The following is a 41,101-nucleotide window of genomic DNA, read 5'->3' on the forward strand; positions in this document are numbered from 1 at the left end:
TGATGGTAAAATGGCTGCTAATACTACAATCGGCAAATACAAAATAGGTAAAGACGGAGCTTGGATTAAGTAATCTGTCTTGAAGAAGAGGCAATTCCTTGAGGAATTGCCTCTTTTTATTTTTTCCGATTTTTACTATGTTTTGTTTGTTTTCGATTTCTGTTTAATGGACAAACTTACTACGAAGGAGGATTTTTTTATGCTTTTTCTTACCTTGATAGTATGTTTTTTTGTGTCAATTCTTATTACACCACTCATAAAAAAATTAGCCTTCCTTATTGGAGCAACCGATAGGCCAAACCAGCGTAAGGTCCATCAATCGATTATGCCAAGACTAGGAGGCTTAGCGATATTTATCAGCTTTATGGTAGGAATGATCTTCTTAAGGCCTGGAAACCCATACTCGCTCGCGATTCTTATCGGCTGTTTGATTATCATCATTACCGGACTTTGTGATGATTTGTTTGAACTGCCCGCAAAATATAAACTAATTGGCCAGCTAGCAGCAGCCTGTACCGTTGTTTTCTTCGGAAACCTGCAAGTTGTCTTTATTAATTTGCCATTTGGTGGTCAGCTGCAATTTGGGTTTTTAAGTATTCCAATTACGATCCTTTGGATTGTTGGAATCACCAATGCGATTAATCTCATTGACGGATTGGATGGACTAGCTGCTGGGGTGTCGTCAATCGCGCTAATAACGATTTCAGGGATGGCAATCATTCAGGGGAATTTATATGTTGTTGCGGTTGGGTTAATTGTACTGGCAAGCACACTTGGGTTTATATTTTACAATTTCCATCCGGCCAGTATTTTTATGGGAGATACCGGGGCATTGTTTTTAGGATTTATCATCTCTGTTTTGTCCCTTCTTGGTTTTAAAAACGTCACCTTTATTTCTTTTGTAATTCCCGTAATCATTCTCGGGGTGCCGATTTCGGATACATTTTTCGCAATCCTTAGGCGTATTATTAACAAAAAGCCTTTGTCCGCACCTGATAAATCTCATTTGCATCATTGTATGCTGCGCATGGGCTATTCACACCGTCAGACTGTTTTGCTTATTTATGCAATGGCAGCGTTTTTTGGACTGGTTGCTGTCATTTATTCACAAGCCAGAATTGGCGGGGCCCTTTTTTTAATCGCTGTCGTAATTCTTCTTATTGAAATCATTGCCGAAAAAATCGGCCTTATGGGACGAGAGTACCGTCCATTACTTAATATCGTCCAGACGTTAAAAACAACCACTGCAAAAGACCGTTCATGACAAAAGGGACTCATACTTTGAGCCCCTTTAAATTTTCCCAATTGTATTCTATCTCAAGACCTAATATAATCTTCCTCAAGATATACTGTTTCGCCTTTTTCGATGGTGCACTGGCCGTTGGTGAGTTCGACCATCCATTCGACAAAAGTATCGACGCTTCCTACCTCGACAAACGTATCTATGATGACGTTATCTAGGTAGTGAATTTCTTTCATTTTATATTCCGACGCCCTAAGTTCTTTCTCTAACTTTCCGAGCCAGGTGTAATCAATTTTTACATGGATGATTTGGGAAAGTTTTCTTTCAACAATTCCGACGTCATCAAGACCCTCGGACGTTGCTTTGCCATAAGCGCGAATGAGACCGCCTGCACCTAATTTAATCCCGCCAAAATAGCGGGTAACAACGACGGCGGTGTCTTTTAGCTTTCTCTTTTTCAAAACTTCAAGGATCGGGACGCCTGCAGTTCCGCTTGGTTCCCCGTCATCATTGGCTTTTTGAATCTGATCCTGCTCGCCAATCAGATAGGCAGAACAATTGTGGGTGGCGCCCCAATGCTTTTTCTTGATGATTTGAATAAATTCCTGGGCATCCTGTTCCGTTTCGACTCTTTTTATATGAGCAATAAACCGGGATTTTTGGATTACAATTTCGTGTTCACCTGTTTCTTTTACTGTAAAATAAGTTGCGAGCATGTTAAACTCCTTTCTTTTTTAAAAAAATATAAAATATGGTTGTAATATACCTTTAATATGATAGTAAAATTCGAATGATATAATAATCATAGTTCAGTGAGGTTGAAATGGGTTATAGGAAAAAAGTAGTAGAATAATATTATCATTATACTACTAATTACTGAACTTTGAGGGTTAAGTCTTTAGATAGTGCCTTCAAAATGCAAAACGCTCCATATATAAGTAAAATATGTTAGAAGGCCTAAAGGGAAAAATATGAAATCCCTGGAGGAATGAAAATGAAAATCAAACAGATTAATATGAAGTCCATTGATGAAATCCGCGAAGAAATGATTGAGACAGTAACCTGCAGTAAGGGTGACATCTTTCGCATTAGTGAAAAATGCCGTCAAGATTACGACAACATGACAACGGAATTAGACAATATCAAACAAATGATGGTCAAGCTTAATGATGAAGGAGATCAGCTTGAAAATCAAGTGCACCACGCGAGGGTCATGCTGTCAGAAGTGAGTATGAATATCAAAAAGTATTCAGAGGAAGAGGTCCGTGATGCATATGAAAAAGCGCATCAGTTACAAATGGATCTTTCTATAAATTGGCAGTACAAAAAGCAGCTTTTGGATAAACGCGATGACCTTGAACGCCGGCTATTTGGATTAGTTGATACAATTGATCGAGCAGACCAGCTCATTTCACAAATTTCTGTCGTCATGAACTATTTGCAGAGTGATTTAAAACAAGTCGGCGAGGTAGCCAAAGCGAAGCAGGATTTTGGACTAAAAATTATTGAGGCACAGGAGGAAGAGCGGAAGCGGCTGTCTCGAGAGATTCACGATGGACCGGCGCAAATGCTCGCCAACGTTATCGTTCGTTCCGATTTAATTGAACGCGTCTATCGTGATAGGGGTGTTGAAGAGGCATTTTTGGAAATTGACAGTTTCAAAAAAATGGTCCGTTCAGCCTTATATGAGGTCCGGCGAATTATTTACGACTTACGCCCTATGGCTTTAGATGATTTAGGTCTCGTGCCTACCCTCAGAAAATATCTGCGTACTATCGAAGAATATCATAACCACTCGAAAATTGGTTTTGAGAATATTGGCCTAGAACGCCGGCTTCCGACTAAGTATGAAGTCGCATTGTTCCGCATGATTCAAGAATCAGTGCAAAATGCACTTAAGCATGCGAATGCCTGTGAAATTAAAGTAAGACTGGAAATAACCAATTCGTCAATTAGCGTTTTTATCAAAGACAATGGTGTAGGTTTCGATATTAACCATAAGAAGCCAGAGTCTTTTGGAATGATTGGGATGAGAGAGCGGGTCGACCTGCTCGATGGAGAAATTACATTTGATTCAAAAATTGGCAAGGGAACAGAAGTATTAATTCATGTTCCATTAATCAACTAAATGAGGGGGCGTAGCAAATGACTACTAAAATTGTCATTATTGACGATCACCAACTATTCAGAGAAGGCGTTAAAAGAATACTAGAATTTGAAAAATCGTTTCAAGTCGTGGCAGAAGGCGACGACGGAAGTGAAGCGTTAAACCTTGTACAAGAATATCGTCCAGATGTCGTCATCATGGATATTAATATGCCAGAAAAGAATGGTGTCGAAGCCACACGTGAATTAGTCGAGAAATATCCTGAAACAAAGGTAATCATTTTATCGATTCACGATGATGAAAATTATGTGACCCACGCGCTGCAAACGGGTGCCTGCGGCTACCTGTTAAAAGAAATGGATGCAGATGCATTAATAGAAGCAGTACGTGTCGTGGCTGATGGTGGCTCTTACTTGCATCCAAAGGTCACTCACAACTTAGTCAACGAATACCGTAAGCTCGCTTCCGGTGTGGTCCGTGCAGGTTCCTACGTGCAGACGATCGAAATTCGCCGTCCATTGCACTTGTTAACTCGCCGTGAATGTGAAGTGCTGCAGATGCTTGCAGATGGAAAAAGCAACCGTGGTATTGGTGAAGCTTTATTTATCAGTGAAAAAACGGTCAAAAACCATGTATCCAACATTTTGCAAAAAATGAACGTCAATGACCGTACACAAGCTGTTGTCGTTGCGATCAAAAATGGCTGGGTGGAAGTACGTTAATAGTTTTGCCAAGAGCATGCTCTGAATGAGCATGCTCTTTTTTGTGGTGCATTATTTAGGATTTTCATATAAAATAGTCATACTGTATTTTAAGACAAGGATGGTAGACATATATGAAAACGGCAGTTGTCACGGATAGCACCGCGTACATAACCAAGGAATTGCGAGAAAAATTTAATATACATATGATCCCGTTAAATGTCATTTTCGAGAATGAGGTTTATCAGGAGGAAATCGATATCAAGTGGAGCCAGTTCTACGAGGAGGTTCGGGTCAAAGCGCTGCCTACGACTTCCCAGCCGCCGATCGGCCAATTCGTGGAATTGTTTGAGCGGCTAGCTTCTGAAGGTTACGACGCTGTTATCAGTATTCATTTGTCCAGTGGAATCAGCGGCACGTATCAAGGGGCGGTTAGCGCAGGTACGATGGTTGAGGGAATCAAGGTGTATCCATTTGATTCGGAAATCAGTTGTATGGTTCAGGGGTTTTATGCCTTGGAAGCGGCTGAGATGGCTTCTTCAGGAGCGGATGTCGAGGTGATAATGGCTCGGCTTTCAGAGTTGAAGAAGACGGCACGTGCTTATTTTATGGTCGATGATCTGGCACATTTACAGCGAGGCGGCCGCCTGTCAAGCGCCCAAGCCTTCATTGGCAGCTTATTGCAGGTGAAACCACTGCTGCATTTTGTGGACAAGCTTATTGCTCCGTTTGAAAAAATACGCACCCGCCGGAAAGCAATGAAGCGGATCGCCGATTTGCTTGGAGAGGATGCCTTGAGCGGCGGCGATTGGCAGGCTGTCATCATTCACGCCAATCGCGAGCAGGAAGCAGCGGAATGGCGTCAAGAGCTGGCTAGTCTGTACCCCAACGTAGAATTCTCTGTTAGCTACTTCGGCGCCGTCATCGGCACCCACCTCGGTGAAGGCGCCATGGGCTTGGGCTGGATGAAAAAACTTTAAAATACATGCCATTCCGGTCTTTAGGCCGGAATGGTTTTTATTTTGGGGTGTTGGCGAAATAAAGGAAAAGTGCGCGAAATAAATGGTAAATCGGCGAAAAAACTTGTAAGGCCGCGAAATAAAATCAAAAACACGCGAAAATACAGTCCAAGTCGGCGAAAACCCTCCGGATGAGAGCAAGCATCCTAAAAATAAGAAGAACCTAGACTAGAATAGTTTAAAAAAAGGTATTTTTAAAAGTGGTTTAGAGGAGCGCGCGAAAAAAATGGAAAAGTGCGCGAAATAAAATGTTCAATCTGCGAAAAAAACTTGTAAGGCCGCGAAATAAAATCAAAAACACGCGAAAATACAGTCCAAGTCGGCGAAAACCCTCCGGATGAGAGCAAGCATCATAAAAATAAGTAGAACCTAGACTGGAACAGTTTTAAAAAATGCATTTTTAAAAGTGGTTTAGAGGGGCGCGCGAAAAAAATGGAAGAGTGCACGAAATTAAAGGAGCAATCGGCGAAAAAAACTGGTAAGACCGCGAAATAAACTCAAAAATCAGCGAAATAAACTTATTTTGTCGCGAAATTATTTTCAATAGACAAAAGAGTTACCAATAACTTCATCTTTAGTCACAAAATTGTCGAAAATATCCTGTTCTTTCGACATTAATAGGCAGGATACAACGAAGTTTACCTAGAATCCCTCTGAAAGGGAAAAGGAGTGAATATAAATTGATTATGAATGACTTGACTGTCCCATTAAGACTCATATTAACAGCAGTATTGAAAAGAAGACTCAGAATTGGCCATATAAAACATTCGGAAATTGAAAAAGACCTTGCCAAAAGATGGGCGGGGTACTGGGGTGAAATTGCATTAGCCCATTATATGAAAGAACTTCCTCAAGAAAAATACTACATTTTCCACGATCTTCAATTACAACACAATGGTGTTCACTTTCAAATCGATACACTTTTAATATCACAAAATTACATTCTCATCATTGAAGCAAAAAATATTAATGGCACCCTGCTGTTTGATAATGTATTCAAACAGTTAATACGTATTAATGATGATGGAACGGAGGAATCCTTCGAAGATCCGCGGGTCCAATGTCAAAGGCTCCAATACCTCCTAGGGGGCTGGCTTGTCAAAAATGGCTTAAATCTTCTGCCAATGGATTATCTCATATTCTTTAAGAGTGTGAAAACAATATTAAAAGTTAACCCTGGTGATAAAGTTGATTTTAGTAAAATATGCAAAGGGAGAGACATTTTTAATAAAATAGAGAGTCTGGAAACCAAGTATCATCAAGTAAGAGTTGATAATGAGACCATTACTAGACTAGTGGAATTACTTTTAAGACAACATAGCCCTAAACAAATAAACATTTTAGAAGAGTACAACATTTCAAAGGAAGACATTCGAAGCGGAGTACATTGTCCTAATTGCTTCTATATACCGATGATTTACAAGAAGGGAAAATGGTTTTGTCCAACCTGTTATATCTCCTCAAAAGATGCTCTCATCGAAGGGCTAAACGACTATTTTTACTTAATCCAACCCTTCATATCAAGCTCAGAATTTCGAAGTTTTTTCCATATTCCCACCAAAGATATTGCTCAAAAAAAACTTATTAATTTGCACCTGCCATCCACAGGCACAACCAAAAATCGAAAATACCACTTCACCCCAAAGGAGATTCCCTATGCGCTTTATCTTAAAAAACGAGCAGTTAACCCCAATCAAATTTCCACATGAAAAATCATTTAGAATTTCCCAAGTCCCACTTATCCCAAGCCCACAGCTAAATCCAAACTTTCCTTACAACAAAGACCTGCAGCAGCTTCTTACCGGCAAACAGATCCTTCTTGACGATATCCCATTTCCCCTCAATGAAATTCACACTCATTACGAAAATGGATATGTTACTTACCGACCTGGTATCCAATACAATGGTAAAAAGCCGAGCTGTACAAGATGTGGAAACAATGACCCACAGTGGTTTTCAACCTACCCATGCAAAAGGTGCGGCGAAACATGCCTCTATTGCCGGCAATGCATTATGATGGGGCGGATAAGCGAATGCACGCCGCTGCTTGGCTGGAATGTCCCTGTGCCTGACACCCCACTCCCGCCCAAAATTATGGCTTGGGAGGGGAAACTTTCAGAGGGACAACAATCCGCATCCAACCATGTGGTCAACGCAATCAAACAAAATAAAGAACACCTAATTTGGGCTGTTTGCGGAGCTGGAAAAACAGAAGTACTGTTCGCGGGAATCGAAGCCGCCTTAGCTGCCCAAAAAAGAATCTGCATCGCCACACCCAGAACAGACGTCGTTCTCGAACTTACACCCCGATTGAAGGCCGCCTTTCCTAAAATAAAAATCGCATCCTTATACGGCGGCAGCGAAGACCGACATTTATTCGCTCCGCTCACGATTGCAACCACCCACCAGCTGCTCCGTTTTTACCATGCCTTTGATGCAATCATTTTAGATGAAGTCGATGCCTTTCCCTACACGGTCGAGGAATCACTCCAACATGCAGCCATTCAAGCGCGGAAGCCAAACTCGGCCATGATCTATCTAACCGCCACACCCAATCAAAAATGGCAAAGAGAATGCCGGACTGGAAAAAGAGCCTTTACCACGATACCTGCCCGCTTTCACCGCCACCCACTCCCAGTCCCCGAATTCATTTGGTGTGGGAACTGGCAAAAGCAGCTTCAAAAAAACAAACTACCGCAGAATGTCCTCCGCTGGATAAAAGACAGAACCGAATTAAACAAACAAGCACTACTCTTTTTTCCTCATATCCCGTTAATGGAAAAAGCTCTTCCCATCATACGTAGACTTGCCCCGAATACTGTGTCCGTCCATGCAGAGGACCCTAATAGGAAGGAAAAAGTACAAAAAATGCGCGCAAAGGAAATTCCGTTACTCCTCACAACGACCATTTTGGAAAGAGGAGTAACCTTTCCCAATATTGACGTGGCAATCGTCGGGGCTGAAGATGAAATTTTTACAGAAAGTGCCTTAGTTCAAATTGCCGGAAGAGCAGGGAGGAGTAAGGATTACCCGGATGGAGTAGTGACCTTCTTTCATTACGGAAAAACGGAAGAAATGTTAAAAGCAAAAAAACAAATTGTCGGGATGAATCGTGATGGCGTAAAAAGGGGATTAATTGATTAGTTAAAAAGGGATGAGAAGAATGAATTTATTCCTGCAAGACCGCTGTTTAATATGCCACGAGCCAATCAGCCCCAACGTTAGCTGGAGGGCGATGGTTTCGATCGAAAAAGAGCAGCCGATTTGCTCCACATGTGAATACAAGCTAGAAAAAATAGAAGGAGAAACATGCCAAATTTGTTGCCGTCCCTTTATTCTCTTAGACGATAAATTTCGTCATGGGGATCTATGCCATGATTGTAAGCGATGGGAGGAAGACTCGGAATGGCAGGGTTTTCTTGATAAGAACATCTCTCTATTTCTCTATAATGACTTTTTAAAAGAAGTGCTTGCGAAATTTAAATTTCGTGGAGATTATGCCTTGGTAAAAGTATTCGCAGAAATTCTGAAAGATAAGTTGACAAAAATGGAAGCGGACCTGTTTGTTCCGGTTCCATTAAGTGGTGAGCGCCTATATGAGCGAGGGTTTAATCAATCGGAAGCACTCCTGGCCGAGTCAGGCTTTGCCCCATCAGAAATCATTTCCCGCATCCATTCCGAGAAACAATCGAAAAAATCACGCTCTGAGAGAATCCATCTACCCCAAGTTTTTAAGATATGCGATGACTTAAATTTAAAAGACAAAAACATTGTAATTATCGATGATATCTATACAACAGGCTCAACCATAAGGCATGCCGCAAAACTTTTAAAAAGCGCAGGGGCTGCTACCATTCAATCAATAACGATAGCCAGATAGGTTCTTGACACCTTAAAGTAACACTCAAAAGCATATTAGTGGCAAATTGTCCCAATTAATATTAAGATTTAGATGAATAACTATTCATTTTAGTAAATGTTTCCTATTAATGTCAAAGGCAGTGCCAAACATTGTCACTATTTACCCATTGTTTTTGTCAATAATTCGACAAAATTTTTGTTCTGATTTAGCAGGATTATCATAGGGTAGAATAGAAATGTTATTACATAGCCTTAACTAAAGGAGGAGTCCACATGAAATATAACGTTCGTGGCGAAAACATTGAGGTTACTCCAGCAATTAGAGAGTATGTAGAAAAGAAAATTTCAAAATTGGAGCGCTATTTTACGGAAGCACCCGACGCAAAAGTAAATGTGAATCTTAGATTCAATCAGGATAAAACTTCTAAAGTAGAGGTAACCATCCCGCTGCCGCATTTAGTTTTACGTGCTGAAGAAACAAATGTTGATATGTACGCTGGAATTGATTTAATTTCAGATAAGCTTGAGCGTCAAATCCGTAAGCACAAAACAAAAGTAAATCGTAAATTCCGTGAAAAAGGTGATTTTCCTATTACCTTTGCAACTTCAGAAAATACCGAAGTACATGATTTAGATGAGGAAGATTTAGAGTTAGTGCGTACAAAGCGCTTCGACCTTAAACCAATGGATAGCGAAGAAGCAATCCTGCAAATGAACATGCTAGGTCACAGCTTTTACGTTTTCACTAACTCAGATACTAACCGTACTAATGTTGTTTACAAGCGTAAAGATGGCCGCTATGGCTTAATTGAAGCACATTAATATGAACAAGAACGTCGCACCGGATGTCCGGAGCGGCGTTTTTTTCAATAAAGGACTCATCTGGCTATCTTTCCATGGGAAAAATTTATGATTTAAAGTTCTGTTCAATATAGCTAACCTTTTTTATAAGTACCGACGTAATTACAAATTGATGAGCGTAATCTTTAATAGATTTATAATAGGGGGACAAATGGCGACATGAATAACAAAAAAATTACTAGTTTAGTAACAAGTGGTATGCTTGCTTCAACCTTAATTTTTTCTATTGGTGCTGGCAGTGCTTTTGCAAGTGGCGATGACACGGAAGCAACAACGAATACAACGGTGACAACTGATCAAGTTCAAAATGGAACAGAACAAACAGATGTTAAAGCACCAGAGCAAGAAAAAGCGGAAACTCCTTCATTAGTTCCTGGGGATTTCTTCTATTTTGTTAAAACAATGACTGAAAATATCCAGCTTGCCTTCACTTTTGATGATTATAAACAAGCTAAACTTTTAGCGGATTTTGCGTCTGAACGTATTGCAGAAGCCAATGCATTATTTGCAGAAGGCAAAACGGAAGAGGCTGCAACGCTATTAAAAGAAGCTATAGCCACTCAGGAGGAAGCTAGTCAAGCATTACCTGCAACTGAAGAAGGAACTGAAGCAGATTCTTCAGATAACACTCAAGGTGCCGATGAAGGCAAAGTTGAAGTAAAGCTTGCCCATAACATCGATGCTTTATGTGCAGCTTTGGCACACGTTAAGAACCCAACTGCGCAGCATTCAATCATGAAAAACGTTCAAAAGTCATTTGCCAAATTAGCAAAAAAGGCAGCGAGACTTGAAGAAAAAGATGCTAAATTTGCTAAAAAAATGAGCGAAATCGAAGATAAAGTTGCGAGTGGTCAAATGTCAGAAGATGAAGCTGCTCTTGCAAAAAGTAAACTTGAAAAGAAACAGCATAAGCATGATGAAGCAGCAACTGAGCCTGAAAAAGTGGAGCAGGAATCAACTGAGGCAAAACAAGACCAAGATGATGACCAGCAACAAGATGCGAAAGCAGGTATGGTAAATCATACAGAAGCTGCAAACAAAGCGGTAGAAAAGCAACAAGAGGCAGCTAAAAAGGCTGAAGCTAAAAAACAAGAAGCAGCAAAAAAAGCTCAAGTGCAGCAGCAAAAATCAAAAGAAAATAAGCAAGAAGAAGTTAAAAAAGATGGCTATAAGAAATCTGAAAAAGATGACGATCATAATGATGATCAGGGAGAAAATAACGACAACCAATAAATGGTAAAAAAACGACCGTCAAAAAATGATGGTCGTTTTTGTGTTAATAAAAGTTATCCACATGTGGATATCAGCAAATCCATGATGAATATCCACAAAATTCAGAGAGTTATCTACAATTTCACATCACTTATCTACAAATCCACAAAATCCATCCCCAAAATAGGAAAAGAGCCGGCGATTTCTATGCCAGCTCTCATTAAAAATATTCTTTATTTCGCTGCTCCACAACAATTCTTATATTTCTTGCCGCTGCCGCAAATACATGGATCATTGCGGCCGACATCTAACTGATTTACTTTCGGCTTCTTCTTAACAGCTTCTCCGTCTTCCTTTGGATTCACGGCTTGGCCTTTTGCTACCTCTTGGCGCTCCAAATTGTTGCGGATTTCAGCCTTCATGATATACATGGCCGCTTCTTCCTCAATTGATTGGATCATTGCTTCAAACATTGCAAAGCCCTCATGCTGGTATTCACGAAGCGGATCGATTTGACCGTATGCACGTAAATGGATACCTTGGCGTAGCTGATCCATCGCATCTATGTGGTCAATCCATTTGGAATCAACCGCACGAAGAGTAACCACTTTTTCAAACTCCCGCATTTGCTCAGGGAAAAGAATTTGTTCTTTTTCCTCGTAGCGCTCCTTCACTTCTGCATAAATGGCATCGACCATTTCTTTTGAATCCTTACCTTTTAAATCCTCTAAAGTGATATCACCTTCCTGAAGCAGGTTGGCATGTACGTAATCAACAATTCCCTGGAGGTTCCATTCTTCTTCATCCTCATGGTGAGAAACGTGGGCATCGACTGAACGTTGAATGGTACTTAGAATCATTTTATGAACGATTTCTCGAAGGTTATCTGATTCTAACACTTCGTCACGTTGAGTGTAAATAATTTCACGCTGCTGACGAAGAACATCGTCATATTGCAGAAGCTGTTTACGGGCATCAAAATTGTTGCCTTCAACCCGTTTTTGTGCGGATTCAACAGCCCTAGATACCATCTTACTTTGAATCGGCTGGGTATCATCCATCCCAAGGCGCTGCATCATGGTCTTCATATTATCTGAACCAAAGCGGCGCATCAATTCATCTTCCATGGATAAATAGAACTGGGTAACCCCTGGGTCCCCTTGACGTCCAGAACGTCCGCGGAGCTGATTATCAATCCGGCGGCTCTCATGGCGCTCTGTTCCGATTACAGCAAGACCCCCTAATTCAATAACTCCCTCGCCAAGCTTAATGTCGGTACCGCGTCCTGCCATGTTTGTCGCAATCGTAACCGCGCCTTTGTGACCAGCTTCTGCGATAATTTCCGCTTCGCGTTCATGGTTTTTCGCATTCAAGACATTATGATGAATACGCTTTTTGAATAAATAAGTGGAAATAAGCTCAGATGTTTCAATCGCTACCGTACCAACTAGAACAGGCTGTCCCTTTTGGTTGCGTTCAGCAATATCCTCAACAACTGCTCTAAACTTACCGTCCATCGATGCATAAATTAAATCCGGCCGGTCATCACGCGCAATTGGTTTATTAGTTGGGATCACGATAACGTTCATATTATAAATGTTACGGAATTCTTCTTCTTCGGTTTTAGCCGTACCAGTCATACCAGATAATTTTTCATACATACGGAAATAGTTTTGGAACGTAATGGTTGCCATTGTCATGCTTTCGTTTTGGACCTCGAGACCTTCTTTTGCCTCAATCGCCTGGTGCAAGCCTTCGCTGTAACGGCGCCCCTTCATTAAACGGCCGGTGAACTGGTCAACGATGACAATTTCGCCTTCTTGCACAACGTAATCAACATCGAGGTGCATACTGACATTTGCCTTTAACGCCTGGTTAATATGATGGTTTAGGGTAACGTGCGACATATCAAAAAGGTTTTCTATGCCGAACGCTTTTTCCGCTTTGCTGATACCTTCCTCTGTCAGCATAACGCCCTTCGTTTTTTCATCATAAGTATAATCCTGGTCCTTTGTTAACATACGGACAAAAGCATTGGCTTGAATATAAAGCGCAGCGGATTTTTGTGCTGAGCCCGAGATAATTAATGGTGTACGCGCTTCGTCAATTAAAATGGAGTCAACTTCGTCAATGACCGCATAAAAAAGCGGGCGCTGCACTTTTTGCTCTTTATAAAGAACCATGTTGTCACGAAGGTAGTCAAATCCCAATTCGTTGTTTGTACCATAGGTAATATCACAGGCATACGCAGCCTGTTTTTCATCTTTATCCATGCTGTTTAAGTTAAGTCCGACGGTTAATCCTAAAAATTGGTAAAGTTGACCCATTTCGTTGGCGTCACGGCTAGCTAGGTATTCGTTAACCGTAACAACGTGTACGCCTTTTCCGGAAAGAGCATTTAAATAAACCGGCATCGTCGCTGTTAACGTTTTACCTTCCCCGGTCTTCATCTCCGAAATGTTCCCTTCGTGGAGTGAAATACCCCCCATCAGCTGAACATGGTACGGATACAGGCCAAGCACACGGCGTGCACCTTCACGAACGACCGCAAAGGCTTCCACAAGAAGGTCATCAAGGGTTTCGCCGTTTTGATAGCGAGCTTTAAATGCCTCTGTTTTTTCACGAAGCTGATCATCTGTCAGCTTTTCAGTTTCTGCCGCTAAGGCGTCAATTTGTACTGCAAGCTTTTCCAGACGCTTAAGTTCACGTTTATTAAGATCAAATACTTTATTTAAAATCCCCATCATGTGATGAACGCTCCTTTTTATCGAGACTACAAAAACACTTTTTCAAAAAAAATCATATCAAACTTTTTCGATAATTTCCCTTTTCATCTTACCATTTCCTCTATACAGTGACAACAATGTTGGTGTAGAAGCAAATATTGTCAGTCTCCTATTAAGACTAATTTTCCATGAAAGGTAAGTTCGTTTTTTCGTCAAATATGACAGATTGATGGATTTTTATGGAAAATACAATGTAAGTAAGATTAAAATCGCAATAACCTACTAAAGATTTGTATAAAAAGAATAAAAAGTGAATTTTTATTCAATGATTTATCACTGCTATGGTACTTAGTAATCCTTTAAAAACAACATATCAATAGTGTTTTTAGAGGTAATGGACCATCTGGTTGGAATGGAAAAATATTCACAAATTGTACATTGGAATAACCTTTCGCAATGTTAGATACTACCTTTAGAGAGGTTGAAATGGAAAATAAATAGATAATGAATCCAATATGGGAAGGGTGAGAACAGTGGCCTTTTGGGGGAAAAAAAATAATGAGAATAATCCCGAAACTATAGAAGAAAGAAAAAGAGTTGGCCCTATTCGCAGACTTTGGCAAAAGTTCCGAAAAATAGATTGGAAGAATCCAGTTAACAGATGGAAATTACTTTTTGTCTCACTGATTGGTTGTATTGTTGTTTTTGGCGGGGGATATGGAGTTCTTTCCTTAACTAACTCGCCAACCTTTTGTGTCAGCTGCCACGAGATGGCACCTGAGTATTCAACCTTTACAGCAAGTGCGCACAACCAGATTTCCTGTGTCCAGTGTCATATCAAGCCAGGGTTCACCAACATGATCACACACAAAATGAAATCTATGAAGGAAGTGTACTACCACGTTACAGGCGTACCGAAACAAATTGTGCAAACGGAGGAAGAGGCTGTATCAAACGAAAACTGTTTACAATGTCACTCGAAGAATCGGTTGGTTACAGCATCAGGAGACCTAAAGGTAAACCACAAACAACATATTGAAAAAGATATCCCATGTATCACCTGTCACGCTGGTGTGGTTCATGCAAAAATTGCCGGCCGCGGGATAAACGTTGAAGATGCACGAGGCGAATGGACAAAAGAAAATGCTGAAAAATTCATCGAGAAAAAATACTTAAGACCAAACATGGGTACCTGTATTGATTGCCATGACAAGGTAAATAACGGAGAAGAACCGTGGAAGGATGTTGCTTACAATGTTCCGCCAAACCCAGAAGAACTTGAGAAAAAGCTTGATGAAAACCAACAAGGAGCTGTAAAAGAAACATCTGCTGAAGGAACGAATGAAGCAACAACTGAAGGTGAAAAGAACGAAGCCGTTGCTTTAGAGCATGAGCAAAAAACACAAGAGATCATTTTGCAGGCAATTGGCAAGCAAAAGAAAAACGTGAAGATTTCAATGGAATGTAAGACTTGTCATAAACAAACAGTGATTCCTAAGACACATAAAAAAGTGGATTGGAACCAAAACCACGGCGATACTGCTGTCCTGCAACTTGATAAATGTATGAATTGTCACCAAGATTCCAAATGGGTACGGGAAATTCCAAAAGAGGATATCATTTCACTTCTGAAAATGGGGAATCAAAAGATTAAGTACACACCAAATTTGACTCTCGCAAAAGATCAAGCGCGAACCAATAAATTCTGTGCTGCTTGTCACGCCGACCGTCCGGATGGACATGGCGAAAGCAATCAATGGTTAACGGGCCACGCTGCTAAAGCTAAAACAAGTGATCAGAAAGCCAAATGTTTCGTCTGTCATGACCAAGATAAACCAAAAGCGGACTCTGCCGCAGCGAAAGCACCAACAGATGTTTATTGCCAATATTGCCATAGAACCGGTTTTAAAGATGCTAAGAAGTAAGGTGAAAATGTTTAAGAGGAGGGAAAATAGTGGAAGAAGAACAAATGAATCAGACCTCCCCTCCACGGACTCGCTACAAATTATATAAATATTTAACAGTATCACTGTTAGTTATCGTCGTCTTTTTCGCATTGGGATTGATAGGAGTGGAATCTACTTCGAGTTCAAAGTTCTGCTCCTCGTGCCATGAGATGAAGCCCGAGTATTATACGTGGAAGGCGTCCACACATAGCGAAGTAGATTGCGTTAAATGTCATATAGGCTCAGGTACAAAAGAATATGCTCAAGCGAAAGCAAATGGTCTTCTGCAGGTTTACAAGAAAGCGACACAAACATACACCGCGCCTATTCGAATGCCTAAGGAAATACCTGATAGTGCCTGTGAGAGCTGTCATGATGTATCCAAACGCGATGTCACAGCATCCGGCGATATAATCATCCCTCATGATAAACACAAAAACAAAGACATTGGATGTATCCAATGCCATAACGGTGTTGCTCACGGTAAAATTGCCGATCGAAAAATGACGTTCCAAACCGACTATGATAAATGGGATTCGAAAACCGGTGTTTCAGCAATGGCGAATTTCAAATTCACCCGTCCAGATATGGACACATGTGTGGAATGTCATATGGCTCGTAAAGTAACCAATGAATGCTCAGCTTGTCACAAAACGGGCATGCTTCCTAAAAACCATAAAAAAGCTGATTTTAAATCAAAAACACACGGGAGGCAGGCGGCAGAAAATTTAAAGAAATGCCAACAGTGTCATAATGAAATGTCGAAGGAACCGTTAAAAGGGTATGAAGAGCCATCTGTAATAGAAAGTTTCCTTAATAAGGATACTGCTCTCACAAAACAAAAGAACCAATACGACTATGCAAAAGAGAATACTTTTTGCAAGAACTGCCACAGCAAGCGTCCAGCTAGCCATGATAGCAGCTTTTTCGGCAGTCATGGATCGATTGCAAGCAAAAATCAACCATCTTGTGTCGCATGCCATGATGTGAAAAAGTCTAGTACAGTAACTGGAAATCAAGTGAATTGCTCAGGCTGTCACTCGAGCAAACATAGTCAAAAGAATTTCAAAGAAAACCATCCTATTCCATTAGATGGAGTAAAGAGACCTTCAGCGAAATGCTATACGTGTCATTCCGAACCAAAGTGTACAGAATGCCATAAGCAATAGAGCAGTATTTATCCCGTGAAAACAGTCAATCGTTACCTATGATTTGGAGCTATATAGGTTCTGATATTACCAACAAGTCGATCAGGGTTAATCAGAAAATACTAGTGAAATTTGAGGAGGATATTATGGAAGCTAGAGAGCTGCCAATCAATCCAGAAAAAGTAATAAACGAAAGAACAAAGTTGAAGGGAAAAAGTAAGTATTTTACTAAATTACAAGCTTTTATGCTTTTAATCGCGACATTAATCGTTAGTGTTGTCGGAGGCTATTTTATAAGCGAAAAATATTTATGGTCCAATTCCGACCAAAGCCGGCTTGATAAACAAATCGATTATTATCAAGCATTAGTGGATGATAAGCCCAATAATGCTGAAAATCGGGTGAATTTAGGCTACTCCTACTTTGTAAAAGGCGATAACGACAATGCCATTAAACAATTGAAGATGGCAACCGACCTAGATAGCAAATACTTTGGTGCCTATTTTAACCTAGGTCTTGTTTATATTAAGGAAGAAAGATACAACGATGCTTTAAAGCAGGCTCAAAAAGCGGCAGAGTTAGGACCGCGTAATTTTAAAGCACATCTATTATCCGGAATGGTTTATCGCAATTTGAAAATGTATGACGAAGCGAATAAATCTCTCAAAGAAGCCCTAAAGTTAATGCCGACTAATACAGATACCATCACGGAAATTGGCCGAGTGGCTGAGGATCAAGGCAAAAAGAAGGAAGCTGAGAAATTTTATAAAGAGGCATTAACCTATGATCCGCTCTATAAACCTGCATCTGAAGGCTTGGAGAGAATCGCTGCAAAAGGAAAAGACAACAAATAGAAGGAGCTGACCACACTTGAAAAAGAGAACTGTTTATATATTGATGAGTAGTATTGTCGCACTTTCTGTTTCCTTCTTTGCAGCAATCTATTTCTTTAATTTAGAATCGACTATCAAACCGATTGTTGCAAAAGTAGATCCGAGCGGACCGCCGGTGTTTACGAATGCCTTATATGGGGAGTTTAATGCCCCCCTAAATAAACCAATGGATGTAACAAAAATTGGGGAATTTGTTTATGTAAGTGATACAAATAACAAACAAGTGCAAGTGTTTGACCAGTCAGGTACTTCGGTCTTTAAGTTCGGGAAAGAAGGTACAAAAGAAGGAGAATTTAAATTCCCATATGGAATAGCTGGAGATAAAGATGGCAACGTTTATGTAGCAGATTTATACAATGCCAATATTTCTATTTTCGATTCAAAAGGTAAGTTTCTCAATTACTTTAATGATAAAGAAAAAGTTCTAAAATCGCCTGGCGGGCTGCGGATTATTGGTAAAAAGCTCTATGTTACTGATATTAAAGCAAATAAATTGTTTGTTTTTAATTTAAGCGGAGAGAAACTAATGGAAATCGGCGGCGCTGGTATGGAAGAAGGTAAATTTATCGCACCGAATGCGGTAGCGGTCGATAATGATGATCAAATCTATGTTACAGATTCAGGGAATAATAGAGTCCAAGTTTTTGATAAAGACGGCAAGTTTCTCAAAATTATCAATGGATCTAAAGAAGGAAAAGGTGATCCTACCTTCCTAAATCCAAGAGGGGTTGCCGTCGATTCTAAGGGAAATGTTTATGTTGTAAACAATCTCGCACATAATATTTATGCTTTCGATAAGGATGGTAAGGAATTATATGAATTAGGTGGAATGGGAACTGAAAATGATAAACTCTATCTCCCAAATGGTCTGTTTATTGACGATCGAGATACCTTGTTTGTGACAGATACCATCAATCAAAGAGTATCCGTTTTCTATTAAAATTCCCCTTCCTGGTAAAGGAGGTGAGCCGAAAAAGTAGAATTCTTGCATTTTACCATTAAATAAAGAGAGAGAAATTTGGGAGGTTTTAGAAATGAGTAAGTTAAGAATTGGGTTATCAACTGTCTTTATGCTTATGTTATTGAGCATATTCAGTGCAGGTGCCTTTGCGGAAGATGGCGTGCCGCCTACTTCTACCAACCCTGCACCTGGAATTCATGTTGGTGATGTTGATAACTTTGGTAATCAAAGTACTCACAGAACACATGGGAATTTCCAAAACAACACAAACTCTTGTGCAAACTGTCACAGTACGCATAACGGGGAAAATGCTCAATTGTTAATGAAAGACGGAGAATACGAGCTTTGTATGTCTTGCCATGATGGTACAATGGGCTTTTATAACGTAGACCAAGCGAGTGGCGCAGGTGTTTTCAATAGCAACCATCAAAGTGCCTCCATGCACGCTGTAACATCGAATATTAAAGTCAATACAGCACCAGGATCCTACAATAATGGAGCATTAGATAGTATGGTTTTAGAATGTTCCAGCTGTCATAATCCACACGGATCTGTCAATGACCGTTTATTGAGAGAGAATGTAATCAACGGAACGACACCATTTGCTTACAATACTGTTAATAACGTTAAAACAATTGTAGCAGCAGGTACAAAAACGATTAACCTTGATTTAGTAGAAGATTCTGCTTATAAAGCAATCAATGATGTTACTGGCACGGGCGGATTAAAAATTTATACATCCAATGGTCCAAAGGGAGCAACTGATAAAACTTACTATGCGCAATTCTGTGGGGCTTGTCACAACGATTACGTCTCCAGCAGGTCTTCATCAGTTACTTCAAGACCAAGTAACATTGCAAAAACGGCTGCAGGAAACACCCATGACTACTTATATACTCATACGACAAACAGCTCTTCACAAGGTAGAAGCTGTGCTTCTTGTCACTATGCACATGGTACCGATGTAACCACTATGATGGATGCCCAAGGTAAGAAAGTGGCTGACTATGTGGCTTCAGGCTGGAGCCAAGAAAAAGCTGAAGCATACATGAAGGATGTAAGTGCTGGAGGATCTAACTTGAAGAAGTTCACAAATACCGTTGTTTGTTGGACTTGTCACCAAACAACTCATAAGATTGACACTAACCCAGTTGATCCGCAATTCCTAGATCCTCTAACAGGTGCGTTAAAAGGCAAAACAAAAATTAAATAAAATTAAGTTTTCCAGTAAGTAGAATGAGTTTGTAACTCATAATTAAAGAGTAAATTAAACAAGGTAGCAATAGTATTATTGTTACCTTGTTTTAAATGAGTCTAGAAAAATGGAAGGATTACTTCAAGGGGGTGGTTGGAAAAGGAAGTGAATATGCTAGTTTTTACAAAAAGAGAAAAAGAGAGATTACAAACAGAAAGAACTTGGGAGGTTCTAGAAATGAGTAAGGTGAAAATTGGTTTTTCTGCAATACTTACGTTTATTTTATTAAGCATGTTTGCAGCATTTGCCTCTGCTGAAGGGTTTGATCCATCAAATCCTACAAATCCAGCTCCTGGAATTCATGTAGGTGATGTTGATAACTTTGGTAATCAAAATACACACAGAACACATGGTAATTTCCAAAACAACACAAACTCTTGTGCCAATTGCCACAGTACACATAATGGTGAAACTTCTACATTGTTAATGAAGAGCGGAGAATATGAACTTTGTATGTCCTGCCATGATGGTACAATGGGGTTCTATAACGTTACAACGGCTAGTGAAGCTGGTGTTATTGGCTCTCATGAAATGAGTGCCTCCATGCATAATGTCGATTCAGAATTACAATTGAAAGCAGCTCCTGGTGCATTAGCTAATACATCTACTGCCACATTTGAATGCTCAAGCTGTCATAATCCGCACGGATCAGCAAACGACCGTTTATTAAATGAAAAAGTTGCGGGTAAACAATATGGTTACAACTATAATGTCACTATTGTTGGTTATACAGAAACGATTACTAAATTGAATCAGGTGCCACTAGGTCAAAAAGCAATCAAACTTAATTTAATCGAGGATCCTGCATATGCAGACATCAACAAGAGTTCAACACTGTCTGGTCTAAAAATTTACAAATCAAATGGCATTTATAATGCACCGAATGCCACTGAAGGAATAACCCAACAAAACGTTTACGATTACAAATTGAACTACTCAGAATTTTGTGCTTCTTGCCATGACGATTACCTAAAGAATAGAGAAAATGGCCCTAGAGCTGATGGTGTACATTATACACATACAACAAATAGTACTAAACAAGGTAGAAGCTGTGTAGCATGTCACTTTGCTCATGGAACTGATATCACAACACTAAAAGACACAGCTGGAAAAACCATTGCAGATTTACAAAATCAAGGTTGGTCTGAGGCGAAAGCTAAAGCTTACATGAAAGATGTAAGTGAAAAAGGTTCTTCCTTAAAGAGATTCACAAACATGGCTGTATGTTGGGCTTGTCACCAATCTACACATCAAATCGACTCTCCAGGGGCTGTTGATCCTACAACTAAGAAAGTCTTAAGTCCAATTCCTGGTGGAGATTACTCAGGTAAGTCCTCAATTAAATAATAAAAAAAGCTAACAAATAGCCCCACTATTTGTTAGCCCTTATCAATCTCATAGTAAACAAGGTGGCAATATCACTATTGTTACCTTGTTTTTATTATTGCAGCGGGTTTATAAATTGTCAAAAACATTTAACTTAACTATGAAAATTAATGTTAAATCAGTTGATATAATTATTTTATAATGCAAAGAGAAAAGGATGAATAACATGAAAAGGAAGAACTACAAACGAAAGCTAGTTTCATATATTGTTATTTGGAGCGTTTTTCTAAGTTCACTCCTTTTATATTCTCCTAAAAACATTGCTCTTTCAGCATCAGGTGTTCCAGAAATAAAGATTCTTACGCCGGATGCAGGAGTTGCATTTGATGTTTCAACGGTTGAATTTGCAGGAAGAGTTTCTGAGGAACTAACTACTCCGGATAAACTTTTCGTAAAGGTTTTTGAACAGCAGAATGATTCACTGCAGCCCATTGATATTACGGATGCGGGAAGACTTTCGATAACACTCTTGGATCAATATGCTGACTTTACCTATTCTAAAGAATTCAGTGAGGGAGCCCATGTTTTAACCTTTGTGGTTACAGATGAAAATGGAGTTAGCAGCAAGCTTGAGCAATCCTTTACAGTTTCTACTTCTCGATCTATACAGAGTAATGACACTTCAACAGAAGCTGTTAACGACACGGTCATACCGTCTCCAACTACTACTGAAGAGAATAGTTTGAATCAATTAGATACAGAAGAAGCCGGAAGTAGGCCCTATATGGCTAATATGTATCTGATTCCCGGTGATGCTGGGGATGAATATATTCCTGAAGAGGAAGGACCTGAGAGTTACCTTCCGGCTGAAGACATGACGCGAGTTCCTTTAGATTATAAGATATTAATTGATATTAGAAGTACAGAAGCATTACCAGAAAATCAACCTTTGATAACGGTTTTTGGAGAAATTACTGGAAAAGAAAAGTTGATTAAAACAGCTCAGCTAGAGAATAAAATCAATTCTTATGTATATACCTTTACACCTGATGACAGGCTTAAACCTGGTACTATCTACAATGTTTATTTAAATCCAAACTTCTCGAATGAAAATGGAAAACAGATCATCCCAAGATTTATTAAATTTACTACGATCAGTACAGCTTATGAAAATTATCAATTTGATGAAGCTAAGAGTAATATTGTTAGAGATAAAGACTTTATTCATGGTCCCTATTCAAATGTAACCAATGCATGTTCTTATTGCCATAGTACGCATAACGGAAGTAACTCGACCCTTGAAGGTGGAAAATTTGGTGCTGAGGGCGATCAATTGTGCATGGCGTGTCATGATGGAACGAATGGTTCCCCTATGCCTGAAAAGTATGATGAATCAAATAAGCATCATCAAGATTCTAGTGTTTCATGTTCGAGCTGTCACAATCCCCATTCATCAGGGACAAAGGATAATCCAAACAGTTTACAAAAAGGCTCATATGATGGACATACTCAAATCTATTCCTATAAGAAAGCTAGTACAGCTACAGGCGATGTTGAAGACTTTTCATTATGCTTTAGCTGTCATAATGGCGAAAAGGCTTCCAATATAGAACAATATTATAAGGATGAATCCTTAATAAACCAATCGGGACACAAAATTCAATCAACTGTTGACAGTGGCAGCTCGTTAAATGGGCAGCTTCCATGTGCAGAATGTCATGATACACATGGGTCAAGTAATATTAAAATGCTAAGAGAAGAACTAGGGAATGTAAAATTAAAAACTTCGGATAAATTTAAGACAACTAGTTCGAAGTGGATTGCAGAAGATGAACGTACTTTCTGTTTGAAGTGCCATAATGAGCCAACAGAGATTTATGGAAAAACGGGTTCATTTCGTTTAATAAGTGCACTGGATGAACCTATTTCTGGACATCAGCCAGATGATAAATTGGTTTATTGTTCCTCCTGTCATGGGGGAGCAAGTAAATCCGCTATTGAGGCGGCACATGCACCAAGTAAATAATGTAAAAAAAGAGAGGGGAAATAGCTCCTCTCTTTAATTTACATTATTTAACTGTTTTCAGCCATTCAACCAGCCCCTCAATCTTCCTCCACAAATGCAAATGCATATCCGCATAAACAATCGCTTCATTCTCATCACCTAACCCGTAAAACTCAGGAGCATAGGCTGGGAGTCGCTTTCTACCAGTTAAGTAGGCGATGACATGTTTGTTCTCTTTCTTAGCTTGCTTAAGAAGCATGACTGCATTTTTAGTAAAACCATTATCGTTAAGCTCAATCAACAGCTTATTGAAGTAATACTGTGCTGTTTCCTCTTCATATTGTGCAAGCAAAGCACGGGCCTTATCCATTTCGCCCAAATCGACATATGCCACAAACAAAGAGTAACGAACACCTTGGTTATCCATTGGATTTAGCTCAATCAACTCTTCGTATTGCCGTGATGCCTCAGTGATTTTTCCTAACAGAGAAAGAGCTTCGGCATAATGCTGCTTTGCCCGCATGAACGGTCTTGTTTCGATTAAGCCCCAGAAGGAGCCTGTATTTTCTTTGAAAAAGGCTTTGCCTAGTTCTCTCTCTCCGGCTTGAATTCCTTTTTCGTAAAGTAGAATAGCTCCTTCAAGACTCTTTGTTTTTTCTGCGAGAATGACATAGGCATCTGCACAGTTTGGATTAAGTTTTAGTGCTTCCTCAGCTAGTTTATATCGATGTTGTCCTTCAGTCTGCATGGCATCGTAGATCATGTTTCTAGCTCGTTCTTGAGCGGATCTCGATATCGTTCCCGAAGGGCTTTTCACTTTTTTAGCAGTCTTTTCAACACTTGGCAATGTCTGCACATTTGATTCAACCACATTTATACTCTGGTTTTTAGGAAACTCAATCACGGTTGCTTCCTTAAATGGCGGGTCTTCGTCGGCGTTGAATACCAGTCCCATCAGCTCAGCGATTTCCATTGATAGTGAAGATTCTAGCTCTGAATAAATTGAGCTGATACCTCCTGGGGAAACTTCATAAAGTTCAGCTAATTCCTTTTGGGTAAACATTTTTTCCATAGGAGTGATGGTAGAAAGTAAATAATGCAGGGCAGCTACATAAAGGTATGGATTTTGAATCCGCTTTTGTTTTTTTAGGCAAAAATTCTGCCAAAGAATTATGCCTGTATCGACAATCGGAGCCGGAACTCCCAAGGCCTCTAGCCTGTTTTTGAAAATATCCGCAACTTCTTTATAAATCGGTGCCGGCCATTCCATTTCGTCAATATCAAGCAGGCCGCCTATCATCGGAAGTTCATTCAAGACCTCCATGAAAAAATCAGTGAGGTAATCTTGTGGTGAGTCATAACCAGCCTCTATGCTGCCATCCTCAATATATTGGAAGGCATGTTCGGGCTCTATGTCCGGCAAATCAAATGGGGATGGGAAAAAGACATAGTTTTGTTCGTAGGGAACCAAGATTCCAACGAAGAAGGAATCTTCCTCAATCGTAACCGGCATGCCCGTAACGACCGCATCCAATTGTTCGCCAGTGAACCCGTCCTCTACAGTAATTTTGTTATTTTCCAGGGTAATGACCTGGCCGGCAATGGTTCTGGCATTCGTCCAGGTTTGTAATATTTGCTTCAGTTTCGGACGCTTCATTTTGCTAGTTTCCGAAGTAATAAATTTCTTAACTATTGTATCTCCGTCTTCTAATACTTCAAAAAGCGAAAACCAAATTGTATGTATCAATTCATAAAAATGCAATTCTTGTTCATTATCAATGTCAGTGAAAGTCCCAAAGTCTTCAAAATCCTCTTGGATGTCATGTCCATAGTGATAGACAGCAAAATGAATCAGCTGCTTTTGAAGGTCATCAATTTCCCCTTCAAGGATTTGCGTGATAGAAATAGCTTCGGTTGCGCCGCAGCACTTTTTGTACTTTTTCCCGCTGCCGCAAGGACAAGGGTCATTCCGGTTTATTTTCTCCAACTTACTCCGCTCCTTTGTCTCCCAATTTTAGTGAAAATGCTAAGTAGAAAACTAAAAGAATTTATGTGCATTTCGTCCAGTTTGTTCTTATTAAATAGTACCATTTTTAACAGGATGATAGATGAATTATACTAAGTATTTTACTATCAAGCGGTCAAGTTTTGAATTTTATGCGGTAATCACGCTATAATGGATAGGGAACTGAGCGATGCCTTCAGAATAAACTACAATACAGGATATGATTTTTATTTTTATAGAGGTGACGAAAATGGAATTAGCAGAAATTCGTAATGAACTTGAAAAAACAGCTAAGATATTGGCGGACTTTAGGGGGTCTCTTTGACCTTGAAAATAAGGAAGCCAGAATCGCTGAGCTAGAGGATGCCATGCTTCATCCTGATTTTTGGAATGATCAGCAGGCTGCACAAACGGTTATCAGTGAAGCTAACGGTTTAAAAGAACAGGTGAATGAGTTCAATGAATTGAATGACTCATTAGAAAACTTGGAACTGACCTATGAGCTTGTCAAAGAAGAAAATGATGCCGAGCTGCGTGCGGAGCTAGAAGACGAGCTTCTGCAGTTAACTGGCCGCTTAAATCAATTTGAACTGCAGCTTCTTTTAAGTGAAGAGTATGATAAAAGTAATGCAATTTTAGAGCTTCACCCTGGCGCCGGTGGAACGGAATCACAGGACTGGGGATCAATGCTATTAAGGATGTATACACGCTGGGCAGAAAAGAAGGGCTTTAAGGTGGAGACACTGGATTACCTGCCTGGCGATGAAGCGGGTATAAAAAGTGTGACCCTGTCGATTAAAGGTCATAATGCTTATGGCTATTTAAAAGCAGAGAAAGGAGTTCACCGGCTTGTACGGATTTCGCCGTTTGATTCCTCTGGCCGCCGCCATACTTCATTTGTCTCATGTGAAGTAATGCCTGAACTGAATGATGATATTCAAATCGAGGTTAGGACAGAGGATTTAAAAATTGATACGTATCGTGCGACCGGTGCGGGCGGACAGCATATCAACACGACGGATTCAGCGGTGCGGATTACTCACCTTCCAACAGGTGTGGTAGTGCAATGCCAGTCAGAGCGCTCGCAAATTAAAAACCGTGAAGCGGCCATGAAAATGCTAAAAGCCAAGCTTTATCAACGGGAAATTGAGCGTCAGGAACAAGAGCTATTGGAAATTCGCGGTGAACAAAAGGAAATCGGCTGGGGGAGTCAAATTCGATCCTATGTCTTCCATCCTTATTCGATGGTAAAGGATCACCGAACCAGTACGGAAAGTGGTAACGTTCAGGCTGTTATGGACGGGGAATTAGATCAGTTTATTAATGCTTACTTGCGTTCGAGAATTTCATAATAAAAATTAAGGCCTTTGTCGATAGGTTCGGCAAAGGCTCTACTTCTTGTGATTTTTGCCGATCTTGGAGGAACTTGAGGGTGTTTTTGAAGTCTTCTAAGGGGTTCTTCTAAATTACATCCAATTACCACGCCTCATTTCTTCTGATACTAGCTCAAACATCTTATCGTGGTCCTCTAATTTGTTTTCAATATGTCTAAAATGGCTTCTAAACTCAGAGGCATTGTTTTCAACTGTGTCCTTAAGAGATTGAATACTCATATCAACGTTATCTAACCTTTGATTGATTCCCACAAATTGCTGGTCCATACCATCGAGCCGCTTGTTCACACTAATAAATTGCTGGTCCATGCCATCGAGCCGATTCTCAGTTGCGTCAAACCGCTGATCAATACTGTCGAGCCGATTCTCGATTACGTCAAACCGCTGATCCATGCCGTCGAGTCGATTCTCAATTGTATCAAACCGCCGGTTCATTTGTTCCATCATCTGTTTTAACAAGTGCTCCATCCTTACTCACCTCCTTTTTACAAATTATAGCATATTGCGAATTAAATCCGACAAAAAATTCCCAGCTGTAAAGCTTTATGAAAATCAGAATTATTGCAAATGCTAAATATAATTTTAATCCTTTATCGCGGTAGCCCAATGCCATTTACAGCCTAAATGGGTCATGCTATACTCACTCTCGGTTAGTGAAATGAAGAATTTTAGAGGAGAAAGCAATCATGAATATTTTAAGCAAAATCACCGATACATATCCGAAAACGAGAGTGGCAATTGATTATCTATTAGTCCTAATCGGCTCCGCAATCATTGCGTTTGCCTTTAACGTGTTCCTTTTGCCAAATCAAATTGCCTCTGGCGGTGTCAGCGGCATAAGTACGATTCTGAAAACAGTCCTTGGCTGGGAGCCTGCTTATGTCCAGTGGTCATTTAATATTCCGCTATTTATTGCCGGCGTTATTTTATTAGGAAAGCAATTTGGGGTAAAAACGTTAGTTGGAACGATTTTTCTACCGATGGTTGTATTCGCTACAAAAAATATAGAACCATGGACACATGACGCGCTGCTTGGAGCTTTGTTCGGCGGAATTGGTGTCGGCCTCGGTCTCGGGATTGTTTTTAGAGGGAAAGCATCGACTGGCGGAACGGATTTAGCCGCTCAGATTATTAATAAATACACAGGATATACTTTGGGTAGATGTGTGGTTTTAATTGATGGAATTATTGTTCTGACTGCTGCCATCGTATTCGATATCGAAAAAGGGCTGTATGCTTTAATCGCTCTTTATGTGACAAGTAAAACGATTGACTTGATACAGGTTGGATTTGGACGGTCGAAAATGGCGATGATTATTACCAATAAGCAGGAGGAAGTCCGGCAAGGTATTTTGAAAAAAGTGGAACGGGGCGTGACCAAGCTTTCTGCACATGGGGGATTTACCGAAAATGAACGTCCCGTGTTAATGTGTGTAGTCGATCAATCGGAGTTCACAAAATTGAAACAATTGGTTAAAACCCTTGATCCATCTGCATTTGTCGTCGTTATGGACGCTGCTGAGGTACTAGGTGAGGGTTTTAAACGAGCCTAGTACTAGTTTATACTATAACAGTAATGGAATTTTTTTCTGTAGGGGGAAAAATAATGAAGAAAAAGCTACTAACGTTGTTAATGGGGACATCTTTAGTAATGGGACTTGCTGCTTGCGGCGGCGGCTCAGACGATGACAATGGCAAGGATACTGCTTCTGGTGGTGAGGCAGCAAAGATTGTAGATCAAAAATGCTCAGGCTGCCATGGCGGGGATTTAAAAGGGGCAATGGGTCCAGACTTAACTAAGATTGGATCTAAATACTCCAAGGATGAAATTTTAGATATTCTTAAAAATGGCAAGTCAGGCGGTATGCCAGCTAACGTAGTGGAAGGCGATGACGCTGAAACGGTTGCTGCTTGGCTTGCAGAAAAAAAATAAAACCATTGAAAACGTTCTGCGAAATCGGCAGAGCGTTTTTTCATTCTGTCTGAGTTGTGACAGTTCGCAAAATAAAAAGGGAAATCAGCGAAATATATTCTAAATTCCGTGAAATTCCCGTTCCTCCTGCGAAATCCTCAATTCCCTATAAAAGGAATAGTCATTCAAACCTACTGAATAAATATGCAAGCAAAAAAAATCGACAAAAGAGACTTATCCTTTTGTTAAAAAAGGCAGTTATATTGGATAAACATGGCGGATTTTGTATTCTTTGAAAAGAAACTGTAATATTTTTACCGCTTTTTTTGGCGATTTATGATGTTATAATAATATCATGCAAAATTATGCGCACATTGTCTTGTATTTTGGCCGCTTTTGAAAATAAAAGAAGATTTTTGTCGAATTTTCTAAAATAACTTTAAAACTAGGTGATATAAATGATAGAACTGCAAGAGGTATATAAAAAGTACCCAAACGGCGTAACGGCCGTTAATGGAATAGATGTCCGGATCAATCAGGGCGAATTTGTTTATGTCGTTGGTCCAAGTGGTGCCGGGAAATCGACCTTCATTAAAATGATGTACCGTGAGGAGGTACCAACCTCAGGAACAATCATGATGAACGGTGTAAACTTAGCAAAATTAAAGATGAAAAAGGTTCCCCTTTTTAGACGAAATTTAGGTGTTGTTTTCCAGGACTTCAAGCTGCTTCCTTCTCTAACAGTCTATGAAAATGTTGCGTTTGCATTAGAAGTAATTGAAGCACAGCCGAAGTATATTAAAAAACGAGTTATGGAAGTTCTTGACCTTGTGAACCTAAAACATAAGATTAAAATGCTGCCTTCCGAGCTTTCCGGTGGTGAGCAGCAGCGTGTTTCCATCGCTCGCTCCATCGTTAACTCACCGAAAGTGGTTATTGCAGACGAGCCTACTGGAAACCTGGATCCTGATACGTCATGGGAAATTATGAAGATTTTTGAAGAAATCAATGAAAGAGGAACAACAGTTGTGATGGCAACCCATAACAGGGAAATCGTTAATACATTAAGGCATCGCGTGATCGCTATCGAAGGCGGAAAAATCGTACGTGATGAGCAGAAAGGTGATTACGGTTATGAAAATTAGAACAATTGGCCGTCACGCCCGTGAAAGTATAAAAAGCATTGGCAGAAATGGCTGGATGACTTTTGCATCCGTTAGTGCTGTTACTGTTACATTAATTTTAGTCGGCGTCTTTTTCGTTATAATGATGAACCTTAATAGAGTGGCCGAGACCATTGAAGAGGACGTGCAAATCCGCGTTCACATTGACGTTGCTGCCAACAAACAAGATCAGCAAGCATTAAAAAGTGAGATTGAAAAGATACCTGAAGTAAAAAGTGTCAAATTCTCGCCAAAGGAACAAGAATTAAAAGATTTAGTGCAGAGTCTTGGTGAAGAAGGAAAGGCCTTTAAGCTATTTGAACAGGATAATCCGCTAAACGATGTATTTATCGTAAAAACGAAAAAACCGACAGATACCATGAAGGTTGCGAAACAAATAGAAAAAGACAATTTCGTGGCAAAAGTAAAATACGGGCAGGGCAAGGTTGAAAAATTATTTAAATTTATCAAGGCAAGCCGAAATGTTGGTGTTGTCTTAATTATCGGCTTATTCTTTACAGCGATATTCTTGATCTCTAATACGATTAAAATTACGATTATTGCTAGACGAAGAGAAATTAAGATTATGAGATTGGTAGGGGCTACCAATAATTTTATTCGCTGGCCATTCTTCCTTGAAGGACTATGGCTCGGTATTCTTGGTTCAATATTACCGATTATCCTGATCGCAATTGCCTACTATCGTGCTTATGACTATATCGGACCGAAACTTCAGGGAACTTTTATTAAAGTTCTGCCTTTCGATCCATTCGTCTATCAGGTTTCCGGCATCCTCATTTTAATGGGGGCATTGATAGGAGTATGGGGAAGCGTCATGTCCGTTAGGAAGTTTTTAAAGGTTTAGGCTGCATTAAAGGCCATTACTGATTTTTAGACTGTTGATTGGAGCGCAAATCAACTACTAAATTAACAAACCAAAGGTTTAAAAATCATCAGGAAGGGCTCACTACGTAGTCCTTCCTGATTTCTTCGTGTTAAAAAACATACAAACAGATAAAGAACGATTTACCTGTACATAGAGAAATGGGAGGAGAAATCGAGATGAAGAAAACATTTATCACTCTCGCCACAGTTGCCGCAGTGGGGTTTGGGACCATTTTTGTGGGAGTTCCTGCAAAGACAAACGCAGAATCCATTTCCAAACTAAAAGGCGACCAAAATAAAATCCAAGAGCAGCGTTCCGATGTGAAATCAGGAATTAATGCATCAAATGATAAAATCAGTGACCTGCAAAATCAGCAGGCAGACGTAAAGAGCGAAATGAAGCGCCTGGACTATGCCATCACTGACGCGACTAATAAGATTAATAATGAAACGGCTAAAATAGAAAAAACTAAAGTTGAAATTACAAAACTTCAAGAAGAAACAAAGGTTTTAAAGGATCGAATTAAAAAGAGAAATGTACTCTTAAAGGACCGTGCCCGCAGTTATCAAGAAAATGGTGGAATGGTCAACTATCTCGATGTATTAATGGGCTCAGAAAGCTTTAGTGATTTCATTGACCGTGCCAATGCAGTAGCCACCATCATGGAAGCGGACCGAGATATTTTAAAGCAGCATGAAGCCGATAAAAAGGAACTTGAAATAAAACAAACACAAGTGGAAAAAGACCTTGCCAGCCTGCAAACCATGGTGGCAAACTTAGAAAAAATGAACAAGCAGCTGGCTGCTCAGAAGGCGGAAAAAGATAAATTATTAGCCGGTCTAGTCGAGCAAGAACAAGAAGAACATGAACATGTAATGGACTTGAAAGAGCAGGAAGAGCTCTTGGCAGCACAAGAGGCAGCGATTCAAAAGGCCATCCAATTAGAACAAGAAAAACAAGCACAGGCAGCAGCAGCAGCAGCAGCCAATAAAAACACCTCTTCAAGCACAAGCTCAAGCACAAGCTCAAGCTCAAACAGCGGCGGCGGAGCGAGTTCTGGTTCGGTTCCTGGAATTTCTAGTGGCTATTGGACACAGCCGGCAGTCGGCAGACCCTCATCCGGTTTTGGTATGCGAAGTGACGGCATGCACTATGGTGTAGATATTGCAAATAAGACTAAGGTACCAATTGTTGCAGCAGCAGACGGTGTCGTCATTAGATCCTATCTATCTAGCAGTTATGGAAACTGTATTTTCGTTTCACACTCCATTAATGGACAAGTTTATACGACTGTATATGCCCATATGAGCTCACGGATAGTCGGTAATGGCGCTGTTGTGAAAAAAGGCCAGCAAATTGGAGTTATGGGTAATACAGGTTCATCTGAAGGACAGCACTTACACTTTGAACTTCATAAAGGTCCGTGGACACAGGATAAGCACAATGCCATCGATCCGAGAGGAATTGTTCCACTTCCATAATAAGAAACAGGAGAAGCTTTTTGCTTCTTCTTTTTTTTATTTTTTATAATTCGTCTAATTGTTCGTCCTCATTTCTATTCATAACTCGTCCAATCCGCTCATATATGTTAATAAACGGGCAGGAAAATGATGCCTTTATATAAAAATAGATAGTAAACAGGCGTTTTAGCTGAGGAGGATCTCAATGAATCGAAAATGGATTGCCCTGTTAATGACGGGTTCGCTTCTCACGGGAGCGGGGGGCACATATGCAGGAATGCAGTTTTTTGAAAATAAACAATCAAGCTCCGCCCTCGAGCAAGCACTATCTCCAAAAAATAAAGCCGTAAATTCTGCAACAGAAACTGCCGACCTCGGAAAAGTCGAACAAGCCTATGATTTGATTTCAAGCCGATACGTTGAAAAAGTAGACAGCGACAAACTTGTTGAAGGAGCCATTCAAGGGATGCTTTCCGTTTTAAAGGACCCGTATTCGGTTTATATGAACAAGGAGACAGCCCAGCAATTCACCCAATCGTTAGAATCATCTTTCGAAGGAATCGGAGCTGAGGTCGGAATGGTAGATGGCAAAATTGTCATCGTTTCTCCTTTTAAAGATTCCCCGGCGGAAAAAGCAGGCATTAAGCCGAACGATCAAATACTAAAGGTGGACGGCAAGAGTGTGGAAGGACTTGACCTAAATAAGGCGACGTTAAAAATCCGCGGTAAAAAGGGCACCACGGTAAAGCTGGAAATAGCCCGTAATGGCCTAAAAGAACCGCTCACCATTGATGTGAAGCGTGATGAAATTCCGCTTGAAACCGTTCACGCTTCCGTTAAAAAGCATGATGGCAAAAAGGTCGGCTATATTGAAGTAACATCATTTTCAGAAGATACAGCAGCGGATTTTAAAAAGGACTTAAAGGCTTTGGAGAACGATCATATCAAAGGCCTGATTATCGATGTCCGCGGGAATCCGGGTGGTTTTTTGGAAAGTGTCGGTGAAATTTTAAAAGAATTTGTTCCGAAGGATAAGCCATATGTGCAAATACAAGAACGGAACGGCGATAAAAGGCGCTATTTCTCTACCATTTCCGAAAAGAAAGATTATCCAGTTGTCGTTTTGGTGAACAAGGGCAGTGCATCAGCTTCTGAAATCTTAGCTGGATCTCTTAAGGAGGCCGATGGTTACCAGCTGGTCGGTGAAACTACTTTTGGCAAAGGAACGGTGCAGCAGGCTGTACCAATGGGGGATGGAAGTAATATTAAATTAACGTTAGCTAAATGGCTGACCCCGGATGGAAATTGGATTCATAAAAAGGGCATCAAACCGGATATCGCCATTAAGCAGCCGGCCATTTTTGGAACCCATCCGCTTCAGGTTGAGAAGCCGCTTGTGGAGGACATGAACAATGAGCAAGTAAAGAGTGCCCAAGAGATTCTTGACGCCCTTGGATTTGCTCCTGGCCGGACAGACGGATACTTTAGTTCCGAAACAAAAATTGCTGTAAAAGGATTCCAACAGCAATATAATCTGCCACCAACCGGGAAAATTGACAGTAAAACAGCTGCCAAACTAGAGGAAATTACGATTAAAGAAATGAAAAAAGAGAAAAATGACCTCCAGCTTCAGACGGCGTTGAGGTTGATTACTAAATAGAAAACAGGGGCTTTTGGCCTCTGTTTTTTGTCATTTTTTTCTAATATTTTAGTGGATTCGCAAAATAAACTGCAGTTTTTTGCGGAATTATCGAGAATTTCCACGGAAATAGCAGCCAAGTTCGCGGAATAAATCTGGAATTATGCGGAATTCCGGCAAAAGTCCGCGGGAATTAGGGGTGATGCTCGTAAATCCCCAATATGGCCTGGCGAAATTAGTAAGAAAGACATTTTTTCATTTTTCTAGAAACTAGCAATATGTTTTATGGTTGTAATTTGGTAAAATAATCTTTAAGGGATTTTTTATACTAGAATGCTAGAAATTTAATAGAGGCAGGTGACAGGAATTGGTGCAAATATGGCTTGTAGAGCTTCTTAAAGGGACAGGCAAGTTATTTCTTCATCCTGTTTTATACTATCTCGTTTTCCTTGCAGGGATTTTAGGCGTCATGAGGGTGAAACGTGAACGGAAAAATTTCCATATTCGGGCGTATGATGCCTATTTCGAGCTCCGGCAGTTGTTTCCAGCTGGCCTTTTAATTGGTCTTGTGCTTTCTATTATTGTGGTTTCGGCAGGGATTGCCGTTCCTTTTGCCGCAATCTTGCTAATCGCAGGATTTACGTTCTTATGGTCTCTTACAACAAATGTTCGCTGGGTATCACCAGCCTATACGGTTGGTGCAGCCTTTTTTGCTATCATTTTGTTTGCGGAAAATAATTGGTCCATTCCCCCGTTTTCGGATGCCTTCCATTCGATTGGTGACAAGGTGTATCCTTCCCTTGTGGTAATATTGGGGCTTTTGTTAATCGCAGAAGGGATGTTGATTGTAAAAAATGGCACTAGAGGGACCTCTCCAAAACTAGCTAAAAGCAAGCGGGGTCAAAGCATTGGTGTCCACGAAGTGAAACGCATCTGGATGCTCCCATTGTTTTTGCTGGTACCAGGTGATGCTCTGCATCTTCCGTTCGAATGGTGGCCAGTCTTTCATATCGGGGCAAAGGAATTTTCGCTTATTCTTGTTCCATTTGCGATTGGCTTTCACCAACAAATTAAAGGGACGCTGCCAAAAGAAGCGGTCCAGCTCTATGGCCGACGAGTCATCACTCTTGGAGGCCTGGTTACAATCCTTTCCGCAGCAGGCTATTGGAATCCGCTATTCGGCATTGTAGTTGCCTCACTGGCTATCATTGGCCGTGAATCTTTAGCATTATTTGCTTATTTGAAGGATGAAGGGCTGCCATTTTATTTTTCGAAAAAAAATCAAGGCTTGATGATTATCGGAATTATACCGGAATCTCCTGCCGATAAAATGGGACTTCAGGTTGGTGAAATCATCGCAAAAGTCAACGGAGTATCGGTTCTTGATGAAAAAGTGTTTTACGAAGCCCTGCAAAAAAACCGTGCGCATTGCAAACTCGATGTTCTCGATACAAATGGCGAAATCCGCTTCGTTCAGCGTGTTTTATTTGAGGGGGATCACCATGAACTGGGGATTCTTTTCGTACATGATGAACGCAGGTATGATGAAAAAATTGGATAAAGAATGGGCTGCTTCCGGCAGCCCTTTTTATATTCCGATATCATTATTAAAATAGGTAAGCTGATAAAAGTGAAAACTTGGACTAGCGTAGAGGAGAAAAATCGAGCTTTTTTTTCCTAAAAAATGGGTGCATAACTTATTGCACAATCAAACAGCATAACTGCTTCGTTTATGGCTAATGAGGCATAAAGATGTTGTAATTTCCACCGTACCTTATCATTTAAAAAAATAATTTATCAATATGAGGGCAGAATTCACCATCAGTGATTCTGCCCTATATTTTTTTAATACCCTTAACAGGATCTAAAGTAGCTGGCATTCTTTGAGCGTGAATTCCGAGTACTTTTATAAGTTAAAAATGGTTGACAAAAAGAAAAAAATATCATATGATTATTTCGAATTAAAGATATTTAAATTTGAGATTAGATAAATTGAAATATCTTAATTTGAGATTTTTTAGGTGGTGCTAATAATGGGATTATTAGATAAATTATTTGGAAAAACATCCGAGGAGGAAAAAACTGTGGAAAAATTAAACATTGGTATTATTTTAGGAAGCACTCGTCAAGGACGCGTAAGCCCACAAGTGGGAGAATGGATTAAAGGAATTGCTGACAAACGCGGCGATGCCAATTATGAAATCGTAGATATTGCTGATTTTAACCTTCCATTTTTAGGAACTACTGACGGCTCTGAGCCAGGTATTGCAGAGTGGAACCAAAAGCTTGCTAGTCTTGATGGTTTTGTATTCATCGTTCAAGAATACAACCACAGCATCACAGGTGCATTAAAGAATGCCCTTGATTTTGCCCGTGAAGCTTGGAATAACAAAGCTGCTGGTATCGTCAGCTATGGATCAACTGGAGGAGCGCGTGCTGCTGAACACTTACGCGGCATCCTAGGAGAATTAAAAGTGGCCGATGTTCGTACACATCCAACATTGTCATTATTTACAGATTTCGAAAACGGAAGTGTATTCAAACCAGCTGAATTGCACCTTACAAATGTAACGGCTATGCTTGACGAAGTCGTTTCTTGGAGCGGCGCATTAAAGACAATCCGATAAAAAACTTGAGGGGATGATTCTTATTAATCATCCCCTCTCTTAATTATAATTTCCGGTATTTTTTCATTGACAAAATATTTAAAATGACAAAAACCAATGCGAAAATGACCAAAGCCAAAAGGTCGCCGCTGATTTCACTAAAACTAAATCCCTTATACATAACGCCCCTTAAAGCGTCCCCGGCATAAAACATCGGGAATAACTTTGCAATTGCCTGTAGCCAATCGGCCATTCCCTCAAGCGGGAAAATCCCGGCAAAAAAGATTTGTGGCACGACCGCGATGGGGATAAACTGCATCATTTGAAATTCGGAAGCAGCAAATGTCGATAACAAAGTTCCTAAAGAAAGGGCGACCAATGCTAACAGCAGATTAATCAGCAGGACATTCCAAATCGACCCGACCAGCACGATATCCAAAACATTAACCGCATAAAAAACGACGATACATGTTTGTATCACTGCAAATATGCCATAACCGGCGAGGTAGGCTGTAACAATTTCTCCTCTGCGAATTGGAGTCGATAATAACCTTTCCAATGTTCCTGTGGTCCTCTCGCGCAATAAGCCAATCCCTGAAATGATGAATACAAAGAAGAAGACAAAGAATCCAACTAAAATCGGGCTTAACACATCAAAAAAGACCGTATCTTTATTTCCATAAACATAGTTTGTTTCAATCTTTTTAGGCATCATGCCTGCCATTGCCGGATTTTGCTGTATCAGCTTGGACTCCGCAATGGCTACAACGGTTTGATTAACCTTTGCCTGCAAGCCTTTAGCTGACGTAGGGTCATCATTTTGAAGTGTCAATTTTATTTGCCCGTCTTCCTGGACCAAGAGCCCGTTCAGGTCGTCATCCACTACTGTATTTTTTGTTGCATTCTCATATACCTTTACCTTTATATCGGCATTTTTTAAAGCTTTTACAAGACTGGTATCCACACCCGATACGCCTAATTTCGGTTCAACTGTATTCCCATTAAATAAAAAGTACATCAAGGTCAAAATCAACAGCGGAGCAACAAACATTAAGGCTAGCGTTCGTTTGTCACGAACCATTTGCTTTATGATTCTTTTGATAAGCGCCATCGTTCTCATGACTGCTTCACCCCGGCTTTCCGGAATACTTCATCGAAATCATCCGTACCGTATAATGCTTTTAACTCATTTGGTGTACCGTTTGTCAAAATGCGGCCGTCGCGAACCATGGCGATATAATCACATTTAACCGCCTCATCCATCACGTGGGTGGTCACAATAATCGTTTTTTCATCCTCATTTTTTAGGCGTAATAGTTCATTCCAAATCGACAGCTTTAATTCGGGGTCAATCCCTACAGTTGGTTCATCCAAGATTAAAATTTTCGGATCCTGAATGAGCGCAATCGCCAACGAAAGCCGCCGCTTCATCCCGCCAGAATAAGCTGCCACACGTTTCTTAAGATCACCCGTCAGGTTGACTAAGTCCGCCGCATAAGCAATTCGCTCCTTCCGCTCTTCTTTATTAAGCTTATATAAAGAAGCAAAAAATTTAAGATTTTCTTCACCGGTCAGCTCTACATACAAGGCATCAGATTGCGCCATATAACCAATTTCCTGGAGCAAACCGAGATTTGGCATCGGTACATCTAATACATGAATCGATCCGTGATCGGCTTTTTCCATGCCAACAATCATTTTAACTAATGTGGTTTTCCCTGCCCCCGATGGCCCGATTAGACCGTATAATTGCCCTTTCTCGATTGTTAAATTGATGTCATTTAAAACAGGCTTCTTTCCAAAGCATTTGCTAACTTGTTCCACTTTAATGGTTGGATTCATCAAAAACCGCCTCCTAATCAAACACAGTAATGAACACCGTGTTGACCATCTATACCCTAATATTAAGATGCCATGGCAGGAATTACAATGAACAATAATGAGGAAAGTGTTCATTGTTACGGGTTAGACTCTAAAAGATGGCTGTCTTCTTCGATTACCTTATTTTTTGAGCCCTGCCACATGTCCCGGTCCAAAAAGGGTCATTTTTGTTAAAATTAAGGTCATTTCCCGCGGTGATTTTTCCATTCCGCTTTGCAGCCAATGCTGAATGACCCCAAGGTGGGCGGAACTGACATAAGAAATCAAGTAATCGACTGGGACGAGCATTTCTTCGATTATTAGATCTTCCGCTATTTTTTGAAAAAAGGTTTTTTTGATTAATTCCTTCATTTTGCCCTGAAAAGAGGCGTCCCCTTTTGGGCCTAAAATGACCTTCATGAAACTCGCATTTTCTTGGAAGTATTCAAAAAGCTTCAAGATAATGGGAAAAGGTTCGTCTTGACTGGTAAAGCTTACCGCCTCTTTTGGCTTGATATTATTTACTAGCTGCCTAATTCCTGAAATTATCTCTTCTTCACTTTGCTCCAGGAGATCGTATTTATCCCGGTAATGCAAATAAAAGGTGCCGCGGTTAATACTCGCTTTTTCCGTTAAATCGAGTACCGTAATCCCTTCAAAGCCTTTTTCTTCCATTAACTCAGTGAGAGCATCCCGGATCATTCGTTTAGTGCGGATGACTCGTCTATCTGCTGCTTTATCGGACATTTTTTAGCCCTCCAAATAATTTTTCAAAAATCAACATTTTCTTCATTTCTGTTAATTACTCGACATTGCGACCAATATTGTTTATTGCGATACCCAATAGACCCATTATAATTAACAGTGTGAACAATAATCAACAGCTTGTTCAATAAAGGGGGAATACTCAATTATGAGTTTGTTTAAAAATAAACTGGTCATTTTATCGCCTGTTATTGTTTTAATCGTGGTGCTTATTTTTGGCCTAACGCTTGTCCCATCAGTAAAGCCCACTCCGAAAAACGTACCAATTGCGTTTGTCAACGAGGATCAAGGAGTGGAAATCCCCGTTCAAGGCAAGATGAATATGGGGAAAACGATTACTGAAATGATTCAGGCAAAAACGGAAAAAGAGGCACCCATTAAGTTTATTTTTATAAAAAGCAGAGAGGAAGCAAGGAAGGGATTAAACAACCGTGAGTATTACGGAGCGATCGTCATTCCTAAGGATTTTTCACAGAAACAAGCATCCTTAATGGGCCCTTCACCAACATCACCGGAAATTAAGATAATGGTCAATCAAGGGATGAACACGATTGCTTCGACAATGGTAACCACCGCGCTTAACGGAATGGTCGACAATATCAATAATAATGTCCGGGCCCAGTTACTCGCGGCCTTTGAAAAACAAGGCGGCACTGTGACCACGAAACAAGCTGCAGCGTTAGTATCACCGATTACAAAGAAAGTAACGAATGTCAATGAAGTAGGGACGGCGAGCATGAATGGCAATGCTCCGATCTCCTTATTTCAGCCGCTCTGGATGGCAAGTATCGCAGGGGCAGCCATCATATTCCTTATGGTTAGTAAATTACCTTTTGCGAATCGGAAGGAAAAACTCGCTGTTCACGTTGCTCAAATACTGATGGGAGCAGTTATCGCCCTTGTTGCCGGCTTTGGATTAACGTGGATGGCGGATACAATCGGTGTTGAGATTCCTCAATTCGGTGATATCGCCTTATTCTTATCTCTGACCTGCTTCAGCTTTTTCTTAATGATATCAGCAGTTCTATCATGGACGGGTATTAAGGGGATTCCAATTTTTGTCCTGATTCTTTTCTTCGGCGCACCGCTGCTCGCGATGGCTCCGGAATTTATGTCTTCGTTTTATCGTGACTGGATTCATTCGTGGCTGCCAATGGGCTTCATGGTCGACGGTCTTCGTGAATTATTCTTCTTTGGCAAAGGCATAAGCTGGAACCACCCGACATCAGTTTTAGTATGGATTGGGTTGGTGAGTATGGTTGTTATTTTTGCTTCAGTTGCTAAGCCAGGGGTTAAAAAGGAGACTGAATCACAAATTGACCTAAATTCCTGATACCAATAATTTTCATGATTAGAATAGAAGTGCCCGAGTGGCTCAAATGAAAATTGGAAGTTTTTGTGCATAATTGAAATTTTAACGGCTAATCCTAAAGTGGGAAATTTCTTATCCATGGAAGGTGGTTTAGCCATGATAATTAGCTTATTGAATGGTTTTGAGGTTCAAAATCCAGGGATTTTTAATATGGAAGGAGCTGCGTCCATACTTTTCTATTTTACGGTATACTCATTCATTGGCTGGCTCCTGGAAAACAGCTATAACTTCTTAACAAAAAAAAGTTTTTTAAAACCGAATTTTTTATTTGGTCCTTTTAAACCAATGTATGGGTTTGCTCCTGTGCTATTAGTTTATTTTATTAGCCCAGAGACGCATTTGGCGGTTGCCTTGATGTTATGCTTTGTCATTCCAACCTTAGTAGAGTACTTGACCGGTACGTTGCTGTTGAAGATTTTCAAGCGGCAGTGGTGGGATTACTCGGATACCCCGCTTCAGCTCCATGGTCATATTTGTCTGCCTTTTTCGGCCTGCTGGGCAGTGCTGTCGTTTCTTTGCTTAAAATGGATTCATCCATTGGTTGTCACTTTATACGGAGTCTTTGAACCCTATTGGGCTTGGGTTTGGGGTGCAGCGGGCCTTTACTTAGTTGCCGATCTCGCATTGTCGATTAGAAGGCACTCCTTGCAAGAATTTGATAGAGTGCCTGACACCCTGAAAACTCCTTCTGATTAAATGAGGGCACTGAAAAACTTACGTTTTTTATTTTTAAGTCTCAATTCAATACAAAAAAAGGCAATTTACTCTGGTTTTA

The 41,101-nt window shown here is 40.3% G+C and carries 35 protein-coding genes (1 of these 35 running past the window's edge); 28 read left to right on the top strand and 7 right to left on the bottom strand.

Translation table 11 applies throughout. The features are described from left to right. Window positions 1-73, top strand: partial view of a bifunctional 2',3'-cyclic-nucleotide 2'-phosphodiesterase/3'-nucleotidase gene (locus AC59HZ_RS28430; RefSeq protein WP_496549125.1) — the end only. Its footprint begins 3,998 nt before the window's first position; only the last 73 of its 4,071 coding nucleotides appear in the window; its start codon lies off the left edge, out of view; its stop codon occupies window positions 71-73. 126 nt (window positions 74-199) lie between these two features. Continuing rightward, window positions 200-1,264, top strand: a complete 1,065-nt coding sequence (locus tag AC59HZ_RS28435) for a glycosyltransferase family 4 protein (RefSeq protein ID WP_496549126.1) — start codon at window positions 200-202, stop codon at window positions 1,262-1,264. A 53-nt stretch (window positions 1,265-1,317) separates the two neighbouring features. Here AC59HZ_RS28435 and AC59HZ_RS28440 read toward each other — a convergent pair whose 3' ends face one another. Next, entirely contained in the window at window positions 1,318-1,959 is a 642-nt protein-coding gene (locus AC59HZ_RS28440; RefSeq protein ID WP_496549127.1) for a YigZ family protein, read from the bottom strand. Window positions 1,960-2,237: 278 nt separating this feature from the next. Here AC59HZ_RS28440 and AC59HZ_RS28445 point away from each other — a divergent pair, with 278 nt between their 5' ends. The 8 genes from AC59HZ_RS28445 to AC59HZ_RS28480 all read left to right on the top strand — a co-directional run bounded on the left by AC59HZ_RS28445 (window position 2,238) and on the right by AC59HZ_RS28480 (window position 11,025). Continuing rightward, window positions 2,238-3,371: a sensor histidine kinase gene (locus AC59HZ_RS28445; RefSeq protein ID WP_496549128.1), complete on the top strand. Its 1,134-nt coding sequence runs from the start codon at window positions 2,238-2,240 to the stop codon at window positions 3,369-3,371. Between the two features lie 17 nt (window positions 3,372-3,388). Continuing rightward, entirely contained in the window at window positions 3,389-4,072 is a 684-nt protein-coding gene (locus AC59HZ_RS28450) for a response regulator transcription factor (protein WP_430064792.1), read from the top strand. Window positions 4,073-4,185: 113 nt separating this feature from the next. After that, a complete protein-coding gene (locus AC59HZ_RS28455; RefSeq protein WP_496549129.1) occupies window positions 4,186-5,031 on the top strand; it encodes a DegV family protein in 846 nt (281 codons plus the stop codon). A gap of 725 nt (window positions 5,032-5,756) precedes the next feature. Then, window positions 5,757-6,779: an NERD domain-containing protein gene (locus AC59HZ_RS28460; protein ID WP_496549156.1), complete on the top strand. Its 1,023-nt coding sequence runs from the start codon at window positions 5,757-5,759 to the stop codon at window positions 6,777-6,779. Between the two features lie 103 nt (window positions 6,780-6,882). Beyond that, the gene (locus tag AC59HZ_RS28465) at window positions 6,883-8,214 is read left to right on the top strand and encodes an ATP-dependent helicase ComFA (protein WP_496549157.1); all 1,332 of its coding nucleotides are present in this window, start codon (window positions 6,883-6,885) and stop codon (window positions 8,212-8,214) included. Between the two features lie 10 nt (window positions 8,215-8,224). After that, window positions 8,225-8,950: a ComFC family protein gene (locus tag AC59HZ_RS28470; RefSeq protein ID WP_496549130.1), complete on the top strand. Its 726-nt coding sequence runs from the start codon at window positions 8,225-8,227 to the stop codon at window positions 8,948-8,950. A 254-nt stretch (window positions 8,951-9,204) separates the two neighbouring features. Continuing rightward, on the top strand, window positions 9,205-9,753 hold the full coding sequence (hpf, locus tag AC59HZ_RS28475) for a ribosome hibernation-promoting factor, HPF/YfiA family (RefSeq protein ID WP_223592184.1): 549 nt from the start codon (window positions 9,205-9,207) through the stop codon (window positions 9,751-9,753). A gap of 198 nt (window positions 9,754-9,951) precedes the next feature. Further along, the gene (locus AC59HZ_RS28480) at window positions 9,952-11,025 is read left to right on the top strand and encodes a DUF5667 domain-containing protein (protein ID WP_496549131.1); all 1,074 of its coding nucleotides are present in this window, start codon (window positions 9,952-9,954) and stop codon (window positions 11,023-11,025) included. A 212-nt stretch (window positions 11,026-11,237) separates the two neighbouring features. Here AC59HZ_RS28480 and secA read toward each other — a convergent pair whose 3' ends face one another. Beyond that, window positions 11,238-13,751: a preprotein translocase subunit SecA gene (gene secA, locus AC59HZ_RS28485; protein ID WP_496549132.1), complete on the bottom strand. Its 2,514-nt coding sequence runs from the start codon at window positions 13,749-13,751 to the stop codon at window positions 11,238-11,240. 494 nt (window positions 13,752-14,245) lie between these two features. Between secA and AC59HZ_RS28490 the strand changes: the two genes are divergently transcribed. The 7 genes from AC59HZ_RS28490 to AC59HZ_RS28520 all read left to right on the top strand — a co-directional run bounded on the left by AC59HZ_RS28490 (window position 14,246) and on the right by AC59HZ_RS28520 (window position 23,285). Then, window positions 14,246-15,655, top strand: a complete 1,410-nt coding sequence (locus tag AC59HZ_RS28490; protein ID WP_496549133.1) for a cytochrome c3 family protein — start codon at window positions 14,246-14,248, stop codon at window positions 15,653-15,655. A 29-nt stretch (window positions 15,656-15,684) separates the two neighbouring features. Next, window positions 15,685-16,845, top strand: coding sequence for a cytochrome c3 family protein (locus tag AC59HZ_RS28495; protein WP_496549134.1), 1,161 nt, complete (start codon window positions 15,685-15,687; stop codon window positions 16,843-16,845). Between the two features lie 125 nt (window positions 16,846-16,970). Then, complete coding sequence (locus tag AC59HZ_RS28500) at window positions 16,971-17,678, top strand: tetratricopeptide repeat protein (protein WP_496549135.1); 708 nt, start codon at window positions 16,971-16,973, stop codon at window positions 17,676-17,678. A gap of 16 nt (window positions 17,679-17,694) precedes the next feature. Further along, the gene (locus AC59HZ_RS28505) at window positions 17,695-18,657 is read left to right on the top strand and encodes a 6-bladed beta-propeller (RefSeq protein ID WP_496549136.1); all 963 of its coding nucleotides are present in this window, start codon (window positions 17,695-17,697) and stop codon (window positions 18,655-18,657) included. Window positions 18,658-18,751: 94 nt separating this feature from the next. Beyond that, entirely contained in the window at window positions 18,752-19,891 is a 1,140-nt protein-coding gene (locus AC59HZ_RS28510) for a cytochrome c3 family protein (RefSeq protein ID WP_496549137.1), read from the top strand. Window positions 19,892-20,026: 135 nt separating this feature from the next. Then, a complete protein-coding gene (locus AC59HZ_RS28515) occupies window positions 20,027-21,280 on the top strand; it encodes a cytochrome c3 family protein (protein WP_496549138.1) in 1,254 nt (417 codons plus the stop codon). 205 nt (window positions 21,281-21,485) lie between these two features. Further along, on the top strand, window positions 21,486-23,285 hold the full coding sequence (locus AC59HZ_RS28520; RefSeq protein WP_496549139.1) for a cytochrome c3 family protein: 1,800 nt from the start codon (window positions 21,486-21,488) through the stop codon (window positions 23,283-23,285). Between the two features lie 43 nt (window positions 23,286-23,328). Here AC59HZ_RS28520 and AC59HZ_RS28525 read toward each other — a convergent pair whose 3' ends face one another. Further along, window positions 23,329-25,251, bottom strand: a complete 1,923-nt coding sequence (locus AC59HZ_RS28525) for an SEC-C metal-binding domain-containing protein (protein ID WP_496549140.1) — start codon at window positions 25,249-25,251, stop codon at window positions 23,329-23,331. A 268-nt stretch (window positions 25,252-25,519) separates the two neighbouring features. On the opposite strand from AC59HZ_RS28525, the gene prfB reads away from it, so the two are divergent. Next, window positions 25,520-26,621 (top strand): peptide chain release factor 2 gene (gene prfB, locus AC59HZ_RS28530; RefSeq protein WP_496549141.1). Its coding sequence is split into 2 segments (ribosomal slippage): window positions 25,520-25,591 and window positions 25,593-26,621, totalling 1,101 coding nucleotides; the frame shifts between segments, so codons are not numbered across the junction. Window positions 26,622-26,735: 114 nt separating this feature from the next. Here the strand turns inward: prfB and AC59HZ_RS28535 are convergent. Then, entirely contained in the window at window positions 26,736-27,131 is a 396-nt protein-coding gene (locus AC59HZ_RS28535) for a hypothetical protein (protein WP_496549142.1), read from the bottom strand. Window positions 27,132-27,349: 218 nt separating this feature from the next. Between AC59HZ_RS28535 and AC59HZ_RS28540 the strand changes: the two genes are divergently transcribed. The 8 genes from AC59HZ_RS28540 (at window position 27,350) to AC59HZ_RS28575 (ending at window position 36,350) form a co-directional block, all read left to right on the top strand. Next, a complete protein-coding gene (locus tag AC59HZ_RS28540) occupies window positions 27,350-28,216 on the top strand; it encodes a YitT family protein (protein WP_496549143.1) in 867 nt (288 codons plus the stop codon). Between the two features lie 53 nt (window positions 28,217-28,269). After that, window positions 28,270-28,596, top strand: a complete 327-nt coding sequence (gene cccB, locus AC59HZ_RS28545) for a cytochrome c551 (RefSeq protein WP_430064756.1) — start codon at window positions 28,270-28,272, stop codon at window positions 28,594-28,596. 437 nt (window positions 28,597-29,033) lie between these two features. Then, on the top strand, window positions 29,034-29,720 hold the full coding sequence (gene ftsE / locus AC59HZ_RS28550; RefSeq protein ID WP_496549144.1) for a cell division ATP-binding protein FtsE: 687 nt from the start codon (window positions 29,034-29,036) through the stop codon (window positions 29,718-29,720). Further along, the gene (ftsX, locus tag AC59HZ_RS28555; RefSeq protein ID WP_496549145.1) at window positions 29,710-30,603 is read left to right on the top strand and encodes a permease-like cell division protein FtsX; all 894 of its coding nucleotides are present in this window, start codon (window positions 29,710-29,712) and stop codon (window positions 30,601-30,603) included. The genes ftsE and ftsX overlap by 11 nt, the downstream gene beginning before the upstream one ends. A gap of 197 nt (window positions 30,604-30,800) precedes the next feature. Beyond that, window positions 30,801-32,105 carry a murein hydrolase activator EnvC family protein gene (locus AC59HZ_RS28560; RefSeq protein ID WP_496549146.1) on the top strand — a complete coding sequence of 435 codons (1,305 nt, stop codon included), beginning with the start codon at window positions 30,801-30,803 and terminating at the stop codon, window positions 32,103-32,105. A 184-nt stretch (window positions 32,106-32,289) separates the two neighbouring features. Next, window positions 32,290-33,744, top strand: a complete 1,455-nt coding sequence (locus AC59HZ_RS28565; protein WP_496549147.1) for a S41 family peptidase — start codon at window positions 32,290-32,292, stop codon at window positions 33,742-33,744. Window positions 33,745-34,090: 346 nt separating this feature from the next. Then, window positions 34,091-35,284 carry a PDZ domain-containing protein gene (locus AC59HZ_RS28570; RefSeq protein ID WP_496549148.1) on the top strand — a complete coding sequence of 398 codons (1,194 nt, stop codon included), beginning with the start codon at window positions 34,091-34,093 and terminating at the stop codon, window positions 35,282-35,284. A gap of 472 nt (window positions 35,285-35,756) precedes the next feature. Next, window positions 35,757-36,350: an NADPH-dependent FMN reductase gene (locus AC59HZ_RS28575; RefSeq protein WP_496549149.1), complete on the top strand. Its 594-nt coding sequence runs from the start codon at window positions 35,757-35,759 to the stop codon at window positions 36,348-36,350. Window positions 36,351-36,393: 43 nt separating this feature from the next. Here the strand turns inward: AC59HZ_RS28575 and AC59HZ_RS28580 are convergent, their stop codons facing one another. From AC59HZ_RS28580 to AC59HZ_RS28590, 3 genes are all read right to left on the bottom strand, one after another. Continuing rightward, on the bottom strand, window positions 36,394-37,449 hold the full coding sequence (locus tag AC59HZ_RS28580) for an ABC transporter permease (RefSeq protein ID WP_496549150.1): 1,056 nt from the start codon (window positions 37,447-37,449) through the stop codon (window positions 36,394-36,396). Further along, on the bottom strand, window positions 37,446-38,171 hold the full coding sequence (locus AC59HZ_RS28585) for an ABC transporter ATP-binding protein (RefSeq protein ID WP_496549151.1): 726 nt from the start codon (window positions 38,169-38,171) through the stop codon (window positions 37,446-37,448). Before AC59HZ_RS28585 ends, AC59HZ_RS28580 begins: the two co-directional genes overlap by 4 nt. A gap of 159 nt (window positions 38,172-38,330) precedes the next feature. Continuing rightward, window positions 38,331-38,936 carry a TetR/AcrR family transcriptional regulator gene (locus tag AC59HZ_RS28590; RefSeq protein ID WP_496549152.1) on the bottom strand — a complete coding sequence of 202 codons (606 nt, stop codon included), beginning with the start codon at window positions 38,934-38,936 and terminating at the stop codon, window positions 38,331-38,333. Window positions 38,937-39,108: 172 nt separating this feature from the next. Here AC59HZ_RS28590 and AC59HZ_RS28595 point away from each other — a divergent pair, with 172 nt between their 5' ends. Further along, window positions 39,109-40,287 (top strand): YhgE/Pip domain-containing protein, encoded by a 1,179-nt coding sequence (locus AC59HZ_RS28595; protein WP_496549158.1) that lies wholly within the window; start codon window positions 39,109-39,111, stop codon window positions 40,285-40,287. A 135-nt stretch (window positions 40,288-40,422) separates the two neighbouring features. Then, entirely contained in the window at window positions 40,423-41,022 is a 600-nt protein-coding gene (locus AC59HZ_RS28600; RefSeq protein WP_496549153.1) for a putative ABC transporter permease, read from the top strand. The last annotated feature ends 79 nt before the right edge of the window (window positions 41,023-41,101 follow it).

This window comes from Neobacillus sp. DZ-9, from assembly GCF_059587065.1.

What these genes read in the sequence shown, in the direction of transcription:
- AC59HZ_RS28510 (WP_496549137.1), top strand. Translation starts at nt 18,752, where the DNA reads ATGAGTAAGTTAAGAATTGGGTTATCAACTGTCTTTATGCTTATGTTA.
- ftsE (WP_496549144.1), top strand. Translation starts at nt 29,034, where the DNA reads ATGATAGAACTGCAAGAGGTATATAAAAAGTACCCAAACGGCGTAACG.
- AC59HZ_RS28540 (WP_496549143.1), top strand. Translation starts at nt 27,350, where the DNA reads ATGAATATTTTAAGCAAAATCACCGATACATATCCGAAAACGAGAGTG.
- AC59HZ_RS28520 (WP_496549139.1), top strand. Translation starts at nt 21,486, where the DNA reads ATGAAAAGGAAGAACTACAAACGAAAGCTAGTTTCATATATTGTTATT.
- AC59HZ_RS28490 (WP_496549133.1), top strand. Translation starts at nt 14,246, where the DNA reads ATGGGAAGGGTGAGAACAGTGGCCTTTTGGGGGAAAAAAAATAATGAG.
- AC59HZ_RS28435 (WP_496549126.1), top strand. Translation starts at nt 200, where the DNA reads ATGCTTTTTCTTACCTTGATAGTATGTTTTTTTGTGTCAATTCTTATT.
- AC59HZ_RS28590 (WP_496549152.1), bottom strand. Translation starts at nt 38,936, where the DNA reads ATGTCCGATAAAGCAGCAGATAGACGAGTCATCCGCACTAAACGAATG.
- AC59HZ_RS28575 (WP_496549149.1), top strand. Translation starts at nt 35,757, where the DNA reads ATGGGATTATTAGATAAATTATTTGGAAAAACATCCGAGGAGGAAAAA.
- AC59HZ_RS28580 (WP_496549150.1), bottom strand. Translation starts at nt 37,449, where the DNA reads ATGAGAACGATGGCGCTTATCAAAAGAATCATAAAGCAAATGGTTCGT.
- cccB (WP_430064756.1), top strand. Translation starts at nt 28,270, where the DNA reads ATGAAGAAAAAGCTACTAACGTTGTTAATGGGGACATCTTTAGTAATG.
- AC59HZ_RS28450 (WP_430064792.1), top strand. Translation starts at nt 3,389, where the DNA reads ATGACTACTAAAATTGTCATTATTGACGATCACCAACTATTCAGAGAA.
- AC59HZ_RS28535 (WP_496549142.1), bottom strand. Translation starts at nt 27,131, where the DNA reads ATGGAGCACTTGTTAAAACAGATGATGGAACAAATGAACCGGCGGTTT.
- AC59HZ_RS28445 (WP_496549128.1), top strand. Translation starts at nt 2,238, where the DNA reads ATGAAAATCAAACAGATTAATATGAAGTCCATTGATGAAATCCGCGAA.
- AC59HZ_RS28480 (WP_496549131.1), top strand. Translation starts at nt 9,952, where the DNA reads ATGAATAACAAAAAAATTACTAGTTTAGTAACAAGTGGTATGCTTGCT.
- AC59HZ_RS28440 (WP_496549127.1), bottom strand. Translation starts at nt 1,959, where the DNA reads ATGCTCGCAACTTATTTTACAGTAAAAGAAACAGGTGAACACGAAATT.
- AC59HZ_RS28560 (WP_496549146.1), top strand. Translation starts at nt 30,801, where the DNA reads ATGAAGAAAACATTTATCACTCTCGCCACAGTTGCCGCAGTGGGGTTT.
- AC59HZ_RS28500 (WP_496549135.1), top strand. Translation starts at nt 16,971, where the DNA reads ATGGAAGCTAGAGAGCTGCCAATCAATCCAGAAAAAGTAATAAACGAA.
- hpf (WP_223592184.1), top strand. Translation starts at nt 9,205, where the DNA reads ATGAAATATAACGTTCGTGGCGAAAACATTGAGGTTACTCCAGCAATT.
- secA (WP_496549132.1), bottom strand. Translation starts at nt 13,751, where the DNA reads ATGATGGGGATTTTAAATAAAGTATTTGATCTTAATAAACGTGAACTT.
- AC59HZ_RS28565 (WP_496549147.1), top strand. Translation starts at nt 32,290, where the DNA reads ATGAATCGAAAATGGATTGCCCTGTTAATGACGGGTTCGCTTCTCACG.
- ftsX (WP_496549145.1), top strand. Translation starts at nt 29,710, where the DNA reads ATGAAAATTAGAACAATTGGCCGTCACGCCCGTGAAAGTATAAAAAGC.
- AC59HZ_RS28470 (WP_496549130.1), top strand. Translation starts at nt 8,225, where the DNA reads ATGAGAAGAATGAATTTATTCCTGCAAGACCGCTGTTTAATATGCCAC.
- AC59HZ_RS28600 (WP_496549153.1), top strand. Translation starts at nt 40,423, where the DNA reads ATGATAATTAGCTTATTGAATGGTTTTGAGGTTCAAAATCCAGGGATT.
- AC59HZ_RS28585 (WP_496549151.1), bottom strand. Translation starts at nt 38,171, where the DNA reads ATGAATCCAACCATTAAAGTGGAACAAGTTAGCAAATGCTTTGGAAAG.
- AC59HZ_RS28460 (WP_496549156.1), top strand. Translation starts at nt 5,757, where the DNA reads ATGAATGACTTGACTGTCCCATTAAGACTCATATTAACAGCAGTATTG.
- AC59HZ_RS28455 (WP_496549129.1), top strand. Translation starts at nt 4,186, where the DNA reads ATGAAAACGGCAGTTGTCACGGATAGCACCGCGTACATAACCAAGGAA.